The sequence below is a fragment of the Fibrobacter sp. UWT2 genome (assembly GCF_900142545.1).
Taxonomy (GTDB): domain Bacteria; phylum Fibrobacterota; class Fibrobacteria; order Fibrobacterales; family Fibrobacteraceae; genus Fibrobacter.
In genome coordinates, this window is record NZ_FRBF01000022.1 from 1 (window position 1) to 43,413 (window position 43,413).

Annotated in this window: 39 protein-coding genes and 1 tRNA gene; 30 read left to right on the top strand and 10 right to left on the bottom strand. The window is 51.1% G+C overall.

Annotated elements, in window-relative coordinates:
- From BUA40_RS12385 to BUA40_RS12455, 15 genes are all read left to right on the top strand, one after another.
- Positions 1 to 95 (top strand): EF-Tu C-terminal domain-related protein (locus tag BUA40_RS12385; RefSeq protein ID WP_139258114.1); only part of this gene is annotated, 95 nt, incomplete at its 5' end.
- 12 nt (positions 96 to 107) lie between these two features.
- The gene (gene rpmG, locus BUA40_RS12390; protein ID WP_072801172.1) at positions 108 to 260 is read left to right on the top strand and encodes a 50S ribosomal protein L33; all 153 of its coding nucleotides are present in this window, start codon (positions 108 to 110) and stop codon (positions 258 to 260) included.
- Between the two features lie 12 nt (positions 261 to 272).
- Positions 273 to 345: transfer RNA gene (locus tag BUA40_RS12395), tRNA-Trp, on the top strand.
- Positions 346 to 364: 19 nt separating this feature from the next.
- On the top strand, positions 365 to 553 hold the full coding sequence (secE, locus tag BUA40_RS12400; RefSeq protein ID WP_072801173.1) for a preprotein translocase subunit SecE: 189 nt from the start codon (positions 365 to 367) through the stop codon (positions 551 to 553).
- A 5-nt stretch (positions 554 to 558) separates the two neighbouring features.
- Positions 559 to 1,098, top strand: a complete 540-nt coding sequence (gene nusG, locus BUA40_RS12405) for a transcription termination/antitermination protein NusG (protein ID WP_072801174.1) — start codon at positions 559 to 561, stop codon at positions 1,096 to 1,098.
- 29 nt (positions 1,099 to 1,127) lie between these two features.
- Entirely contained in the window at positions 1,128 to 1,553 is a 426-nt protein-coding gene (gene rplK, locus BUA40_RS12410; RefSeq protein ID WP_072801175.1) for a 50S ribosomal protein L11, read from the top strand.
- Between the two features lie 39 nt (positions 1,554 to 1,592).
- A complete protein-coding gene (rplA, locus tag BUA40_RS12415; protein ID WP_072801176.1) occupies positions 1,593 to 2,279 on the top strand; it encodes a 50S ribosomal protein L1 in 687 nt (228 codons plus the stop codon).
- 8 nt (positions 2,280 to 2,287) lie between these two features.
- Complete coding sequence (rplJ, locus tag BUA40_RS12420) at positions 2,288 to 2,824, top strand: 50S ribosomal protein L10 (protein ID WP_072801177.1); 537 nt, start codon at positions 2,288 to 2,290, stop codon at positions 2,822 to 2,824.
- 51 nt (positions 2,825 to 2,875) lie between these two features.
- Entirely contained in the window at positions 2,876 to 3,247 is a 372-nt protein-coding gene (gene rplL / locus BUA40_RS12425; protein WP_072801178.1) for a 50S ribosomal protein L7/L12, read from the top strand.
- Positions 3,248 to 3,378: 131 nt separating this feature from the next.
- The gene (gene rpoB / locus BUA40_RS12430) at positions 3,379 to 7,650 is read left to right on the top strand and encodes a DNA-directed RNA polymerase subunit beta (protein ID WP_072801179.1); all 4,272 of its coding nucleotides are present in this window, start codon (positions 3,379 to 3,381) and stop codon (positions 7,648 to 7,650) included.
- A gap of 1 nt (position 7,651) precedes the next feature.
- Positions 7,652 to 12,097, top strand: coding sequence for a DNA-directed RNA polymerase subunit beta' (gene rpoC / locus BUA40_RS12435; protein WP_072801180.1), 4,446 nt, complete (start codon positions 7,652 to 7,654; stop codon positions 12,095 to 12,097).
- Between the two features lie 66 nt (positions 12,098 to 12,163).
- Positions 12,164 to 12,553 (top strand): 30S ribosomal protein S12, encoded by a 390-nt coding sequence (gene rpsL, locus BUA40_RS12440; protein ID WP_072801181.1) that lies wholly within the window; start codon positions 12,164 to 12,166, stop codon positions 12,551 to 12,553.
- A 12-nt stretch (positions 12,554 to 12,565) separates the two neighbouring features.
- Entirely contained in the window at positions 12,566 to 13,042 is a 477-nt protein-coding gene (rpsG, locus tag BUA40_RS12445) for a 30S ribosomal protein S7 (protein ID WP_072801182.1), read from the top strand.
- Between the two features lie 207 nt (positions 13,043 to 13,249).
- The gene (locus BUA40_RS12450) at positions 13,250 to 13,888 is read left to right on the top strand and encodes a hypothetical protein (protein ID WP_143149800.1); all 639 of its coding nucleotides are present in this window, start codon (positions 13,250 to 13,252) and stop codon (positions 13,886 to 13,888) included.
- A gap of 184 nt (positions 13,889 to 14,072) precedes the next feature.
- A complete protein-coding gene (locus BUA40_RS12455; protein WP_255369309.1) occupies positions 14,073 to 15,743 on the top strand; it encodes a glycosyl hydrolase family 8 in 1,671 nt (556 codons plus the stop codon).
- A gap of 86 nt (positions 15,744 to 15,829) precedes the next feature.
- Here the strand turns inward: BUA40_RS12455 and BUA40_RS12460 are convergent, their stop codons facing one another.
- A complete protein-coding gene (locus BUA40_RS12460) occupies positions 15,830 to 16,978 on the bottom strand; it encodes a glycoside hydrolase family 26 protein (protein ID WP_072801184.1) in 1,149 nt (382 codons plus the stop codon).
- A 131-nt stretch (positions 16,979 to 17,109) separates the two neighbouring features.
- On the opposite strand from BUA40_RS12460, the gene BUA40_RS12465 reads away from it, so the two are divergent.
- The 5 genes from BUA40_RS12465 to BUA40_RS12485 all read left to right on the top strand — a co-directional run bounded on the left by BUA40_RS12465 (position 17,110) and on the right by BUA40_RS12485 (position 24,380).
- Positions 17,110 to 18,429, top strand: a complete 1,320-nt coding sequence (locus BUA40_RS12465; protein ID WP_072801185.1) for a GntR family transcriptional regulator — start codon at positions 17,110 to 17,112, stop codon at positions 18,427 to 18,429.
- A gap of 127 nt (positions 18,430 to 18,556) precedes the next feature.
- A complete protein-coding gene (eno, locus tag BUA40_RS12470; protein ID WP_072801186.1) occupies positions 18,557 to 19,972 on the top strand; it encodes a phosphopyruvate hydratase in 1,416 nt (471 codons plus the stop codon).
- Positions 19,973 to 20,275: 303 nt separating this feature from the next.
- Positions 20,276 to 21,895: a glycosyl hydrolase family 5 gene (locus tag BUA40_RS12475; protein ID WP_255369310.1), complete on the top strand. Its 1,620-nt coding sequence runs from the start codon at positions 20,276 to 20,278 to the stop codon at positions 21,893 to 21,895.
- 21 nt (positions 21,896 to 21,916) lie between these two features.
- Complete coding sequence (locus BUA40_RS12480; RefSeq protein ID WP_072801187.1) at positions 21,917 to 23,365, top strand: glycosyl hydrolase family 5; 1,449 nt, start codon at positions 21,917 to 21,919, stop codon at positions 23,363 to 23,365.
- A gap of 70 nt (positions 23,366 to 23,435) precedes the next feature.
- Complete coding sequence (locus tag BUA40_RS12485; RefSeq protein WP_072801188.1) at positions 23,436 to 24,380, top strand: PorV/PorQ family protein; 945 nt, start codon at positions 23,436 to 23,438, stop codon at positions 24,378 to 24,380.
- On the opposite strand, the gene BUA40_RS12490 is transcribed toward BUA40_RS12485, so the two are convergent.
- Positions 24,377 to 25,279 (bottom strand): sigma 54-interacting transcriptional regulator, encoded by a 903-nt coding sequence (locus BUA40_RS12490; RefSeq protein ID WP_072801189.1) that lies wholly within the window; start codon positions 25,277 to 25,279, stop codon positions 24,377 to 24,379. The two genes, BUA40_RS12485 and BUA40_RS12490, sit on opposite strands and share 4 nt — an antisense overlap.
- 96 nt (positions 25,280 to 25,375) lie before the next feature.
- Entirely contained in the window at positions 25,376 to 26,365 is a 990-nt protein-coding gene (locus tag BUA40_RS12495) for a hypothetical protein (RefSeq protein ID WP_072801190.1), read from the bottom strand.
- Positions 26,366 to 26,525: 160 nt separating this feature from the next.
- Here BUA40_RS12495 and BUA40_RS12500 point away from each other — a divergent pair, with 160 nt between their 5' ends.
- The 4 genes from BUA40_RS12500 to BUA40_RS12515 all read left to right on the top strand — a co-directional run bounded on the left by BUA40_RS12500 (position 26,526) and on the right by BUA40_RS12515 (position 31,070).
- Complete coding sequence (locus BUA40_RS12500) at positions 26,526 to 28,487, top strand: hypothetical protein (protein ID WP_143149801.1); 1,962 nt, start codon at positions 26,526 to 26,528, stop codon at positions 28,485 to 28,487.
- A 124-nt stretch (positions 28,488 to 28,611) separates the two neighbouring features.
- Entirely contained in the window at positions 28,612 to 29,934 is a 1,323-nt protein-coding gene (locus BUA40_RS12505) for an aspartate kinase (protein ID WP_072801208.1), read from the top strand.
- Positions 29,935 to 30,045: 111 nt separating this feature from the next.
- On the top strand, positions 30,046 to 30,489 hold the full coding sequence (locus BUA40_RS12510; protein WP_072801192.1) for a hypothetical protein: 444 nt from the start codon (positions 30,046 to 30,048) through the stop codon (positions 30,487 to 30,489).
- 8 nt (positions 30,490 to 30,497) lie between these two features.
- The gene (locus BUA40_RS12515) at positions 30,498 to 31,070 is read left to right on the top strand and encodes a fibrobacter succinogenes major paralogous domain-containing protein (RefSeq protein WP_072801193.1); all 573 of its coding nucleotides are present in this window, start codon (positions 30,498 to 30,500) and stop codon (positions 31,068 to 31,070) included.
- Here the strand turns inward: BUA40_RS12515 and BUA40_RS12520 are convergent, their stop codons facing one another.
- The 3 genes from BUA40_RS12520 to BUA40_RS12530 all read right to left on the bottom strand — a co-directional run bounded on the left by BUA40_RS12520 (position 31,071) and on the right by BUA40_RS12530 (position 33,424).
- The gene (locus BUA40_RS12520) at positions 31,071 to 32,435 is read right to left on the bottom strand and encodes a hypothetical protein (RefSeq protein WP_072801194.1); all 1,365 of its coding nucleotides are present in this window, start codon (positions 32,433 to 32,435) and stop codon (positions 31,071 to 31,073) included.
- A 106-nt stretch (positions 32,436 to 32,541) separates the two neighbouring features.
- Entirely contained in the window at positions 32,542 to 33,009 is a 468-nt protein-coding gene (locus BUA40_RS12525; RefSeq protein ID WP_072801195.1) for a hypothetical protein, read from the bottom strand.
- Positions 32,987 to 33,424: a hypothetical protein gene (locus BUA40_RS12530; protein WP_072801196.1), complete on the bottom strand. Its 438-nt coding sequence runs from the start codon at positions 33,422 to 33,424 to the stop codon at positions 32,987 to 32,989. The genes BUA40_RS12525 and BUA40_RS12530 overlap by 23 nt, the downstream gene beginning before the upstream one ends.
- 196 nt (positions 33,425 to 33,620) lie before the next feature.
- Between BUA40_RS12530 and BUA40_RS12535 the strand changes: the two genes are divergently transcribed.
- Genes BUA40_RS12535 through BUA40_RS12545 form a run of 3 tightly spaced genes read left to right on the top strand, consistent with a single transcriptional unit; the run spans position 33,621 to position 36,087 of the window.
- Positions 33,621 to 33,863, top strand: a complete 243-nt coding sequence (locus BUA40_RS12535; RefSeq protein WP_072801197.1) for a hypothetical protein — start codon at positions 33,621 to 33,623, stop codon at positions 33,861 to 33,863.
- A 31-nt stretch (positions 33,864 to 33,894) separates the two neighbouring features.
- A complete protein-coding gene (locus tag BUA40_RS12540) occupies positions 33,895 to 34,794 on the top strand; it encodes a hypothetical protein (RefSeq protein WP_072801198.1) in 900 nt (299 codons plus the stop codon).
- Between the two features lie 36 nt (positions 34,795 to 34,830).
- Positions 34,831 to 36,087 carry a B12-binding domain-containing radical SAM protein gene (locus BUA40_RS12545; protein ID WP_072801199.1) on the top strand — a complete coding sequence of 419 codons (1,257 nt, stop codon included), beginning with the start codon at positions 34,831 to 34,833 and terminating at the stop codon, positions 36,085 to 36,087.
- Positions 36,088 to 36,124: 37 nt separating this feature from the next.
- On the opposite strand, the gene BUA40_RS12550 is transcribed toward BUA40_RS12545, so the two are convergent.
- From BUA40_RS12550 to BUA40_RS12560, 3 genes are read right to left on the bottom strand one after another with little or no spacing between them, the layout of a single operon-like run.
- The gene (locus BUA40_RS12550) at positions 36,125 to 36,997 is read right to left on the bottom strand and encodes a glycoside hydrolase family 11 protein (RefSeq protein WP_072801200.1); all 873 of its coding nucleotides are present in this window, start codon (positions 36,995 to 36,997) and stop codon (positions 36,125 to 36,127) included.
- A gap of 35 nt (positions 36,998 to 37,032) precedes the next feature.
- Positions 37,033 to 38,193: a DUF4434 domain-containing protein gene (locus BUA40_RS12555; protein ID WP_083585404.1), complete on the bottom strand. Its 1,161-nt coding sequence runs from the start codon at positions 38,191 to 38,193 to the stop codon at positions 37,033 to 37,035.
- A 24-nt stretch (positions 38,194 to 38,217) separates the two neighbouring features.
- A complete protein-coding gene (locus BUA40_RS12560) occupies positions 38,218 to 38,844 on the bottom strand; it encodes a DUF975 family protein (protein ID WP_072801202.1) in 627 nt (208 codons plus the stop codon).
- 68 nt (positions 38,845 to 38,912) lie between these two features.
- Here BUA40_RS12560 and BUA40_RS12565 point away from each other — a divergent pair, with 68 nt between their 5' ends.
- Positions 38,913 to 40,058, top strand: a complete 1,146-nt coding sequence (locus BUA40_RS12565) for an SGNH/GDSL hydrolase family protein (RefSeq protein WP_072801203.1) — start codon at positions 38,913 to 38,915, stop codon at positions 40,056 to 40,058.
- 60 nt (positions 40,059 to 40,118) lie between these two features.
- The gene (locus BUA40_RS12570; RefSeq protein WP_178299646.1) at positions 40,119 to 40,727 is read left to right on the top strand and encodes a fibrobacter succinogenes major paralogous domain-containing protein; all 609 of its coding nucleotides are present in this window, start codon (positions 40,119 to 40,121) and stop codon (positions 40,725 to 40,727) included.
- On the opposite strand, the gene BUA40_RS12575 is transcribed toward BUA40_RS12570, so the two are convergent.
- Positions 40,728 to 42,476 (bottom strand): 1-deoxy-D-xylulose-5-phosphate synthase, encoded by a 1,749-nt coding sequence (locus BUA40_RS12575; RefSeq protein WP_072801205.1) that lies wholly within the window; start codon positions 42,474 to 42,476, stop codon positions 40,728 to 40,730. It lies immediately after the preceding gene.
- Positions 42,477 to 42,633: 157 nt separating this feature from the next.
- Here BUA40_RS12575 and rbr point away from each other — a divergent pair, with 157 nt between their 5' ends.
- On the top strand, positions 42,634 to 43,173 hold the full coding sequence (gene rbr / locus BUA40_RS12580; protein WP_072801206.1) for a rubrerythrin: 540 nt from the start codon (positions 42,634 to 42,636) through the stop codon (positions 43,171 to 43,173).
- Positions 43,174 to 43,413: the final 240 nt, after the last annotated feature.

Sequence of the window (43,413 nt, forward strand, 5' to 3'; positions counted from 1 at the left end):
TCGCCCCGGTGGCAATGGAAAAGCAGCTCCGCTTCGCAATCCGCGAAGGTGGCCGTACCGTTGGCGCTGGCTCCGTAACCGAAATCATCAAGTAATCGGATAATAAAATGCCCAGAGAACTCATCACGCTCGAATGCACCGAATGCAATCAGCGCAACTATGACTGCGACAAGAACAAGCGTCTTCACCCCTCTCGCGTAGAGTACAAGAAGTACTGCCCGTTCTGCCGCAAGCATACTGTTCACAAGGAAACCAAGTAAGGAAGTCCGAATAGGTCGGTAGCTCAATTGGTAGAGTCACGGTCTCCAAAACCGTTGGTTGGGGGTTCGAGTCCCTCCCGACCTGCTCACTTCCTGGAGTCATTATGCGCAAGATCCAGCAATATGTCAAGGAATCCATCGAGGAACTGAAGAAAGTTACTTGGCCTACTTGGGAAGAACTTAAGGGTTCGACTTTGGTAGTGATGCTTTTTAGCGTCATTATGGGTCTGTACATTGCCGGACTCGACATTGGTTTTTCTTGGATCATTGACAAAATTATGGGAAGAGGTTAACTAGTATGCTTTGGTATGCCATTCACACCTTTTCCGGTCAAGAAAACAACATTAAGAAACGTATCGAGCAGATGATTGAACGCGAAGGCGTTCGAGAAAAGTTCGGCCGTATCATTGTCCCGACCCGCGAAGTGGTTTCCACCGTTCGCGGTCGTCGTCATGTATCGGTGCAGAACGCAATGCCCACTTACGTTTTCATTGAAATGGTGCTGGACGAGCTCACCCAGCATTTGGTGATGAACATTAATGGCGTCACCCATTTCCTCGGAATGACACCCACTAAGAGGGTGGCTATTCCTTTACAACAGAGCGAGGTCGATCGTCTTCTTGGAGTTGATCCTAGTGGCTCCGCAGAAGGTGAGATCCAAAATCCGTACACAATTGGCGAAAATGTCCGCATCAAGGAAGGTCCGTTCAAGGACTTTGTGGGCGTCGTAGACGAAATCATGGAAGACAAGACCAAGATCAAGGTCATGGTCACTGTTTTCGGTCGTTCTACGCCTGTCGAACTTTCCTACAACCAGGTTGAGTCCGACATCGCTTAAGACTACGGTTTTGAAACGGAGATAACACAGTGGCAAAGAAAATCACAGGTTATATTAAGCTCCAGATTCCTGCAGGCGCCGCAAACCCGGCTCCTCCGGTGGGTCCCGCCCTTGGTCAGAAGGGTGTGAACATCATGGAATTCTGCAAGCAGTTCAATGCAAAGACTCAGAACGACAAGGGCATGATTATCCCGGTCGTTATTACAGTCTATGCCGATAAGAGCTTTACCTTCATCACGAAGGTATCGCCGGTTCCGGCCCTCATCAAGAAGGCCGCCGGCATTGAAAGCGGCTCTGGCGAACCCAACCGTAAGAAAGTTGGTAAGCTCACCAAGGCCCAGGTCCAGGATATCGCCCAAAAGAAGATGCCGGATCTAAACACAATCGACCTCGAAGCCGCTATGCGCATGGTCGCGGGTACTGCTCGCTCCATGGGCGTTGAAGTGGTTGACTGAGGCAGGTAATTCACCGTTACGTATCTGACAGGAAACACCATGTTCAGAGGAAAAAAATACAAGAAGATTGCAGAAAGCATCGATCGTAACAAGGCTTATGATCTTGCTGAAGCAGTCCAAATCCTTAAAAAGTCCGAATTGAAGTTCGACCAGACGGTCGAAATCCACTTCAATCTCGGTGTGGACCCAAAACATTCCGACCAAGTGGTTCGTGGCACTGTCGTGCTGCCGCATGGTACCGGTCGTCAGGTCCGCGTCTTGGTTTTCTGCAAGGACAATAACCTTGAAGTTGCTAAGAACGCAGGTGCTGACTACGCAGGTGGTGCTGACTTGGTTCAGAAGATTCAGGAAGGCTGGCTGGACTTTGATTCCGTCGTTGCTACTCCCGACATGATGCCGGTGATTAGTAAGGTCGCTAAGGTCCTCGGTCCTCGCGGTTTGATGCCTTCTCCGAAGGCCGGCACGGTTACGGTTAACGTGGCCCAGACGGTTAAGGAACTCAAGGCTGGTAAGATTCAGTACCGCGTTGACAAGGGCGCCAACGTCCATGCCCCCGTAGGCAAGCTCTCCTTCGGCGTCGAACAGCTGGTTGAAAACACCAAGGCTGTGATCGATTCCGTTGTCAAGAACAAGCCTCAATCTTCTAAGGGCACCTACATTAAGAGCCTTACGTTGTCCGCAACGATGGCTCCGGGCATCAAACTTGATATGGCACTGACGCGATAGGAGATACCATGAAAGCTGTAGTTAAAAAACAACAGACCGTGGATTCGCTCGTCGAGTCCTTCAATGGCGCTACCGCCGTCTATCTGCTCAATTATCAAGGCATGACCGTAGAAAAGGACAATGCCCTTCGCAAGGCACTCGCATCTAAGGGTGTGAAGTACCACGCTGTGAAGAACACTCTTCTCAAGCGCGTGCTCGCTGCTCTTAAGGTCGAAGGTCTCGACGATTTGCTGACCGGCGCAACTTCTGTGATGGTCGGCTTTGAAGAAGACCCGCTTCTGCCTGCTCGCGAAATTGAAGCATTCCACAAAGCAAACCCCGATTTCTTGGTTGCCAAGAGCGTGTACCTTGATGGCAAGGCGATGCCTGGCTCCGAAGTCGTGAACCTCTCCAAGATCCCGGATCGTAAGGGCATGATCGCTCAGATCGTCTCCATCGCTCTCGGACCTGGCTCCACGATCGCCGGTCAAATCAAGACACTCCAGGAAAAGCTGGAAAAAGAATCGGGCTCCGAAGCTGCCCCTGAAGCCGCTGCGGAAGCTTAACAACAAACCACAAACCAAAAAATTTAAACGGAATAATCGGAGAAACACATCATGACAACTGATATCAAGGCACTGGGCGATCAAATCGTTGGTCTTACCCTTCTCGAAGCCAAGGCTTTGGCTGACTACCTTAAAGAAACCCACGGCATCGAAGCTGCTGCCGGTGGCGCCGTCGTAATGGCCGCTGCTGCTGCCGCTCCTGCTGAAGAAAAGTCTGAATTCGACGTCATCCTCGTCGAATGCGGCGCTAAGAAGATGGACGTCCTCAAGGCCGTCCGTGCCATCACCGGTCTGGGCCTCAAGGAAGCCAAGGACCTGGTCGAAAAGGCCAACAGCGTGGTTAAGGAAGCAATGCCGAAGGCTGACGCTGAAAAGCTCAAGAAGGACCTGGAAGATCTCGGAGCAAAGGTCGCTCTGAAGTAATGCTTTCACTTCATTGACTTATTATATGCCAACTGCCTGCACTGTACGTGCGGGCTTTTGGTGTATAATGTTTGTCACTATTTTTTGCTATTTTTAGATAAAAAAGCTCTTCACCGGATGAGGTATTTCAAATGACCACGGAGCGAAAAAGCTATTCCTCCAACAAGTTCCAGCTGGAACTCCCGTACCTGATCGAAGTCCAGAAGGCTTCGTACGAGCAATTCCTCCAGAAGGAAATCTCGCCAGAAAAACGTCTCAAGGTAGGGCTGGAACGCGTGTTCCAGGATATTTTCCCGATCACTGACGTCAAGGGTCTTTACTCCCTTAATTATGAAGGTTATTATTTCGGTATCCCGAAGTACAGCATCCCCGAATGCCGTGAGCGCGGTCTCACGTATTCCATGGAGCTTTACGCAACTCTTTCTCTCCAGATTTTCGAAGAAGATGGCGAAGATCGCAAGCTGAAGGAAGAAGTTAAGAACGACGTTCTTATTTGCGAACTCCCGATCATGACTGAAAACGGTACGTTCATCGTCAATGGCGCTGAACGCGTTGTCGTTTCCCAGTTGCACCGTTCCTACGGTATTAGCTTTGACGAAGAACTCCAGCCCAGCGGCCGCTCCGATTACAAGAGCCGTATTATTCCGCACTGTGGTGCCTGGGTCGAATTCAATACCGAAGGCGACACCCTTTATCTTATCATTGACCGCAAGAAGAAGCTCGCTGCTACGACCATGCTCCGCTGCATCGGTTTCGAAACCACGCAGGAAATTCTCAAGCTCTTCTACAAGAAGACCGAAGAAGTATCTATCGACGAGCTCAAGGGTCAGTTTGACGAAAATGGCGTCTGCGTCCTCATCGACCGCATCATTTTCGAAGACGTGATTGACAAGGATTCCGGCGAAGTCATCGTCCACGCCAACGACGTGATCGACGAAAAGAAGCTCGAATGCCTCATCGAAAACAAGGTGGAAACGGTTGTGCTCCTCTCCAAGGACGAAGACAACCTCCTCATCCACTACACCCTCGCTGCCGACAAGTCCAAGTCCCGCGAAGACGCCCTCAAGGCTATCTACTCCGTGACCCACCAGCAGCAGGACGAAGCTCCGGACATGCGCACTGCCGAACTCTATTTCGACAGCCAGTTCATTTCCGACCCGCACAAGTACGATCTCGGCGAAGTTGGCCGTTATCGCTTGAACGCTAAGATTTACAGCAAGCCCGAAATCTTGAAGGTCCTCGAAGAACAGGGCGACGAATTCAAGATTCCGTCTCTCACCACGATGACCATGAGCAAGGCAGACTTCCTTGCCATCATCGAATACATGGTTGGCCTCTACAGCGATACTGAAGGTTACACCCTCGACGATATCGACCACTTGGGCAACCGTCGTACCCGTTCCGTGGGCGAACTCCTTGCTAACCAGATTTCCGTGGGTCTCTCCCGTATGTCTCGCGTCATCCGCGAGAACCTGAACCTCCACGGCGAAGACGAACAGACCACTCCGCGCGACCTCGTGAATACCCGTATGGTCAGCTCCACGGTGCAGTCCTTCTTCGGTTCTTCTCAGCTTTCCCAGTTCATGGACCAGATGAACCCGCTTTCTGAATTGACTCACAAGCGTCGTCTCTCCGCTCTCGGTCCTGGTGGTCTTTCCCGCGAACGCGCAGGCTTCGAAGTCCGTGACGTGCACTACACGCACTACGGCCGTCTTTGCCCGATCGAAACTCCGGAAGGCCCGAACATCGGTCTTATCAACTCCCTCGCCTCCTTCGCCGTGGTGAACCACTTCGGCTTTATCGAAACCCCGTACCGTATCGTGGGTCTCATCGACTTCAAGGATGCCAAGGGCAACATCGTAAAGATTCCGGAAGCCAAGTGGCACTTCGGTATCTTCAAGGCTTTCGTGCATGACCCGCACCTCTTCCTGGAACTCGAACTTTCCAAGAAGCAGATCGATTCCGTGCGCATGAACCTCGACATCAAGCAGCGCGACCTCTTCGAAGGTTTCGTGAACAAGGTGTTTGCGTTCAAGGATGCCGAAGGCAACGTGACTTACTACCGTAACGGTTTCACCGTTGATGACTTCAACGGCAAGGCCGACTACGAACAGGTGGGCACTGTGGTCGAACAGATCGTTTCCGACTACATCACCTTCCTCACTGCCGACGAAGAAGACGCTTTCAAGGTGGCTCCGGCTTCTACCGAACTCACCGAAGACAACCGCTTCAAGGGCGACATGGACGGTTACGTGATCGTTCGCGACAAGAGCGAATACCCGCACCTCATGCGCCAGGACAGCTTCGCTCTCGACGATACCGAAACCGAACGCATCGACCTCATGGACGTGGCCCCGATGCAGCTCGTGTCTGTGGCTGCCGGTCTTATTCCGTTCCTTGAACACGACGACGCTAACCGTGCATTGATGGGTTCTAACATGCAGCGCCAGGCTGTGCCTCTGCTCCGCGCCGAAGCTCCGGTCGTGGGTACGGGTCTCGAACGCCGCGCCGCTCTCGACTCGGGTACGGTCGTCCGCGCCAAGCACGACGGTAAGGTGACCTTCGTTGACGCTCGCAACATCACCGTGCAGCGTGGCAACATGGTCGACGGCAACTTCGTGCCGCTCACCGGTCTCGGCGAAGACTACGAATTCCTCGGCAAGGATCCGATTGACAATTACGTTCTCCGCAAGTTCGAACGTTCCAACCAGGATTCCTGCATCAACCAGAAGCCTATCGTGGATGTGGGCGACTTCGTCAAGGCTGGCGATGTGCTCGCTGACGGTGTGTCTACCGACCACGGCGAACTGGCTCTCGGTAAGAACATTTTGATCGGCTTCCTCCCCTGGAACGGTTACAACTACGAAGACGCCGTTATCATTTCGGAAGAACTCGCCATCAAGGATACCTTTACCTCTATTCATATCGAAGAATATGAACTCGAAGTCCGCGATACCAAGCGCGGTCCGGAAGAACTCACTCGTGAAATTCCGAACGTCGGCGAAGATGCTCTCCGCAACCTCGACGAAAACGGCGTGATCCGCGTGGGTGCCGAAGTTTCCGCTGACGATATCCTCGTCGGTAAGGTGACGCCGAAGGGCGAAACCGAACTCTCTCCGGAAGAACGTTTGCTCCGCGCTATCTTCGGCGAAAAGGCCGGCGACGTGCGCGATTCTTCTCTGAAGGCTCCTCCGGGAATGAAGGGTGTCGTGCTCGAAACCCGTATCTTCAGCAAGAAGGACAAGGCTGACAAGAACAGCAAGGAAAAGGACCAGGAAACCATCAACGAAATCCGCGCCAACTTCCAGGCTCAGATTGATAAGATCAAGGCTTCTTGCTCCGAACACTTGTTCGAACTTTTGGGTGGCAAGGCTGCCGGCAAGGTCATGGACAACGAAACCCATGAACTCTTGATTCGCGAAGGCCAGACTTACACCGAACAGAACCTCTCCGTCATCGACGTGACGAAGGTTTCTCCGGCTTCCACCTTCGTGGTGGGCGACGACGAACTCCAGGAAAAGGTTCTTTCGCTCGTGCTCGTTGCACGCGACAACCTGGATACGCTCACCCGTACCATGGAAAAGGAAATCGACAAGGTCACTAAGGGTGACGAACTCAAGCCGGGCGTTCTCAAGAGCGTCAAGGTCTACATTGCCAAGAAGCGTTGCCTCTCTATCGGTGACAAGATGGCAGGTCGTCACGGTAACAAGGGTGTGGTCTCCAAGATCGTGCCTGTCGAAGACATGCCGTTCACCGAAGACGGTCGTCCGCTTCAGATTCTTCTGAACCCGCTGGGCGTGCCTTCTCGTATGAACATCGGTCAGGTGCTTGAAGTTCACCTTGGCTGGGCTGCAAAGACCCTCGGTTTCAAGGTTTCTACTCCCGTGTTCGATGGTGCCAAGTTCGAAGACATCTGCAAGGAACTCGAAAAGGCTTACCAGAAGAACCCGATCGTGAACTACGAAATGGATCCGGACAACAACAAGATTATCGGTAAGGCAAAGCTTTATGACGGCCGTACCGGTGAAGCCTTCTTGAACCCGGTGACGATTGGTTACATGTACTACCTGAAGCTCGGTCACTTGGTGGACGACAAGATCCACGCCCGTTCTATCGGTAGCTACGCTCTCGTGACCCAGCAGCCTCTTGGCGGTAAGAGCCAGTTCGGTGGCCAGCGCTTCGGTGAAATGGAAGTGTGGGCTATGGAAGCTTACGGTGCCGCTTACACGCTGCAGGAACTCCTCACCGTCAAGTCTGACGACGTGCAGGGCCGTTCCAAGGTGTACGATGCTATCGTCCACGGTCAGAACACTCCGAAGCCGGGTGTTCCTGAATCCTTCAACGTTATGATCCGCGAAGTTCGTTCTTTGGGTCTCAATATTCAGACCAATGGAGATAAGTAATATGGTCGAAGAAATTGAACGCGACAATTCTGGCGATATTTCGATTCACCTCGCCGCTCCGGAAATGATCCGCAGCTGGTCCCATGGGGAAGTGACCAAGCCCGAAACTATCAACTACCGTTCCTTCAAGCCTGAAAAGGATGGTCTTTTCTGCGAAAAGATCTTTGGACCGGTGAAGAACTGGGAATGTAACTGCGGTAAGTTCAAGCGCATCCGTTACAAGGGTGTGGTGTGCGACCGTTGCGGCGTGGAAGTGACTCACTCCAACGTGCGCCGTAAGTACATGGGCCACATTGAACTTGCTATTCCTCTGACCCACACCTGGTTCGTTCGTAACCAGCCGTGCGTCATTGGCGCTCTCCTCAATTTGTCCACCAAGGATCTCGACAACATCATCTACTATGAAAAGTATGTCGTGATCGATCCGGGTGACGCTGACCTCGAACCCAACGCCTTGATCGATGAAGCCCAGTATCAGGACCTCACCAACGAAGGCCGTACTTTCGACGCCAAGATGGGTGCCTCCGCTATCAAGCAGCTGCTTGACCGCGTTGACCTCACCGCTCTTTCTGCTGAACTTCGCACTCAGGCTATGTCCAAGTCCAAGACCAAGCAGGAAGACGCTCTCAAGCGCCTCAAGGTCGTGGATTCCTTCCTCAAGTCTCAGCGCGACAGTTTCCGTAGCTACTACGAAGATCCTGAAAAGGCCCAGAAGGCCGACAGCCAGCAGCCCTGGCTCCGTGGCCTCGCCGAAGCCGTTGCCGAATTCAAGGCTAACTACGAAGCCAAGCACGACAACTTTGTCGTGGCCGACGCTTACGAAGAATTCCGCAAGATGTACCCGAGCGAAGCACGCCTTCTCGCTAACCAGCCGTCTTGGATGATCCTCGACGTGCTTCCGGTGATTCCGCCTGATCTTCGTCCGCTCGTTCCGCTCGAAGGCGGCCGTTTCGCAACGTCTGACTTGAACGAACTTTATCGCCGTGTCATCAACCGCAACAACCGTTTGAAGAAGTTGATTGACCTCCGTGCACCGAACGTGATTCTCTGCAACGAAAAGCGTATGTTGCAGGAAGCTGTTGACCAGCTGTTCGACAGCGGCCGTCGCACTGCCCGTACGGGTTCTGCACGTCCGATGAAGAGCCTCGCCGAACTCTTGAAGGGTAAGCAGGGCCGCTTCCGTATGAACTTGCTCGGTAAGCGCGTGGACTACTCCGGTCGTTCCGTGATCGTGGTGGGCCCGGAACTCCGCATGCATCAGTGCGGTCTCCCGAAGCGCATGGCTCTCGAACTTTACAAGCCGTTCATTATCCACCGTTTGGAAGAAGAAGGTATCGTCTATACCCTCAAGTCCGCTAAGAAGTATGTGGACGCCGAACGTCCGGAAGTGTGGGATATCCTCGAAGAAATTATCGAAGACCACCCGGTGATGTTGAACCGCGCCCCGACGCTTCACCGTCTGGGTATCCAGGCGTTCTACCCGCGCCTGATCGAAGGTAACGCAATCCGCCTCCACCCGCTCGTCTGTACTGCATTTAACGCAGACTTCGACGGTGACCAGATGGCTTGCCACCTTCCGCTGTCTTTCGAAACGCAGCTCGAATGCCGCGTTCTCATGCTCTCTTCGAACAACATTCTTCACCCGGCTTCCGGTCAGCCGATCGCTGTGCCGGGCCAGGACATCGTGCTCGGTCTGTACTACCTGACCAAGCCGCGTCCGGCTCGTAAGGGTGAAGGCATGCACTTCTTCGACTCCGCCGAAGCCGTGCGCGCTTACGAAAACGGTGTTGTCGATCTGAACGCAATCGTTTACTTGAAGCTCAAGGCCGGCAAGAAGATCTATATGGGCGCCCTCGAAAAGGATGCCGTCTGCTTGCGCGAATCTGCCGACGATAACGGCAATATCGAACAGGCTGTCAAGGCCGGCGAAAAGATCAAGTTCCTTACCCTTAAGGAAGACAATGTTATCAAGACGACCGTCGGTCGTATCATCTTCAACGAATTCGTTCCGAAGGAACTTGGCTACGCCAACGAAACCTTCGGCAAGAAGGTGATTGCCAAGTCCATTGACGACCTGTACCGCCGCACCGGTAACCGCGTGACCGTGGATTACCTGGATGACTTGAAGGCCAACGGTTACAAGTGGGCAACTCGCGCCGGTTCTTCTGTGGCTATCGCCGAAATGGTGATCCCGAAGGAAAAGCAGGAAATGCTCGACAAGGCTGCCGAACAGGTTTCCCGCATCCGCGGCCTTTACGAAGACGGTGTGATTACTGACGGTGAACGTTATAACCAGACCATTGACGTGTGGTCCAAGACCACGTCCGAAGTTGCTGCCAAGCAGTGGGACTTGCTCTCCAGTGACCGTGACGGCTTCAACCCGGTTTACATGATGGCCGACTCCGGCGCTCGTGGTAGCCGCGAACAGATTAAGCAGCTGTCCGGTATGCGTGGTTTGATGCAGAAGCCGATCAAGCAGCTCGGTGGTCAGGAAGTTATTGAAAACCCGATTAAGTCCTGCTTCCGTGAAGGCTTGAACGTGATGGAATACTTCATCTCGTCTCACGGTGCTCGTAAGGGTTTGGCAGATACCGCTCTTAAGACGGCTGACGCTGGTTACCTTACCCGTCGTCTCGTTGACGTGGGCCAGGACCTCGTGATTACCGAAGAAGACTGCGGTACCACGAACGGCATCGAAGTGTCCGCATTCAAGGACGGCGACGATACCGTGATCGCTCTTGAAGAACGTCTCCTCGGTCGCGCACCGGTGGATGACATCAAGCACCCGGTGACTGGCGAAGTGATCGTCAAGGCCGGCGAACTCGTGACCGAACGCGATCTTCCGAAGATCTCCGCTACGGGTCTCGAACACATCAAGATGCGTTCCGTGCTCACCTGCGATTCTCGCAATGGTGTCTGCTCCAAGTGCTATGGCCGTATGCTTGCTTCCGGTCGCCCGGTTGACCTGGGCGAAGCCGTGGGTGTGCTCGCTGCACAGTCCATCGGTGAACCGGGTACGCAGCTTACCCTCCGTACCTTCCACATCGGTGGTGCTTCTTCTCGTCTTACTGTCGAAAGTGACAAGAAGGCAACCGTCGATGGCCGCATCGAACTCGAACAGGTCGAAACTGTCGAACACGATGGCCAGAAGGTCGTTACCAGCCGCATGGCTGAACTCGTTATCTTTGACAAGACCGGCATCAACAAGGGTCGTTACCAGATTCCGTACGGCTCTATCCTCCATGTCGAAAACGGCGCCGCAGTTACTGCTGGCCAGGTAATGTTCGAATGGGATCCGTATAACAGCCCGATTATCAGTAACGTTTCTGGTAAGGTTGTTCTTACGGACATGGTTGAAAACCGCACCTACCGTTCCGAAACTGACGAAGTGACGGGCGTGGAAACCTGGACCGTGATTAGCGACAAGCAGCACGGCAAGAAGGACCTCCACCCGGCAGTTACCATCGTTGATTCTTCTAACACGAAGATCGGTAACTACATGCTTCCGGACGGCGCTATCCTTACCGTTAAGGCTGGCGACATGGTGACCGTCGGTCAGACTGTTGCAAAACTTCCGCGCGCTGCCGGTAAGACCCGCGATATTACGGGTGGTCTTCCGCGCGTGGCCGAACTCTTCGAAGCTCGTATTCCGAAGAACAAGGCATTCATCGCTCCGATCGACGGTCTCGTCGAAAAGATCGAAGAAGTCCGCAACAACCAGGTAGTTTATATTAAGATGGATGACCAGGAAGAGAAAGTGCTGGTTCCCCGCGGCGTCCATCTGGCGGTCAACGAAGGTGACCGTGTCCACATTGGTCAGAAGATCAGTGAAGGCAGCCTGGATCCCCACGATATCCTCGACGTCCTTGGTCCTGAAGAGGTCCAGCGTCACTTGGTGAACGAAATCCAGGCGGTGTACCGCCTGCAGGGTGTGGCTATCGCAGATAAGCACATCGAATGTATCGTCCGCCAGATGATGCGTAAGGTGAAGGTCAAGGATTCCGGAGACTCCGAACTGCTTCCGGGCGAAGAAATTTCCAAGGCCCGTCTCCGCGCAGAGAACGACCGCTTGGTCGCACTCGGCAAGACTCCGGCGACCTTCACGCCGATGCTCCTTGGTATCACGAAGGCATCCTTGGCGACAGACAGCTTCATTTCTGCCTGCTCGTTCCAGGAGACCACCAAGATCCTTACCCGCGCTTCCATCGAAGGTAGCGTTGACCCGCTCCTGGGTCTTAAGGAAAACGTGATTATGGGTCGTCTTATTCCGTGCGGTACTGGCGCACGCCACCTGAGGAACGTCCAGGTGGTGGATGCCGATGCCGAACTGGATGCCGCGGCTCGGCCTATGGGTATCCAGGGCGATTATACCGTGTCTGACGATAACGATATCCAGATGTTGGATAACGAAATCGGCATCAATGACGATGATGATTCGGATAATTAACCCGAGATACTTGAAAAAAATTGGAAAAGAAACTATATTTGCACTCCAAAATCTAGGAGATTAACAGTGCCAACTATTCAACAGCTCGTCCGCAACGGACGTGAACAGATCTGCAACAAGACCGCTTCCGTGGCCTTGAAGTCCTGCCCCCAGAAGCGCGGTGTTTGCACCCGCGTGTACACCAGCACCCCGAAGAAGCCGAACTCTGCTCTTCGTAAGATCGCCCGTGTGCGTCTTTCCAACAAGATGGAAGTGACCGCATACATTCCTGGTGAAGGCCACAACCTCCAGGAACACTCCATCGTGCTCATCCGCGGTGGTCGTGTGAAGGACGTCCCCGGTGTTCGTTACCACATCATCCGTGGTACTTTGGATACCCAGGCTGTGAACGGTCGTCAGAACGGCCGCTCCAAGTACGGTGTTAAGAAGAAAGGTGCCGCTCCGGCCAAGAAGTAAGGAAGGTAGAATATGTCTAGAAGAAGAAAGGCTCTCCATCGCTCCATCCTCCCGGATCCGCGTTACAAGTCCACGCTCGTTACCGAACTCGTCGGTGTCGTGCTGAAGCAGGGCAAGAAGACTATCGCTGAACAGATTGTCTATACCGCTCTCGAAACCCTCGGCCAGAAGCTCGAAGGCCCGGAAACTCCGCTTGAAAAGTTCGAAATCTGCCTCGAAAACATCAAGCCGCGTCTCGAAGTGAAGTCCCGCCGTATCGGTGGTGCAAACTACCAGGTTCCGATGGAAGTTGCACCGGATCGCGCCAAGGCTCTCGCTCTCCGTTGGTTGCTCGACGCTGCCCGTAACCGCAACGAAGCCAACATGGCTGACCGCCTTGCTGCAGAACTCGTTGCTGCCAAGAACGGTGAAGGCAACGCTGTCCGCAAGAAGAACGACACGCACAAGATGGCCGAAGCCAACAAGGCTTTCGCTCACTTCCGTTTCTAATTCTTGCATTAGCACAGAATTATCCTAGAGGAAGGGCTCGCTGTAAACAGCGAGCCTTTTCTGTTTTGTGCCGTTTATCCTTGCGTTTTTCCCGTTTATCAAAGGATTGGGCTTGGGGAGGTCTTTCCCGGGGAAAAGGAATTACTTTTAGGGAGAATTTGTTGTGATAGGAATTTTATGGGTCGGTTAGGTAGATTTACTTTGTCTGTGCTGCTTTTCACTGCAGTGTCTGCGGTGCATGCCTTTGCGCAGCCGGCCGAAGTGGACGAACCCGTTTTGCAGGATTATTGCCCTAGCTGCGATGACAACAAGACGCCTGAATATATGCCGTATGGGTTTACGGCGGAGATCGCCTATGCAGGGCCGACCGTATTGAGGATGCAACTTTTGGGGTTGCGTATTTTTTCTATAAAGAAAAAGGCTCTTATTGGATTGCCCCTGATTGCTGCGGATATCGATTTTGATGAGTGGAATGAAGGGTGGAAGATTTCCGATGAAGGTATATTAGGTTTTTTCATCTGTTTTGCCGCCATAGAAGGGGGTGGTGACCTTGGAACTTGGCTGGGTTATCTCTTGTTCGGTAATATGTATTACCCCTTGACAGAAGATGCTAGTATCGGATTGTTCGAATCGCATCATATTGTAGATTACCTGATTTATGATACGAGCCTTGGAAAACCCTGGGAATTCGGCTTCTCGGAAGCGGCGGGCGTCAAGTTCATTTATAGTAAAAGTAGAACGGGTGACGTGTACTATCTTGACGTGGGCGCTAATGTTCGGTTGACGAATAAGGCATTCCGCTTCGGAGCGTTTGTACAGTTTGGATTCACTGGAACACATACGTAGACAAAAAAACTAACACAAAATTGCAGAATTTGCTCAAATTTGGGCGTTTAAAACCGAACAACGCAAATAGTTGGACTTTTATTGCTTTTGTATACAGCGGGATTTATCTTTGCGGTAAAGGGTAAAAACAAAACACTTATGGGAGTGAAAATGAAAAAAACACCTGAAATCCTTTGCCGGCATTTTGGCGTCTGCCGCTTGCCTTGGCGCATTCGCGACCACCACATCGATGGCTGCAGAAACCTACGCAGGAACCTTCTTTGACGAAAACGGAGCCTATTACGGTCCGGATTGCGACAAGGATAAAAACTATTCCGGTGCCTATTATACGGGTAATTACGAAAGCCCGTTCAAAAAGGTTTTGGGCAAGACCGATGCCGAAATTCAGGAAAAGATGGATGCCCTTTGGAATCATTATTTTAAGGGTGATGATAATTCCAAGGTTTATTATGACAGGGGTAGCGAAGCCTACATCAAGGACATTAACAACAACGACGTCCGTTCAGAAGGCATGTCTTACGGCATGATGATTGCCGTGCAGACGGGTCACAAAGAAGAATTCGACAAGCTCTGGAACTGGGCGAAGAACCACATGTGGCACAAAAGTGGCGGCTGGGACGGCTATTTCGCATGGCAGCGTAACGACAGCGGTACTGGTGGCGATGACAACTGCGCACCTGATGGCGAAATGTACTTTATGATGTCTTTGCTTTTCGCAGCCAACCGCTGGAACGACAGCAAGTACATGGAAGATGCCCAGTACATCTTGAAAAAGATGTGGGACAACGGCCAGCATAGCCTTTTCAACCCGCAACACTATGTGATTACATTCCAGCCGCAGGGTAACGAAAACAACTTCTCTGACCCGTCTTATGACTTGCCGGCATACGTCGATCTTTTCGCCCGTTGGTCCACCTCCAATCAGGACAAGTGGTCTAAGGCCGCGAAGGCAACGCGCGATCACTTGTACAAGTCTTCCAACACCAAGTCTGGCTTGTTCAGCGACTATAACAACTTTGACGGAACCCCGCACGGCGTAAGCTACAATGGTAACGCCGAAAAGTACATGTACGATGCCATGCGCTGTGCCATGAACTTCGGTATGGACTACTATCTGTTCGGTGTTGATTCTGCCCGTCAAGAAGAAATGGCCCGCCGCATTATCGATTTCTTTGAAAAGGATGGCTACAAGCACGCCCGCTTTAACTGGGATGGCTCTAATCCGCAGGAACAGTATACGCAAGGCGAAGCCGGTGCAAATGCAGTTGCTGCCATGGTTTTGATTAACGATTCCAAATACGATGCCGCCGTCAAGAAAAACTTGGAGTTGGCATGGGATACTAAGTTCATGACCGGTCAGTACCGCTACTACGATGGCCTGGTGCATTACCTTGCCATGCTCCACTTGAGCGGCACCTTCAAGATTTGGAAGCCGAAGCCGAATGTCGAATCTGAAGAAAAGACCATTACCGAAACCGAAATCAACGGCGTGACCTATAACGACGGCGACAAGATCGATTACTTCGAAGGTTGCAAGCTCTACAAGGCAACGATTGCTGCAAAGTCTACTCCGGACTCTACCGTTACGAAGCCTGATTCTACCATCACTTCGCCGGATTCGACGATTTCCATTGGCGCTTCTGTTGCCTTGAACAACAACGTTCGCGTGTGGTCCACCAACAGCGCAATCGTTATCGAAAACGCACCGGCAGGCACCAAGTATACGGTCACTGACCTCAACGGTCGCGTGCTCTCGGCATCGAAGATTGCAACTTCGACCCAGGAAGTCCGCCTCGCCAAAACGGGCCCGATGCTTGTCATTGTCGGCAACAAGGCATACAAGGTCGTGAAATAGTAAAGCTTCTATTTAAGGCTTGTATATAAAAAGTCCCGAAAGGAAAACCTTTCGGGATTTTTTGGTTGTTTGGGTTGGAGTGATGATTATTGTTTAATAGAAAGTTTGTAAATGCTCCGTGTATTTGCCTCGGGTGCGTCGATAGCGTGTACGCCCGGGGTGAAGTGCTGTACGGCGCTCTGCCACAGGATGCGCCCCTGGTAGTCGAACTGCACGACGCTTGCCTTTAGCGCTTTGTCGGTTTGCACGTAGAGCTTGCCGTCTTGCAGGCGAAAGGAGCTATCGGCGGCCCTCCCGGTAGGCTTGATAGCCGTGTTACTCTCCAAAGCCTTCATTTTGGCGATGCCGGCCTTCCAGGCGTCAACGGCGGCCTGCGAGGTGTTGAGCGCCCAGTCGCCTTCGTTGGCTTCTTTGCTCTGGCTGAACCACATCACCGCGAATACGCGGGAGAAGTCCGTGGTAAAATGCTCGAACATGTCGGTAATCCATTCGGCCTTATTCCCGCCGAGTTCGGAGCTCGAAATTTCGGCGATGAAGAGTGGCTTGTCGATGTTCGCGAGCGCGTTGTACGCCTTCTTGAATACCTGCGTGAATGTCTGCCAGCTGGACCAGCTCTGGCATTTGCCCCAGTTGTAGCCGTCGATGGAGATGTAGTCGACGTATTCGTCGCCGGGGTAGTTGCCGGTGAGCGTTGTGCCCGTTCCTGCGTTAGAAGCGTTGGTGGTCCAGACCCATTTTACGTTAGTGACGTTTTCTTCGCGGAAGATATTCACGATATGGCGGAATGCCTCGGCGACATTCGCGTCGGTATTCCCGGCGCCAGCCTTACCCACGCCCCAGTCGTACCAGTCGCCGTTCGCTTCGTGGAGCGGCCTGAGCCAGATTTCTTCGCCGTAGTTCTTGACCCCTTTCGCATAGTCGCGAATATAGGTGTCGGCCTTACCGTCGACCAGGTCCTGGGCGTTGTAGCCGTTCGCCATCCAGGTGACCACCAGTGTGGAACCGTTTTCCTTGGCGACGTTGGCGTATTCTTCGGTTGCGTTCCAGTCGTTGATGTCGAAGAGCGCAAAGTAGCTGATCAGGTCGAGGTGCGTGCCCTGCAAATCCTGGAACGCCTGCACGTTCTGTTGCGTGGGCTGCGGATACTGACCCGGGCCACCGACCCATGCGCCGACCTGGAATGCCATGGCCGCGACAGGTGCGACACACATAGAGAGGAATAATTTCTTGTTCATATAAACCCCGATAGGCGTTAAACGCCGGTGATGTTGTTTTACGTTTTAAAGATATGTTCGGGATTTTGTGAAATATGATTTAATTGTTTATATTTATATTAAAGTGTATCTAGTGTTATAGCGGAGGCTCCATGACTGTCGATGAATTTTGCAAGTGGATAGAATCGTCCGGATTCAAGGACGGCGCAAGGCTTCCATCTGTGCGCAAGGTGGCTGCGTCATTGCATGCCTCGACCTTTACGATCTTCCAGGCGTACAAGCGCTTGGTAGAACAAGGGAAAATCTACGGAGAGCACGGTAATGGTTACTTTTGGGGCCAAAAGCCCGAAATCGTGGTAGACGCGAGCGAACACGAAACTGAACGCTTGGAGCGCCTGCTTTTAGAAGACTGGAAATCCGGCAAGATTTCGGTAGACAGTACGCTGCCGTCGATTAAGGACTTGTGCTTAGTTTACAGGACCACGTCGGGCTCCATGAGCCGTACCCTTGAAATGCTGCGTGAAAGGGGAGTGCTCGACCGCAAGGGCCGCGGGCGTTACTACTTCAAGAATACAAGGTCGTCTGCGTCCAACTTGAAGGAAATCCTCTTGATTATGCGTTGCAATCCGAACGGGGATTTTAACGGGCTTGGCGAACGTGAACTGACGTTCATGCAGAAGGTGTATGCCGAGGCGCGTCGCAACAAACTTAAAGTCAAGGCGCTCGGGTATTATGAAAAAGAGGGCCTTTTTCTAGATGCCGCCGGAAACCGGGTCAGGCTGGAGGACTGCGGCGAATACTTCGGTGCCGTCGTTTCGACCATGCTGGTGTTCAATATAAGCAAACTCTTTGCCTTGCTTGCCTGCACGCGGTTCCCGATTTCGGTGTGGTGGGAGCACCCGCTATACGACATTCCCCGCGCGTTAAAAAAAGAAAAGCGCTATGCGTTTTTCAACTTGGCCTTTGGTGATTTTCCGGGGCGCGCGGTGGGGCGGTTCCTGAAAGAAAAGGGAATGGAGCGTGTCGCCTTTATTTCGCCTTACCACATGAGTATGTGGTCGAGGGACCGCCTGAAAGGACTCAAGAAGGTGGGGCTCGATGTAATCGAGGCAACCGATGCGAGCCATGCGAGCCATTTTGATTTTATGCAGGAGAAGGGGGCGTACGAACTTTTCAGCCGTATTTTGCTTAAGCTGGTGAAAGAGATCCCGCCTGTAGATGCGTGGGTCGTGTCTAACGACAGGGTAGGGGTGGAACTTTTGTCGCTTGTGGAGCAGGGTAAGCTCAAACGCCCGCCTTACATGGTATCGTTTGATAATTCTAACGACAGTTACCGCAACCGCCTGGATTCCTTTGAGTTCAGCCTCGATGCCCTTGCGGAACAGTCTGTGTTTCATCTGATTTCCCCTGGCGTTACTTTGTACAAAAAAGACGATTTTCGTGAACTTTCGGGGCATGTCGTGGAAAAATGACGGTTTTTTCTGCCAACCATTAATCACTAAATCTTCACATTTTTTCTTCCGACTGTCTACTTCCTACTTCCTACTTTTTTATATTTAAGGCACAAAATTTTTTTCACTTTAACAGAAGGTTAATAAAATGGCTAAAATCGCTAAAGTTTGGGCTCGTCAGATCCTGGATTCCCGTGGCAATCCGTCTCTCGAAGTCGATGTTACTCTTGACAACGGTATCGTTGGTCACGCTGCTGTTCCGAGTGGTGCTTCCACCGGCGAACGCGAAGCTTGCGAACTCCGCGACGGTGACAAGAAGACTTACTGCGGTAAGGGCACTCTCACTGCTGTGAAGAATGTGAACACCAAGATTGCTAAGAAGATCATCGGCATGGATCCGTCCAAGCAGACTGAAGTTGACGACGCCATGATCGCTCTCGACGGCAACCGCATGCTCAAGAACAAGCTCGGTGCAAACGCCATCCTCGGCGTTTCCATGGCTGTTTGCGTTGCTGCCGCTAAGGACGCTGGCCTTCCGCTTTACCAGTACATCGCCAAGCTCCATGGCACCAAGAAGCTCACGCTCCCGTGCCCGATGTGCAACGTGATCAACGGCGGTGCTCACTCCTCCGCTCCTATCGACTTCCAGGAATTCATGATCGCTCCGGTTGGCGCCAAGACTTTCTCCAAGGGCCTCCAGATGGTCACCGAAATCTTCCACGCCCTCAAGGCTGTGCTGAAGAAGGCCGGCTTCGACACCACCGTTGGTGACGAAGGTGGCTTCGCTCCTGGCGTTTCTATCAAGCCGGCTAAGAACAAGTTCGGTTACGAAATCACTGGCGTGATGACCCTCGAAAAGGCTCTCGACGCCCTCAAGGCTGCAACCACCAATGCCGGTTACAAGTTCGGCACTGACATCAAGATCGCTCTTGACGTTGCTTCTTCTGAATTCTGCGACAAGAACACCAAGGCTGGCAAGCCGGAAACCTACACCTTCAAGAAGAGCACCAAGAAGACTGTCAAGTCTGCCGATATGGTGAAGCTCTACGAAAAGCTCATCGACAAGTACTCCATCTTCTCCATTGAAGACGGTCTCGACGAAGCTGACTGGGCTGGCTGGAAGGTCATGACCGACAAGCTCGGTGGCAAGATCAACCTCGTGGGTGACGACCTGTTCGTTACCAACCCGACCATCTTCGACGAAGGCATCAAGGCTGGCATCGCCAACGCTATCCTCATCAAGGTGAACCAGGTGGGTTCTGTGTCCGAAACTCTCGCTGCTATCAAGCGCGCTCAGAACGAAGGCTATGCTCCGATCGTTTCTCACCGCTCTGGCGAAACCGAAGACACCTTCATTGCTGACCTCGCCGTCGGTACCGCCGCTGGCCAGATCAAGACCGGTTCTCTCTCCCGTACGGACCGCGTTTGCAAGTACAACCGCTTGCTCCGCATCGAAGAAGAACTCGGCAAGGCTGCCGTGTACGCCGGTGACCCGCGCAAGGCTTGCAAGGCCCCTGCTAAGAAGGCTTGCGGTTGCAAGAAGGCTTGCAAGAAGGCCAAGTAATTTTCTAAACCAATAGAACTTACTGAAAGAGGCGTCCCTATCAAGGGATGCTTCTTTTTTTGTGCACCGTAAGGTGTCCACGAAAATAAACCGTTGATCTGTTTTTGTACAAACTAACGCCCGCATTACATTCTTTTTTATGGTAAAAAATCGTGACGCCGTTCTCATATTCCGGGGTTTTGTGCACGTTTCGTGAACATTTATTCTTTTAATAAGCTCTTTTTGCTTTGAAATTCGGGGTACAAAATTTATTTTTAGAAAGTAAATTGCCAATATTGGGGTTGGCGCATAAAAAGAGGTTTTATGAAACGTAAATTGTTCAAGTCTATGCTTACGGCCGGTGCGGTCGCCATGATCTGCGCTTGCGGCGATGACGCCAATTCGAGCGGAGCTTCTGACCAGCAGCCGTTATCGGGTCTTTCTTCGGAGACATCCAATCCGCAGAATCAGCAGAATCCGGGACTGTCTTCGGCGATTACCGATCCCCAAAACCCGACGTCTTCTGCTTCGGAACCCGTTGCAGCCAATCCTTGCGACAAGCTGGTGCTGACTTCTGCGGCATGGCTGCTTAATGTGGATACGGAATGGCTCATTTATCCCGATGGCCGCGTGACGGATTTCACGGGTAACAATGTCGGCTCTTATGCAGATGGCGTAATCCACAATTTTGCAGGCGAACCAGTGATGCAGGGTGTTGACCTGACGGTGCTTCCCATTTGCCAACCGAATGCGACGGTGGATCCCCATACGGGTGAAGTGACGGTTGTGAGCTCGTCTTCTGTGGGTGGCACGGAACCGACCGACCCGACTTCCAGTGTGGAAGGTACTGAACCTGTAGAAGCCAGCTCTAGCAGCGCCGAACCTGTCAAGACGACTGGCAACCCCGAAGAAGACATCAAGAAGTATCCTGTGCCTACGCTCAAGAACATTTTGGGCAACGGTACCAGCGGCTGGAACACCCGCTACTGGGATGCCTGTAAGCCCCACTGCTCCCAGACGAGTACTGATGGCGCAGAAGGCAAGCCGAAAATTAATACTCAGGAAGAATACGAGGCCAGCCATTACACGGCCCGCGTTTGCAATATCCACGATATTGAAATTCCGACATTCACCTACAGCAAGGGTCTGGAACGTTACTGGATCGGTATCCAGAATACTCCTAATGCATGCGATGAAGCCCAGCCTGCAACGGGCGGCGGCTTTACCTGCACCGACATGGCTCCTGTGGCTGTGAACGATACGTTGGCATACGCTTTCGTTGCCGGTAGCGCCTCGACAACTTCTTGCGGCAAGTGCTTCCACTTGCAGTATGACGGTTCGTTCAAGGATGCCGACGGTGGCAATGCCGCCAAGGCAACGCACAAGGCCCTTAAGGGTAAGCATATCATTGTCATGGCTTCCAACATCGGTCACGATGTGAAGGCCGGCCAGTTCGACCTGATGGTACCGGGCGGTGGTCCGGGTATCTTCAATGCGCTCAACCTGATGGTTGATCGTAGCGATATCGTATGGGGCGCCCAGTACGGTGGCTTCTTGACATACTGCCAGAGCAACGACAAGTGCGGTTATGATGGATCGCTGGATTGCTACCAGAGCTGCATCAAGGATATGTGCGACGCTGCATTCGCCGACTCCAAGTATCCGAACTTGCTCCGCGGTTGCCACTGGTTTGCCGATTGGTACATGGCTGCCGACAATCCGACCTACCAGTGGGAAGAAGTGGATTGCCCGCAGTACTTGCTTGACAAGTATTCTACGACCATCAGCACTTCCATTGAAACCAAGATTCTGTTCCAGTCCGATTGGTCTGCCTATAAGGGCGGTGACTTTATCACGACGGACGCTTGCAACAGTACTCCCAATGCACAGGGCGAATACTGCGACCCGGAACAGTTGGCTGCTGACAAGGCCAAGACCTACTAGTCTTGGCTCCCGAGAGGTTTTATGAATCGTAAGTTATTCAAGAGTCTGATTGCTGCAAGTGCAGTCGCCATGATTTGCGCTTGCGGTGACGAAGCTGCTTCTAATAATGCTACAAATCCGAATTCGGTTGTTGATCCGGGTACGGGCCTGGTAGATAATCCCGGTTCTACTCCTGTGGTGACTGACCCGAGCAATCCGGGCAACACGCAGAATCCGGGAACTGTCACGGACCCGACATCGAATGTGAGCGACACGAGTGTTACCAATCCGACGAATCCGGGAAACACGACAAACCCTGGTGACCCGCAGAATCCGGCGTCGAGCTCGGGAGTGAATCCGCAGAATCCGGACGATCCGATTACGACGCCTATAACAAGCAGTAATTCTGTGAATACGGAGCCGGAACTCGGCCCCGACGGATTCCCGACTCTTGAATCTTACGGTGCACCTTCGCCTGAATACACCAAGGACATTAGCGCTACGGCAAAACGCGGCTGGAATACCCGCTACTGGGATGCTTGCAAGCCGCATTGCTCCTGGCTTAAGGAAAGTTCTAACGATAAAACTCGTGCAGATACTTCTTCTAACGAGGCGTTCCTTGCCGACTATGGCACTGCACGTAACTGCAACATCCACGATGTCGAAGTCCCCACCTTTACCTTGGGTGACGTCAGTAAGGCTTGGTTCGGTTACAACGGGACCAGAAGCGCTTGCGGCGACGAAAAGGAAAAGGGCGTGTTCACCTGCACGGACATGGCGCCGATTGCCGTGAACGACACTCTTTCCTATGCATACGTTGCAGGCACTGCCGACAGCAAGTGTGGCAAGTGCTATCACTTGCAGTACGACGGTCATTTCGCGAACGAGATGGAAAACAACCCGCCCAGGGAAACCCACAAGGCTCTCAAGGGCAAGCACATGATCGTGATGGCCTCTAATATCGGTATGGATGTGGCTGGCGGCAATCCTAATCTTCCGGCAGGTCAGTTCGACTTGATGGTGCCGGGTGGTGGCGTGGGCGCTTTTGACGCTCTTACTACCCAGGTGAAAAAAGGCAGCGACTTTAACTGGGGTGCAGGCTTTGGCGGGTTCCTGACTGAATGCCAGAACCAGCTCGGCTACGATGCTACTCTCGTTGCATACCAGACCTGCATCAAGGATATGTGCGACGCGGCCTTCGGCGACGCCGGCCTCCCGAACCTGTTGCGCGGTTGCCACTGGTTTGCCGACTGGTACATGGCCGCAGACAATCCGACCTACTACATCGAAGAAGTGGAATGTCCGCAGTACTTGATTGACCATTACATGAGCCGATACAACACCTCTCTAGAAAACAACTTCAAGAAGGTGACGGACTGGTCCACGTTCAAGGAAGGCGACGTGCTCGATACGCTCCACTGCTGGAAGGCGGGCGAAGCTCCTCCGGAAAACGGCTGGCAGAATCCGAGCGCCGGTTGCGACGTGCAATAAGCTAGAATCAATATGATTTGAATAGTCCTGCGATATTTTCGCGGGACTATTTTTTTGTATCTTGTAGGGCATGAATAAGAAGATCCTTGCCTTAAGTCTCGTTGCTTGTTCCCTTGTGTTTGCCGGGGAGCATTGGAATGTTGATGCGGGTGCGGTATCGATGAAGTACCTGAGTATGCAGGTGTCGGCTAGGACGGCGGCCCTTTCGGGGGCGGGCGTCGCCGATGCGACTCGCGCTTCTGACGTTTCGAGGAATCCGCTGGCGATGACCGACGTGGCCGAAGCTGAAGCGGGAATCAACCACATTATTTTCCCCGAGTATACTGCCGACGATTATACGACGGCTTATGTGGTGCTTCCTTTTGCGGCGTTCAACTATCCGCTGGCTTTTTCGGCGGGTGCTGAATTTTTAGGCTACGACGGAATCGAGGGCCGCGACGAAGAAGGCTTCAAGACTTCTGACTATGGTGCTTATGCCTGGGCGCTTCAGGCGGGTCTCGGTAACCGCGACAAGGCTTTTAACTGGGCGCTTTCTGCTCGCTTTAGCCAGCAGACGATCGACGACGAATCGGCAATCGCCTTTTTGGGTGATGTCGGTGGCGCCTATCATGTGAACGAGTATTTTGCCTTTGGCGCAACACTCACGAACTTCGGTTACATGGGTGATTACGATGGCGAAAAAGAGACTGCTCCCATGGCCTTGCAGGCTGGCGTAACGGGTATTCTGCCCATAGCGAAACTCTTTAGCCTGGAAAGCGAATGGAACCTTCATGTATCTGCCGACGCTTACCGCCGTGCCGATATGCAGGATCCTGAATGGCGTTTTGGCGGCGAACTCGATTACATGCAGACGCTTTTGCTGCGTGTAGGTTATGCGGCCCGCCCCGATACCGAAGATGGCGTGAGTGCGGGTATCGGACTCAATTTCGGGATGATCTCCTTCGATTATGCCTACAGTCCCAAGAAGGCCTTTGATGGTGGCTACCACTATCTGACCCTTGGCATGAGATTCTAGCTTCCGTGCTTTCTGATTTGATAATATAGGCATCCTCGGCTGATGCCTAATTTTTTTGCGGTGGCCTTCCGGTTGCCCTTGTTTTTTTCTAGTTCCGAGTAGATCAGGTTCCATTCGGGCGAACTAGAATTGCGTCGAATGGGGCTTGTGTCGTAAAGGGAGGCGGGCTCGGTGACGGAGCGGACTTCGATTTGCTCGAGGAATTCTTCTTCCAGTATTTTAGATAAAGTAATTCCGTAGGGTTTGAGCAGAGAATAGCGCTGCAGGACATTCTTGAGTTGACGCACGTTGCCGGGCCATTCCTTGTTTGCGAGTAGCGGCATTTCTCTTGCAGAGAGGGCGGTACTGTCGCCGACTTCTTTCCAGATTTCCTGTGCGATAAGGGCGAAGTCCTCGCGATCCCGCAGGGGCGGAATCTTGATGGGGAATACGTTTAGTCGAAAGTAAAGGTCTTCGCGGAATCGCCCGGCCCGGACTTCGGAACGTAAGTCGCGGTTGGTGGCGCAGACTAGCCGGAAGTCTACGGGGAGGGCGGTGGAGCTGCCGAGCGGCATGACGGAACGTTCCTGCAGAATGCGCAGCAGCTTGCATTGTATTTCGAGCGGCATCTCTCCGATTTCGTCGAGAAAGAGCGTGCCATGAGCCGCCGCCCGCACGATTCCCAGGCGCTCTTCGGAGGCGCCGGTAAAGGCGCCCTTGTGGTGACCTTCCAGGATGCTTTCGGAAAGCCCCTTGGCCACGGCCCCGCAATTGAGGGCTATAAAGGGGCCTTCCGAACGCTTGCTGTGGGCGTGGATAAAGCGGGCGGCAACTTCTTTGCCGCTGCCCGATTCCCCAAGCAGTAGCACCGAGATGTCGGAGCTTGCCGCAATGCGTAACATGGATTCGTGTCTGTTCATAAAGCCTCTATACTATACACGCTTTTTTTGAGGCTCTGAATACCAAAAGCGCGAATAATTTACATTCGCGCCTGTTTTTTTTACAAAATTAGTCGATTAGTCTACGGCTATGCTTTTAAGGCAATTGTTGAATTCGGGGACATTTGAAACAGTGTAGAAGTCCACTACTCTAGATTGTGAACCCCTTTTGGAATCCGGTAAGAACCCATTACGGATCTTTTCTAGATCTGTTTCGGGCTTAGCTTTGCACAAGTCCTTGTTCACTACTTTTTGCGTGTAGCTGCCGGTACATGTGGTAGAACCGCTCGATACTTCCAGGCTCAGGTCAGCGGAAAGCAGGCCGTTTTTTTCATAATTCAGTTCGACCTTGTTGACCTTGAATGTGTATGTCTTTTCGCCTATCGAAAATGTCTGGCTTGTTTTCGATGTCTCGATGATTTTGATGTTGTTGTCCTTGATGGCCGCTTCGTTATTCTTGGTTGTTTCTTTATTGATCTGCAGGAGGCTAGGGAAGCTGGGAAAGATATAGTCTATTTGGCCTGCCAGGATACCGTACAATGTGGGCATGAACAGAGAATTCGTGTAGACGGCTTTTTCGATGTCTTCGAGGTACTTGTCGAAGAAGTATTCAATCTCCTTTTTGATTATCCCCTTGGAGAAGGACAACGAGATTGCCTTGAAGGCGTCGTCGCATGTGGCTTGCGGATTGTCCTTATCGTGGTAGCAGCCGGTATTGGTCCATGAGCCTTCGATGTCTCCGTTATTGTCTCCTACATAGATGTCCCCGTGGACGGTGTGGTTGGGGTACAATACCAGCGTATCTCCGGTTAGCTCGAATTCAATGCTGTCGACATTGTCGGTAGGCGAGAGACTTTCCCAGGAAAAATCGTTGCCGTCCTGGACGCATGCGTCTACGGCATCATCGGGCGTGATGATTAACAGCTGTTTCGCCTTGTCTACGGTATAGGTACCCGAGGTGGAAACGGAGTAGACGGTTTCGTCGTTGTTGGCGCTTGAAGAGTTGTCGTCACCGCAGGCAACAATAAAGAATACCGATGCCGCAGCGGCAATCAGCTTTTTTTTCATGATATGTTCTCCTTTAAGGGGTGTTTAGTTTGTCTGTACCGCTAAATTACTAAATCACTTTTGGGAAAAAAGTAAAAGGATTGTCCAATTTTTGCTTGGATTCGTGACATTTTTTTGACAATGCACTTGGATTTGAATATTTTTTATATAAAAGGAGAATATGATGAACAAAGTTTGGATTCTGCTGTTCGCTTTGGTTGCTATGGTAAATGCAGCCGACAGCTTGTCATTCGTAATACATGCCGACCAGAATGGCGGAACAGGATTGAAGTATGAGTACAAAAATTGTACTGCTACAAAGTGCATTCTTTTTTGGCAGGATTCCATAAAGCGCGAAGGCTATATTTTCCAAGGATGGACGTTGCAAAAAGATGCCCTTGACACTTTTTATGTTGCAGGGTCCAGAATAGAACTGCCGTCTGTTGCAGACGGCGACACCATAACTTTTTATGCGAAATGGTTTGAAGTCAAAAAACCGAAGAAGGTGAATGGGTGCTACCAGATTGCTAATGCCAACGAACTTTACGGATTGGCATACACCGTAAACGGGCAAGACAGTTTTGAAGAAGAAAGCAATATATGCGCTGAATTGATTGCGGATATTGTGGTGAACAAGAATGTCTTGGATTCCAAGGATTCACTGGCTGCGGATGCGAAACGACTGTTGCAATGGCTCCCCATAGGTAATTCTTACCATCATTTTTCAGGGCGAATCAACGGAAAGGGCCATACTATTAGTGGTTTGTATTTTGACAATTCTCAGCAAGGTGTTATAGCGCTTGTGGGGTACGCTAAGGACAGTGTTATCATTGATAGTTTGGGTATAGTTGATTCTTATTTTGTTGGTGAGAATTCGATTGCCGGATTTGTTGGCGGCACAAGCACGCATACGAAAGTCGCTATCAACAATTCCTATGTCCACATGACAATTAAAGGAAATATGGCTGGCGGCCTTGTAGGCATGGTGCGGGATTCGTCTTCTGTTTCCGTAAGTCGATCTCATTATTCAGGCTTGTTGACCCATTATAATAAAGTTTATGAACTGGGCGGTTTAATTGAATGTGTCGGGCCAAAGTCTGTGATACAGATAAAAGATTCCTACAACGAAGGATATGTCTATACGTCTTATCACGAATCTTTAAGCGATTCTGTTATCGTGGGAGGCCTTATTGGAAGTGTAGGGGAGCTGAGCGGTATATTTACCCCTAATGAAAAATATATTGATACGTTGATTATCGAAAATAGTTGCAACAAGGCTCCGCTTGAAAGCAGTGGCGAGGTTGGCGGCCTTGTCGGCAGGATCTTTAGCAAATATAGCGTTATCAAAAATTCGTACAATACGGGTGAATTGAACGGCCTGACGTCTGTTGGCGGGCTTGTTGAGTATATGAGCGGGACGATGGTAATGTCTAATTCCTATAATAGCGGTGCGCTTCGGGGTGGTAAAAAAGTTGCCGGGTTAATTGCTCGTATAGAGGACTCCGACCTGAATATTTCTACCTCGTATAATACCGGCAATGTGGTTGCTTTTGACAGGGGTGGTTACGTGAGTCCAGACGCAAGCGGTCTTATTGGAATCCTGAGCGAAAGTAAAGTGAAGGTCGCCAATTCGTACAATCAAGGTTCAGTACAAGAAGAATATGGTGAGCGTACGCTTAAAGGTGCAGGATTGATAAAAACCCAGAATGTGGGGGCTTCTTTCAAAAATTCTTATACTGTAGGCAGCGCCTTGGCTTACGATGCGCTGCTGACTTGCCAAAATTGCGAGTTTCCTGACATGTTCGAAAATGTCTTTTACGAAACGCTGACGGCTGACGATTCTGTTGTTGCGCATGCTCCGGAGGATTTTACCAATGGGACAATTGCGTACTTGTTGAACAGTTTCCGTGGTGATGGCGTGAATGGCCAGGTATGGGGCCAGAAGGTCGGCACGGATCCGTATCCGGTCTTGAACGGTGCTGGCGTTGAAGGGTATAATCCGGGCAAAACTGCTATAAGGGCCATGAAGGGTCCCGCTAAAAAGGCGAAATTCGGCATTTATGACGTTAAGGGCCGTTTCATCCCGAATATGAACCCTAGACATCGCTTCCAGAAATTTCTATTATTGCCCCCGCAACGGTAAAACACCGTCGCAGACATAGACAAATAAACCAAGTGGCTGGCCAGATGGGTAGGCTTGGGCACGACAACCGCGAGGAAAGTGGTTGCGCTCGAAGCCGAGAGGTTTGGTGGCCCGAAAGGAAAAAATGAGTCAAAGAATCGTATGCAAGTTCGGCGGCAGCTCTGTCGCCGATGCCGGCCAGTTCAAGAAGATCAAGGCCATCGTTGAATCCGACAAGAACCGCAAGGTCATCGTCGTTTCCGCCCCCGGCAAGCGCAATCCTAAGGAAACCAAGCTTACCGACCTCCTCTACAGCACCTACGACCTCGCCTCCAAGGGCCTCGACTTCTCGACCCCGTGGAACCTGATCCGTCAGCGCTATGACGAAATCTGCAAGGACCTCGGTCTCGAAGACAAGCTGACCGAAGACCTGGACAGTCTCGAGGACAAGCTCAAGAACCACCCCGAATCCGTGAGCACGGACTTCCTCGTGAGCCGTGGCGAATTCCTGTGCGCACGCCTCATGGCCAAGTACCTGGGCGCAAACTTCGTCGACACCTTCCCGCTGATTACCTTCGACGACAAGTACCGCATTACGCCGAAGACCTACGAAGATATCGCGAAGACCTTGTCTGACGAAAACCAGCTTTACGTGCTGCCGGGCTTCTATGGTAGCAACCTCCGTGGCGAAGTCAAGACCTTCAGCCGTGGCGGTTCCGACATCACGGGCGCAATCCTTGCCAACGGCATCGATGCCGCCAAGTACGAAAACTGGACCGACGTTTCGGGCATGCTCATGGCTGACCCGCGCATCGTCGAAAATCCGCTGCCCATCGAATACGTGAGCTACCGCGAAATCCGCGAACTTGCCTACTCCGGCGCAAGCGTGCTCCACGACGAATCCATCGCCCCGTGCCGCGCGAAGAAGATTCCTATCAACATCCGCAACACGAACCGCCCGCAGGATCCGGGTACCATCATCGGCCCCACTCCGGAAGAAGCAAAGCTCCCGATTACGGGTGTTGCCGGCCGTAAGGGCTTCTCGATGATTTACATCGAAAAGTCCATGATGAACAAGGAAGTCGGTTTCGGCCGCCGCGTGCTCGCCGTGCTCGAAAGCGAAGGCCTCTCCTACGAACTGTGCCCGAGCGCCATCGACTCCATGAGCATCGTAGTGGATAGCAAGGCCCTCGACGCCGTGCAGGACGTGGTCCTCGAAGACATCACGCAGCAGATGCGCCCCGACCGTATCAAGGTGTTCCCGGGTATCTCGCTGATTGCAACCGTGGGTCATGGCATGACGAACAAGATCGGTGTGGCTGCAAAGCTCTTCACCGCTCTCGCCGAGAACAAGGTGAACGTCCGCATTATCGACCAGGGTTCTTCGCAGATCAACATCATCACTGGTGTTGACGAAGCCGACACCGAGAAGGCCATCAAGGCCATCTACGGCGCCTTCGTGAAGTGACACCTTCGGTGTCATCCTGAGTGAGGCGCGAAGCGCTGAATCGAAGGATCTGCCTTTACCGCCCCCGACCTTAACGGCCGGGGGCTATTTTTCTAAAATTGATGTATTCATATGAGTAATTTGTTTAAAGTGGTTCTTCTGTTTTCTTGCGTTTTGTTTGCGCAGGTAGTGCCTGCGCCCGTTGATTCTTTGTCGCAGGAAGATGACGAGGAAGAAACTGCAAAAGAACATCATTTGATTTATTATGATTATGAATTATTTTTTGGTGACCAGTATTATCTAGACGGGAAACCCGTAGACGACTTGTCTGAGATAAGGGAAATTTTGCTTGCGAACGAAAATTCCAGGCATTCTGCCAAGGTTTCGAATGTGCTTATGGGAGTTGCATATGTATTTGGAGGGGTGGCAGGTTTTTTGCTTGGATATGGGCTTATCCAGGATCCTCCTTATCGCAACTACATGTTGATTGGTTCTGCCGCTTCTTTTACTATAGGTGTTGTCGGTGCAGGAATCTCATCGAATTACCTTGAAAAAGCGATTGACGAATATTGGTAGGTGAAATAATGCGTTCTATTGTTTTGTTGCCTTTGATTTCCTTGGTGGCCTTGATTACAGCCTGTTCCGAGTCATTCACCGATCCGCGTGACGGGCAAAGTTACGACATCGTACAAATCGGTTCGCAGACCTGGATGACTGAGAATTTGAATTACGAAGTCGAGGGGAGCGCGTGCCCCGAAGGTGAGAATCGCAATTGCTCCAAGTACGGGCGGCTCTACACTTGGGATATGGCCCGCACCGTATGCCCCGAAGGCTGGCACTTGCCCGACAGCGCAGACTTCGAAAAACTGATGGCAAGCGTCGGTGGCGCCGATGTGGCAGGCTATGCGCTCAAGTCGACAAGCGGCTGGTTCAAGAAAGGGAACGGCTCAGATGATCATGGCTTTAATGCACTGCCCGCTGGTTACAGGCAGGGCAACGGCAAGTTTGACGGCATCGGCGGCTATGCGCACATCTGGAGCGCCGTTGAAACACCTGACGGCCTCGCTTACTACATGCTCCTAGATTTCAGCATCAAGGCCGCCAAGCTCAGCGCCTTCGGCAAGGATGAAGCAAGATCCGTTAGGTGCGTGAAGTAGTTATTTCTTCTGCTTGCTTTTCAAAGGGATTTTATTTTCCTTTAAAGCAGTAACTGCATCGGATGCGAGTTTTTTTACTGCTTCAGTATGATCTTGAATTAATTTTCTTAGTAGAGGGACATATGGTTGCAGTTTTTCTTTGCACAAATCTCCTGTAATACCAAGAAATGGAAATAGTTTAGATAGCAACATCCAATCGGTTTTATTTGTAGGAGAGTCCGATTCAATTTTATCTAACACGTGTGTGAGATTGGATGAGAAATCGGGATCTTCTAGTTGTTTTTTTGCATTTTCTGGAATGTGATTGCTAATCACATTCAAAGTGTGCTTTAATTGAGTGTCTATTCCTTTTACATTAAATTCCTTTCTCAGAGAATCTTTGTACGGATCTAGTTTGCGTGCGAAAATTTGTTCTATGGGCTCTTTAATTTCTGGATTCTCTAGTATGGGAATCAGATTCTTAAATTTCCCTAAATCAAAGCCTTTTTTATATTCTTCTTTTCTTAGAATCAATTTTGAAAGGTCGTCAAGTTTTTCTTCAGGCATCCATTCGAATGAATTTCCTAATTGGGTGTATTGGTCTATCCACTTATTGGGATGTTTAGCACCATTATGCGCTAACAGATTAGGATTGTTAAGAATACGTTCAAGAACTTTACTGAAGAAGTGATATTTTTCATCATAAGCAAAGCGCCCGAACGGAATAGAAAATGCTAACGCTTTATCTTGCTGCGTCCAGTTTTCCAAATTCTTTGTGAGAAGTTCTTGATAGTTATTGGAATTAAATAATGTTTGGTGAAATAGTTCGTCGTATTTTTTCTTGCACTCATCTTGATATTCTCTTCCAAGATAATTGCATACAATTGCAACGCATATGTTCTTGACGCGTTGTTCTTCTTGATATGATATACAATCATGAATATATTTATCCCATTCTTGATTGTACTTAGATTGATCAGGGAATAATTGAGCTAAAGATCGACCGAATTCTCTTATCTGAGATTCATTTTGAGGGATATAATTGCGGATTTGGAGAAAATAGTCTTTTATACATAGAGGAGCTAACTCTATGTAGGTTTTATCATGACTTAACGGCTCAAGCGTAAGGGTGCTTTTCCATGGGCTTTTAGGAAATTTGCCTAACTTCTGTTTCTTTTGGGCTTCTTCAACAATCTGTTTGAGTATGTCAACGGCATTGACTCCGCCATTTTCATTGGCAACAGGCAAATAACCGATTTCATAGAAGGTTTTGTTGTTTCCCCATACGGTAGCCTTTGTTCCGAGCCCAAGAACGGAAGCGATTAAATTCAAAAATTCCCAAAAATTAGGGAAAAGCGTGTATTTTGTGCCTGCTGGTTTGCTCATATTGATTTTCGTTTTTAAAGAGAACGTTTACTTCGGAATTATATAATTTAGGAGCTATTCTCTAAAAAAGCGGGGTACGAATGTATTTTTTGAGGAGAACCTGAACTTATTTCCAGTTTTCCTGCGATTCTTCGTTTTCTACACGCTTTATGACTTTTTTGTGGAAATCATTCCAGAAGTCTATTCCGAATTTTCTTATGACGGCCCTTTTGGCATCGGAATTTTGTTTGCCTACGACAAGGCCTTCGTTCTCAAAAAGATAATTCCGTAAGGCGTTCAAGTATGCTAGCGCTTTCGCTAGTCTGGCTGCTTCTGGGTGATCATCTTCTAAAGTCTTTTGAGATGCGTTTGCCTTGGGAGGCTTTTTCCAAAATTTTTTTACCCGCTCGTAACTGAATTCAAAGTCTAAATCGTCTTCGTGTTGCGCTAACTCGTAGCGTTCCGCCGCTTTTGAAAAATCCAATTGTCTTTCCTTGAACATTTCGGAAAGATCGTTGCGAACGGCACGCCATTGTTCCGCTAGCTCTTTTTCTGCAGAGGTTAAATCTCTTTTATTGCAACGGGCAGCTGTCATTTACGAGATGCTTAATCTTGTCTTCGGGTAGTTTTTGTGAGCATTCCATATCCTGAATTGCTTTAGCGCATTTAGAAAGACGGCTGCTTTTTTCGGCAACACCACTGCATGAATGGAGACATGCGTCTAGGAGGATATACTCTACTTCGATGTCAAAACGATCACAATGAAGTTTGTTGGCTACGACAGCTCCGGCAAGTGCCGCGCCGCCTATTTTGGCTGCTTCTCCGGCAAATTTTTTCCATTTGGAGGGTTCCTCTTTTATTTCAGGAGTTTTTTCATTGCCGTCACATTTGCATTCGACTTGAGGACAGTTTGACTCTTCGTTAGAAGCGGATTGTTTAGCATGGGACTCGTTGCAGCTGCACACGAGAGCGAGGAGAGAGAGCGAAAAGGGAAATAACAGTTTTTTCATGGTAATCAATATAAATAAAAAATTGTTCTTCGGAAAAAAATTGAGGAAAAAGTGACATTTTCTTGAAAATGAGCAAAAATGGCTTTTCTAAAAAAAGATTCGTGCCCCGTTTTGCCCCTTTGGGGGGACCTAAATTTAAAGCGTATCCGGGCTGGATGCGCTTTTAACAATCCATAATCAAAAAGGATTCAACTCTATGTCAAACATCTCAAATGATTCCAAAATCAATGAAATGTGCAACGCGATGCTGAAAAGTGGTCGATGGGAACTTACCCGACACTCGAAACATCCGATTCTACGGCATCTGGCTGATGGGGCGACCAAGTTCTTCATTGTCCCATGCACGCCAAGTGACCCGCGCGCCTTTGCGAACTTCCGAAGGGATTACAATCGCTATATCCGCGCATTCCTCATCCAAACCGGCGTCATCATCGCCTAAATCACAACAAAAATAACAACAGGAGATTAGCATGTCTAAGTTTATTCCGCTTACAATCATTCCACAAAATAATTCCAAAGATTCTTTGGGGTTCTCACTCTGTTATTTCGAAGAAGAAATTTATGGTGATGGCGCTTGCGCAGTGCAAGCTGTCAAGAAAATACGAGATAGCCACAAGGATGTCGGTATTCGTTTGCGTATTCCCACTACAAGGAGCTCTTTCGATCCGGAAGAGATTCTGAGGGTCTCGAAAATCGCCAAAGAAAATGGCGTTGGCATCTCGGTATTGGTTGATTATTCGCAACTCGGCATTCTGCGTCCTATGGCGCATCTGATTACAGAGGTGGAGGTTCCCGTTGATTTCCTTGTTCCCGAATTTGTCGAAAAAAAAAATCGCGACGCCTTTGCTCAGAATATTTCGTTTGAAGGTCTTTACCGCAAGATTGAATCACTGCGTCAAGTTAACGAGAAGTTGAGCGTCAAATTCAGGACGGTAGTGAGCGAAAACAACTACACCGAAATCTTGGCGGATTCTCTTCAAAGATTCAAGAACTGCCAGTGGAAAATTTTACGACAGGATGCTTCCGGAATGCAAAAAGCCTCTGACTTCAAGTTTTTCTCGTTTCTCCGTAATAACGTTATGGATACGACGCTCTCTGTACAAGTCAAGAACTCTACGAAAGAGCGTGCCTTGGTAGTGTCTTCCAACGGGAGCCTCTGTCAGACTGAAAATGTTGAATGTATGCCTTTGAAGGGGCTTACCGAAGTATCGATGGATGATTTGTGTAGTTGGTTGGAGTTTTCTTCTGAAGACAAGGTACAAGATTGCGAAACAACCCAACTTGTATTCTCGATGAAGAAGATGTTTGGCCTCTTCACGGATGCTGATGCTTCTGATGAAATGTGGATTAATTCCATCCTTAATGGGTAGGATTTGATTCTGTAGCTACCTATAATGGAGGCTCTCATGAAAAACTCCTTCATCTACACTCCGCTTCGCGTGCTGCTTGTGAGCAGTAATTTCTGCCGCAAGAACGAGCCTCGCGAGGCTTATGGAGCCAGCTGCCTTGCCGGAGCGTTCTGGAATAGTCCTGCTAATGCTGGCGATACGCTTGACGTGTTCACCAGCGACTTGAATCGCTTTCAGAAGATGAACAGCGATTTCGATATCGACTGGAATCTCGTGGCTAGCGAGGTTGTCACCAGGGCGCTTATCGGTGGGTACAATGTGGTCGCGTTCAGCGTTTTCGGCTGGTGTGAGAAGATGGTTGCGCTCGCTGGCGCGGAACTTCGCCGACGCGTTCCGAACATCTTCATTATGCTGGGGGGAGCCTCCATTTTTGGGAGTGAAGAGGAACTTCGCAGGCGTTTTCCGTTCGCGGATATGTTTACGCTCAGCTACGGCGAAAAGATATTCGCGAATTTACGCCATTATATCAACCTGGGAGTTTCGCGTATGATGGATTTGCCCAAGTTTGGGGAACTTGAATCCCCGTATCTGTCGGGCGTCATCTCCCTTGGCGGTGGTGTTGATACCGTGCGGGCTGAAACTCGCCGCGGTTGCTCTTTCCGTTGTTCCTTCTGTAAGCATCGTGATACGCTTTCGGGAAAGGTGTACCGCATCGATAATTACGAGCGACATCTTGACGAACTCAAGTTGTTCAAGGATCGCGGGGTGAAAAAGCTGAACGTTCTGGATCCGCTCTTCAACGATTACGAAGGGCACGGGGAACAGTACCTAAAGTTGATTCGCAAAGTCGGTTTCGCTGGAAAAGTCACGCTGCAGATTCGCCCGGAACTGCTGACGGAACGCTTCATGGAAGAGGCTTCGCTGAATCCGAATGTGAGTTTCGAGATAGGCGTGCAGAGTCTTGATCCGGCTGTGTTGAAGACTATTCAGCGTGGCGGTTACAAGACCGAGGCGCAACTTCGCGAAAAGCTGGATCGTTGCAGGGAACTTGGGATCGCGACGATGGTCACCTTGATTTATGGGCTCCCGCTGCAGTCTTACGATTCTTTTGCCCGCGATATTGGGATTGTCAAGAGCTATGGTGTCGGGAAGGTGGGTGCGTTCCCCTTGCAGGTTTACGAAGGGACGAAACTTGCCGAAGATATCGGGCAATATGGCCTTACCCTGAAAGAGGATGCCTTCGGTATCCCCGAAGTGGTTGACAATCCCTCGCACGATTTCGAGAAGATGCGGAGGCTTGCGGAGACCGCCTAGAAAAAGGTTCTTTCCCCGATGCTTTGCTAGGGGAGTTTTATCTCGTGAACTTTCTCACTCTCTGGCCGGGCTGGGCTCTTGCTCCGTCCGGCTTGTAGTATTTGAGAGGGGCTAGATTGCGGTCACTGGCGTGCGCATTGGGGGCACGGCGTTTTGCGATGGCCGTGGTGCCGGTGCTGTCTGCCGATTCGGTGATGTTGAAGTAGTCAATTTGAAAATAGTTGATGGAACTCTGCCCCTTATACCCTTCCACAAGCGCCATGACATCGGTTATCTTGCCCACCTTCAGGCCGTGCTCTTCCCACTTCTTGAAGTGGGCGGTAATGTCGACGTGCCCGCTATCGCGCTTGGTGCGTCGGATGCTGAAATACTGCTTGAACGAGGAGTCGCCCTGGACGCCCATGTGACTGTTGGCGGTGTTCTGCCAGATGTCGTAGGTGTCGCCATCGACGGTGAATTCGCCGAGCCTGGTTCCGAAAGTGGATGTGTCGGCTGTATCTTTGATTATCCAGTAGTCTATGATATAGAATTCGGTTTTCGGCTCGGTGGTATTGCCTTGGATGCCAACCAGAAAATAGGGGGTGCCGAAGCCGCCGCCTTTTGTGCGAAACTTGTAGTCCGCCGCAAAGTTGCCATGCTGGTCGAAGGTCTTTGGCTCGTCGAACTTGGGACCAAAGCGCACGATAGCGTCCGCGACCTTGGAGTAAACTAAGTAGCCGCCATCATCGTAGCACTCCAAATAAGCATTGTAGCCATCGCGCCAGACTTCGTAACTGTAGTTTGTACCGTCTATCGTGCCGGAGGCGTAGTTTTCGCCCTCCGCGGGCCATGCGTTAGGACACCTTTCCGCATAGATAGTCGTAGCCAAGCCCATGGTGAGGGCGATTCCTAAACCCACTAGATTCTTCATGCTACTAATATATACTTTTTGCGGCCCGGTGGGCGTTAATTCTGCTTAACCTTCGCGCCGTTCGCCTTGAAATACTGCGAATTCTCGTTCAGGGAACGGCTGTTCTGTAAACGCCCGTTCAGGAACAATTCGCGTTTTTGCGATTTTTCGTCGCGGGCATGGGATGCGTGGCGATTTTCGCGGGGTGCTTCGTAGATGCGGGTCGGCGGCTCCACGCTTGATTTCAGTTTCCACTTTTCAAGGGAGTCGAGGCCGGCGTTTCCGAGGACGGCAAGATCGTAGGCGATGGCTTTTATGGCGCCTGCGGCGTATGCGGTGTCGAGTTGTGCGGAGATTCTCGCACTGTCGGCGAGCGCGTGCGAGTCGTCGGTGCGGAACAGTTCCATGTCGACCCAAAATTCGATTTCGTATTTTTTGCAGGCTTGCGCTACGGCGCGTTCGTAGTTGCCCACTGTCGTAGTTTCGGCATGGGCTTTGCCTGCGTCACTTGCGCCCACGCCATCTTGTACGGCGATAATGTCGGGCTTGAATCCGGCGGCAAAGAGTTCTTCGAAGAATGATTGCAACTTTTCCGACGTTTCCAGATTCTGGTTGTAGAACGGCGCGGCCATCACCTTCCAGCCCTTCGCCTGTGCGGCTTCGGTGACAGGCTTCAGGAAATGTTCCGTGAGTATTTCCGGCGTCGCATCGTCGCGTAGTCTGTCCCAGTAGTAGCGCGCGATTTCTTGCGGAATGTACACGCCTTCGACAACGCTCTCGCTCCCGTATAGCGAATGGATTTCTTCGAGTACCTTCAGGTTCCTTGACGCGAGCGTATCGAGTTGCTCGGCGGTTGGCGGGGTGTACCAATTTTCGCCATTGTAGTAGAGCCCGAGCCAAATCTTGGTTCCGGCCGTTTTGGCGGCCTCGATGCTTTTCGGGAACAGCTGATTGTTTTTGTATTGGGTATCTTGCAGAAACTCTAGTTCCGAAGGATAATACAGGTGTGTCGCTTCGACGGCGGCGTATTGCAAAACGACTTCGTCCATGCCGAGCGCGTGTAAGCGCTGGTGCATGTGCGTAATGGAATCTTGCGACTGGTAGGCGGTTGTCCAGCCTGCATCAAAAACGCCCGCGATTCCAGCGGCGTTTGCGCCGACAGCTCCGCACAAGAGTGCGGAGAATGCTAAGCGAGATATTGATCGCAAGGTGAACATGCTCCCCAAAAAATCAAGGAACCCCTAGGCGCGAGCTTCTGCGTGTTCCTTCAATTCCAAATAGAACTTACTTTTGGCGGTCAAATAGTACGGATACAGCCATAGGCACGCTATGCCGAGCGTAAAGGTGCTCAGCAGCCACCAAGCCCAGAAACGGGCCTGCAGACAGAAAAATTCCCAGCGGTGGCCGTACATCATTTCTTTGCTTGCGGTAATGGCTTGCAGCGGAGTGTATTCGGGATGTTCGACGAGGATCAATTCCGTCATCGTGTAGGAATACGATTTCATGATGCCGGGAACGATCAAAAGAAGGAACCACAGCAGAAGCATGAGGTATTGGAGAATTTCTGTCGCGATGATTTTCAGGAAGTATCCTATGCTGCGGTATCCCCAAAACAGTCGTGCGTAAGAAGGTTTGATCTTAAGCGCTATATCCAAATAGCAAGCGATAAGGCCGATCCACAAAACCCATGTAAACGGCGTGCAGATGATTTCCCAGGCATAGTAGAGCGCGGAGCCTTCTTCCATAAAGAGCTGAGGGACCGAAATCCCCATAACGACTGCCAGGAATAGTAATAAAACCAGAGCCCCGTAAAGCCAGTGGCCGCCCATTGCGTTCCAGGCAAATTCTTTGATTTCTTTGTTATCCATATATAATCCCTTCTTATAGTGTTGCTATGGCAAAAACATAATAAATTGATATTAGCTATTTTTGAGTTATGCCAGAAAAGTTTTCAAAATGGGTGGCTTGCTGGGGCAACGCTACCTCTATTACAGACCGCAAAGAAGCAACTTACGCAAAAGACTTGACGCTGCGCTATCCGATTCGCGCCTGTTTTTCGGGAAGCAAGTTGCGGTTCCACTTTTCAAACCTCACCGGCACGGAACCGGTGACAATTACTGAGGCTTATGTCGCGAAGGCCGCGCATGAATACGCGCCGACTCCCGTTACGTTCGGTGGCTGCACCACGACGAGTATCCCTGCGGGTGAAGAAATCTTGAGCGACGAAATCGCCTTTGATGTAATTGCTGGCGAAACCTTTGAAGTGAGCATGTACTTCGGCGATTTTACGCAGATGAACGCCGGTACGGCTATAACGGGCCCGCTTTCGGGCGGCAAGTACAGTTACGGCAATTTTGCGAAGAGCGCTACTCTTCCGGACGATCTCACGCGTAAAACTAACTGGATTTATTTCCTCAATACCGTCGACATTCTGACTGAAGAAAAAAACTTTGCGCTTGTGTGCTTTGGGGATTCCATTACGGCGCAAGACTGGCCGGATTATCTGACGCTGCGCTGCGCCCGCGATGGTTTCAACAACGTTGCGATTATTCGCCGCGCTGTAAGCGGTACAAGAATCTTGCGTGAATACAGCTGCATTACTTATGCGGCTTATGGCTTGAAAGGCGCTACGCGTTTCCCCATCGAAATGAATGTGGCCGGAGCCCGCTCGGTCATTGTGCAGCATGGCATTAACGATATTATTCACCCGGTCGGTGTCGAAGTCAACAAGTTCCGCCCCTGGAGCGATATGCCCACGGCCAATGACTTGATTGACGGAGTCCGCTCTCTTTACATTACGCATGCGAGAAAGCTCGGCCTCAAAGTTTATAGCGGAACGCTTTTGCCGATATACGGTTGGCGCACCTACAACGAAAATCGCGACATTATCCGCATGGCTTTTAACGAATGGCTGAGAACCGCTCCTGAATTCGATGGTTGTGTGGATTTTGACAAGGCTGTCCGTGGTCACGATGACCCGAAAAGATTTGCCGACAACTTTGATTCGGGCGATCACCTTCACCCCAGCGCCAAGGCGTACGAAGCAATGGCGGAATGTGTTCCTGAAGAACTGCTGAAATAAATGCTTATGAAAAATCTTGCGAGAAAAATTTTCGTCTGTGTCGGACTTGTGGCCTCTTTTATGCTGGCAGCGTGCGGTGGCGGCTCTTCTGTAGATGAGAATGCTGTTGGCAGTGAATATTCTGTGGAATCGGGTACGCTCAGAGATTTGCGAGACAACCAGACTTATAATGTGGCTGTTATCGGTAAACAAACTTGGATGGCTGAAAATCTGAATTACGAGACGGAAAGCAGCGTTCAGTATCCTGACTACGACGGAAATTCCCGAGAAAAGTATGGTCGCCTCTACCATTGGGAAGAAGCAATGACCGTATGCCCGACTGGCTGGCGTCTGCCTGAAGAATCCGATTGGAATGCCTTGCTTGCGTTTATTGGCGATTCAACTACTGCGGGCACGAGGCTCAAGGCGACGCATGATTGGGACAAGCATAAAAGTGATGTTGCTGGTACGGACCAGTACGGCTTTGCCGCATTACCTGGAGGTGCTTCCCATGTGAATGGATACGGCGTCAGATCTTTCAGCGATAACGGAGCGTTCTTCTGGAGCGCTACCGAGAGCAGTGATGTAAGGGCCATTCTCTTCGTGATGCATTTCGAAAAAGAAATCGTTGAAAGCGCTCACTTTCCCAAGGAGACTTGGCTTAGCGTTCGCTGCATCAAGAAGGATTAGCTAACAAATCGTCTTTAATGCGTCTTCTGCAATCTGCTTGGGCGTGAGGCGGTTCCTTTCCATCAACTCGCCGTAGGGCACCTTGTCGTAGAATTCCTTCTTGAGACCTTTCACGAGTACGCGCATGTCGGTGTTGCCGTAGAAGCGTGCAATCTTTTCGCCGAAGCCACCGTCGATAACGCCGTTTTCGAGCGTTACGACCACCTGATGGTCAGCGCACAGTCCTTCCAACACTTCGCGGTCCACACCCGTTGCAAATCGCGGGTTGATGATCGTCGCGTCGATTCCTTGCTTTGCAAGTTCTGCCGCGGCTTCTTCGGCGAGGGCATAGTAGCTGCCGAGACCGATTAATGCCACCTTGCTCCCGCGCTTGTCAACCTTGAATGTGTTCAGCTTGGAATAATCCGAGTCGAATTTTACGCTGCGGTGTGCGACTCCGTTCGGGATGCGGATGGCCATCGGGTGCGCGGTCTGTTCGATCGCGAAATCCATCATGGCGATTGCTTCTTCCACGCAAGTGGGGCAGAGGTACACCAGGTTCGGAATATTGCTCATCATCGGGATGTCGAAAATGCAGAGGTGCGTGGTGTCGTTCATGCCGTCGGCGCCGGACATGGTAATGAGCAGTGTGGCCGGGTTGTTGTTCGCGCACAGGTCCTGCGAAAGCTGGTCGTAGGTGCGCTGGATAAACGTGCTGTGCGTGCTGTACACGGGCTTTGCGCCGCCCTTCGCGAGTCCGGAGGCGAGTGCCACCGCGTGTTCTTCGGCGATGCCCACGTCAATGAACTGCTTGCCCGCCGCTTTACGCTGCTCGGCAAAGAAGCCGATACCTGCGGGTACTGCGGAATGGATTACGACGACTTTCGGGTCGGCCTTGATTTTCTTCATCAGGTATTCGCCGAGAATGTTGCCGTACGATTCGCCGTTGCCCCAGTTGACGACACCGGTCGGGATGTCGAACGGTGCGGCCCAATGGAAACCTTCCTTCGCATTTTCAGCGAAGCTGTAGCCCTTGCCCTTGAGCGTGTGGATATGAACGACCACGGGCTTCGCGGAATCCTTCACCTGCTTGAATGCGGCGATAAGCGATTCGATGTCGTTACCTTGTTCTACATACAGGTAGTCAAAGCCGAGGCTCTTGAAGTAGTTGTTTTCGCTTTTGCCCTGCGTGGCGCGGAGTTCTGCGAGACTCCCATAAAGGCCGCCGTGGTTTTCGGCGATGGACATCTCGTTATCGTTCACGACTACGATAAAGTTGGTAGCGTATTCGCCGGCGTTATCAAGGCCTTCGAACGCTTCGCCGCCGCTGAGCGAACCGTCGCCGATGACGGCGATGACGTTGCCCTTTTCGCCCTTGATATCGCGGGCGGTTGCAAGCCCGAGTGCAAGGCTCACGGAAGTCGAAGTGTGGCCAATCATGAACTGGTCGTGTTCACTTTCGCAGGGTTCGGTGTAGCCGGTAACGCTCCAGTACTTTTCCGGATTCAGGAACGCCTCGGCGCGGCCAGTGAGAATCTTGTGTGTGTAACTTTGGTGGCTAACGTCATAGACAATCTTGTCCTTGGGCGATTCAAATACATAGTGCAGTGCGATGGTCGGCTCCACGAATCCGAGGTTCGGGCCCAGGTGTCCGCCGCAGTGTGAAATCTTGTTGATGAGGGCTGTGCGGATTTCAGCCGCGAGTGCCTTGAGGCTTTCCATGTCCATCTTTTTCACATCTGCAGGGGATGCAATCTTTTCCATCAGCATAAAGTACCGCCTAGGGGTTTAAAGTGATTCAAGATAAATATACAACAAAGGGGGTGTTTTTCGCCCTCAAAAAAGAAAATTTTTGGTTCGTTCTGGAAACAGGGGCTATAAAAAAGTGTATATTCTTTTCGAGACACTTCAACCAAGAGAGGAATTTATGGCAAACAAGTACGCCGGAACCCAGACCGAAAAGAACCTCCAGGCCGCCTTCGCAGGCGAATCCCAGGCTCGCAACAAGTACACCTACTTTGCAAGCTGCGCCAAGAAAGAAGGCTTCGAACAGATCGCAGAAATCTTCCTGAAGACAGCCGAAAACGAAAAGGAACACGCCAAGCTGTGGTTCAAGGAATTGGACGGTATCGGTGACACCGCTGCTAACCTGAAGGCTGCTGCCGACGGCGAAAATTACGAATGGACCGACATGTACGAAGACTTCGCAAAGACTGCCGAAGCCGAAGGCTTTGCCGCTCTCGCCAAGAAGTTCCGCATGGTCGCCGCTATCGAAAAGCGCCACGAAGAACGTTACCGCGCTCTCCTCAAGAACGTGGAAACCGCGGCCGTGTTCGAAAAGAGCGAAGTCAAGGTGTGGGAATGCCGCAACTGCGGTCACATCGTAGTTGGCACCAAGGCTCCGGCCGCATGCCCCGTGTGCGCCCACCCGCAGTCCTTCTTCGAAGTGACCGCTGAAAACTATTAAGACCGCTCGGCTCTATCGCATCAACAAGAATGTGATATCGCCTCGCTCTCGCAACCACGCCTCGTTAATACGAGGCGTTTGTTGCTCACAAACAATGCTGCATTTAATAGCAACAAGAAAAACCCCGCGATTGTATCGCGGGGCGTTTTTGTAAGAACGAAAACCACCAGCTAGGCTGGTGGTTCTAAAGAAGCCTTCTGGCGGTGCTGAAAAAAAGAAATCCTTTGATTATAATTGAAA

Coding starts and splice junctions, on each gene's coding strand:
- rpmG (WP_072801172.1), top strand. CDS start 108: ATGCCCAGAGAACTCATCACGCTCGAATGCACCGAATGCAATCAGCGC.
- secE (WP_072801173.1), top strand. CDS start 365: ATGCGCAAGATCCAGCAATATGTCAAGGAATCCATCGAGGAACTGAAG.
- nusG (WP_072801174.1), top strand. CDS start 559: ATGCTTTGGTATGCCATTCACACCTTTTCCGGTCAAGAAAACAACATT.
- rplA (WP_072801176.1), top strand. CDS start 1,593: ATGTTCAGAGGAAAAAAATACAAGAAGATTGCAGAAAGCATCGATCGT.
- rplJ (WP_072801177.1), top strand. CDS start 2,288: ATGAAAGCTGTAGTTAAAAAACAACAGACCGTGGATTCGCTCGTCGAG.
- rplL (WP_072801178.1), top strand. CDS start 2,876: ATGACAACTGATATCAAGGCACTGGGCGATCAAATCGTTGGTCTTACC.
- rpoB (WP_072801179.1), top strand. CDS start 3,379: ATGACCACGGAGCGAAAAAGCTATTCCTCCAACAAGTTCCAGCTGGAA.
- rpoC (WP_072801180.1), top strand. CDS start 7,652: ATGGTCGAAGAAATTGAACGCGACAATTCTGGCGATATTTCGATTCAC.
- rpsG (WP_072801182.1), top strand. CDS start 12,566: ATGTCTAGAAGAAGAAAGGCTCTCCATCGCTCCATCCTCCCGGATCCG.
- BUA40_RS12460 (WP_072801184.1), bottom strand. CDS start 16,978: ATGAACAAGAAATTATTCCTCTCTATGTGTGTCGCACCTGTCGCGGCC.
- BUA40_RS12465 (WP_072801185.1), top strand. CDS start 17,110: ATGACTGTCGATGAATTTTGCAAGTGGATAGAATCGTCCGGATTCAAG.
- eno (WP_072801186.1), top strand. CDS start 18,557: ATGGCTAAAATCGCTAAAGTTTGGGCTCGTCAGATCCTGGATTCCCGT.
- BUA40_RS12475 (WP_255369310.1), top strand. CDS start 20,276: ATGAAACGTAAATTGTTCAAGTCTATGCTTACGGCCGGTGCGGTCGCC.
- BUA40_RS12480 (WP_072801187.1), top strand. CDS start 21,917: ATGAATCGTAAGTTATTCAAGAGTCTGATTGCTGCAAGTGCAGTCGCC.
- BUA40_RS12485 (WP_072801188.1), top strand. CDS start 23,436: ATGAATAAGAAGATCCTTGCCTTAAGTCTCGTTGCTTGTTCCCTTGTG.
- BUA40_RS12490 (WP_072801189.1), bottom strand. CDS start 25,279: ATGAACAGACACGAATCCATGTTACGCATTGCGGCAAGCTCCGACATC.
- BUA40_RS12495 (WP_072801190.1), bottom strand. CDS start 26,365: ATGAAAAAAAAGCTGATTGCCGCTGCGGCATCGGTATTCTTTATTGTT.
- BUA40_RS12500 (WP_143149801.1), top strand. CDS start 26,526: ATGATGAACAAAGTTTGGATTCTGCTGTTCGCTTTGGTTGCTATGGTA.
- BUA40_RS12505 (WP_072801208.1), top strand. CDS start 28,612: ATGAGTCAAAGAATCGTATGCAAGTTCGGCGGCAGCTCTGTCGCCGAT.
- BUA40_RS12510 (WP_072801192.1), top strand. CDS start 30,046: ATGAGTAATTTGTTTAAAGTGGTTCTTCTGTTTTCTTGCGTTTTGTTT.
- BUA40_RS12515 (WP_072801193.1), top strand. CDS start 30,498: ATGCGTTCTATTGTTTTGTTGCCTTTGATTTCCTTGGTGGCCTTGATT.
- BUA40_RS12520 (WP_072801194.1), bottom strand. CDS start 32,435: ATGAGCAAACCAGCAGGCACAAAATACACGCTTTTCCCTAATTTTTGG.
- BUA40_RS12525 (WP_072801195.1), bottom strand. CDS start 33,009: ATGACAGCTGCCCGTTGCAATAAAAGAGATTTAACCTCTGCAGAAAAA.
- BUA40_RS12530 (WP_072801196.1), bottom strand. CDS start 33,424: ATGAAAAAACTGTTATTTCCCTTTTCGCTCTCTCTCCTCGCTCTCGTG.
- BUA40_RS12535 (WP_072801197.1), top strand. CDS start 33,621: ATGTCAAACATCTCAAATGATTCCAAAATCAATGAAATGTGCAACGCG.
- BUA40_RS12540 (WP_072801198.1), top strand. CDS start 33,895: ATGTCTAAGTTTATTCCGCTTACAATCATTCCACAAAATAATTCCAAA.
- BUA40_RS12545 (WP_072801199.1), top strand. CDS start 34,831: ATGAAAAACTCCTTCATCTACACTCCGCTTCGCGTGCTGCTTGTGAGC.
- BUA40_RS12550 (WP_072801200.1), bottom strand. CDS start 36,997: ATGAAGAATCTAGTGGGTTTAGGAATCGCCCTCACCATGGGCTTGGCT.
- BUA40_RS12555 (WP_083585404.1), bottom strand. CDS start 38,193: ATGTTCACCTTGCGATCAATATCTCGCTTAGCATTCTCCGCACTCTTG.
- BUA40_RS12560 (WP_072801202.1), bottom strand. CDS start 38,844: ATGGATAACAAAGAAATCAAAGAATTTGCCTGGAACGCAATGGGCGGC.
- BUA40_RS12565 (WP_072801203.1), top strand. CDS start 38,913: ATGCCAGAAAAGTTTTCAAAATGGGTGGCTTGCTGGGGCAACGCTACC.
- BUA40_RS12570 (WP_178299646.1), top strand. CDS start 40,119: ATGCTGGCAGCGTGCGGTGGCGGCTCTTCTGTAGATGAGAATGCTGTT.
- BUA40_RS12575 (WP_072801205.1), bottom strand. CDS start 42,476: ATGCTGATGGAAAAGATTGCATCCCCTGCAGATGTGAAAAAGATGGAC.
- rbr (WP_072801206.1), top strand. CDS start 42,634: ATGGCAAACAAGTACGCCGGAACCCAGACCGAAAAGAACCTCCAGGCC.